The sequence below is a fragment of the Paenibacillus sp. Root52 genome (genome assembly GCF_001426865.1).
In the GTDB taxonomy this organism is placed as follows: domain Bacteria; phylum Bacillota; class Bacilli; order Paenibacillales; family Paenibacillaceae; genus Paenibacillus.
In genome coordinates this window covers 865,069-922,739 of the sequence record NZ_LMFO01000001.1, presented here as the reverse complement: position 1 = coordinate 922,739, position 57,671 = coordinate 865,069, and the positions used below count along the sequence as shown (strand labels likewise).

The 57,671-nt window shown below is 41.4% G+C and carries 65 protein-coding genes (2 of these 65 only partly in view); 58 read left to right on the top strand and 7 right to left on the bottom strand.

Going from position 1 to position 57,671, the window contains the following annotated elements:
* From ASD24_RS04025 to ASD24_RS03985, 7 genes are all read left to right on the top strand, one after another.
* On the top strand, positions 1–459 hold the 3' portion of the coding sequence (locus ASD24_RS04025; protein WP_235540334.1) for a hypothetical protein. Its footprint begins 156 nt before the window's first position; 459 of the gene's 615 nt are visible here — the last part of the coding sequence; the start codon falls outside the window, past its left edge; the stop codon is at positions 457–459.
* A 14-nt stretch (positions 460–473) separates the two neighbouring features.
* Positions 474–968, top strand: a complete 495-nt coding sequence (locus ASD24_RS04020; RefSeq protein ID WP_056691829.1) for a hypothetical protein — start codon at positions 474–476, stop codon at positions 966–968.
* Between the two features lie 1,719 nt (positions 969–2,687).
* Positions 2,688–3,962: deaminase domain-containing protein (locus tag ASD24_RS30900; RefSeq protein ID WP_235540332.1), on the top strand; the 1,275-nt coding region annotated here is incomplete at its 5' end.
* A 5-nt stretch (positions 3,963–3,967) separates the two neighbouring features.
* Complete coding sequence (locus ASD24_RS04000; RefSeq protein ID WP_056691812.1) at positions 3,968–4,657, top strand: Imm3 family immunity protein; 690 nt, start codon at positions 3,968–3,970, stop codon at positions 4,655–4,657.
* A 233-nt stretch (positions 4,658–4,890) separates the two neighbouring features.
* Positions 4,891–5,307: a hypothetical protein gene (locus ASD24_RS03995; protein WP_056691809.1), complete on the top strand. Its 417-nt coding sequence runs from the start codon at positions 4,891–4,893 to the stop codon at positions 5,305–5,307.
* Positions 5,308–5,420: 113 nt separating this feature from the next.
* Entirely contained in the window at positions 5,421–5,933 is a 513-nt protein-coding gene (locus tag ASD24_RS03990) for a hypothetical protein (protein ID WP_056691806.1), read from the top strand.
* Between the two features lie 37 nt (positions 5,934–5,970).
* Positions 5,971–6,342, top strand: coding sequence for a DUF7674 family protein (locus tag ASD24_RS03985; RefSeq protein WP_056691802.1), 372 nt, complete (start codon positions 5,971–5,973; stop codon positions 6,340–6,342).
* Positions 6,343–6,497: 155 nt separating this feature from the next.
* On the opposite strand, the gene ASD24_RS03980 is transcribed toward ASD24_RS03985, so the two are convergent.
* Positions 6,498–7,754: a stalk domain-containing protein gene (locus ASD24_RS03980; protein WP_235540330.1), complete on the bottom strand. Its 1,257-nt coding sequence runs from the start codon at positions 7,752–7,754 to the stop codon at positions 6,498–6,500.
* Positions 7,755–8,058: 304 nt separating this feature from the next.
* Here ASD24_RS03980 and ASD24_RS03975 point away from each other — a divergent pair, with 304 nt between their 5' ends.
* From ASD24_RS03975 to ASD24_RS03940, 8 genes are all read left to right on the top strand, one after another.
* The gene (locus tag ASD24_RS03975; protein ID WP_056691797.1) at positions 8,059–9,219 is read left to right on the top strand and encodes a type III polyketide synthase; all 1,161 of its coding nucleotides are present in this window, start codon (positions 8,059–8,061) and stop codon (positions 9,217–9,219) included.
* Positions 9,206–9,937, top strand: a complete 732-nt coding sequence (locus ASD24_RS03970) for a methyltransferase domain-containing protein (protein ID WP_056691794.1) — start codon at positions 9,206–9,208, stop codon at positions 9,935–9,937. The genes ASD24_RS03975 and ASD24_RS03970 overlap by 14 nt, the downstream gene beginning before the upstream one ends.
* Before the next feature lie 150 nt (positions 9,938–10,087).
* The gene (locus ASD24_RS03965; protein ID WP_056691792.1) at positions 10,088–11,242 is read left to right on the top strand and encodes an NAD(P)/FAD-dependent oxidoreductase; all 1,155 of its coding nucleotides are present in this window, start codon (positions 10,088–10,090) and stop codon (positions 11,240–11,242) included.
* Between the two features lie 159 nt (positions 11,243–11,401).
* Entirely contained in the window at positions 11,402–14,533 is a 3,132-nt protein-coding gene (locus ASD24_RS03960) for a GNAT family N-acetyltransferase (protein WP_056691789.1), read from the top strand.
* Positions 14,530–15,390 (top strand): amidohydrolase family protein, encoded by an 861-nt coding sequence (locus tag ASD24_RS03955; RefSeq protein WP_056691785.1) that lies wholly within the window; start codon positions 14,530–14,532, stop codon positions 15,388–15,390. Before ASD24_RS03960 ends, ASD24_RS03955 begins: the two co-directional genes overlap by 4 nt.
* A 222-nt stretch (positions 15,391–15,612) precedes the next feature.
* A complete protein-coding gene (locus ASD24_RS03950) occupies positions 15,613–16,287 on the top strand; it encodes a response regulator transcription factor (protein WP_056691784.1) in 675 nt (224 codons plus the stop codon).
* Entirely contained in the window at positions 16,284–17,654 is a 1,371-nt protein-coding gene (locus tag ASD24_RS03945; protein WP_056691782.1) for a sensor histidine kinase, read from the top strand. The genes ASD24_RS03950 and ASD24_RS03945 overlap by 4 nt, the downstream gene beginning before the upstream one ends.
* Before the next feature lie 226 nt (positions 17,655–17,880).
* Positions 17,881–18,915 carry a phosphotransferase enzyme family protein gene (locus ASD24_RS03940; RefSeq protein ID WP_056691780.1) on the top strand — a complete coding sequence of 345 codons (1,035 nt, stop codon included), beginning with the start codon at positions 17,881–17,883 and terminating at the stop codon, positions 18,913–18,915.
* 814 nt (positions 18,916–19,729) lie between these two features.
* Here ASD24_RS03940 and ASD24_RS03935 read toward each other — a convergent pair.
* Complete coding sequence (locus ASD24_RS03935) at positions 19,730–20,185, bottom strand: VOC family protein (RefSeq protein WP_056691777.1); 456 nt, start codon at positions 20,183–20,185, stop codon at positions 19,730–19,732.
* A 122-nt stretch (positions 20,186–20,307) separates the two neighbouring features.
* On the opposite strand from ASD24_RS03935, the gene ASD24_RS03930 reads away from it, so the two are divergent.
* Both ASD24_RS03930 and ASD24_RS03925 read left to right on the top strand, forming a co-directional pair.
* On the top strand, positions 20,308–21,249 hold the full coding sequence (locus ASD24_RS03930) for a helix-turn-helix transcriptional regulator (RefSeq protein WP_235540328.1): 942 nt from the start codon (positions 20,308–20,310) through the stop codon (positions 21,247–21,249).
* A gap of 188 nt (positions 21,250–21,437) precedes the next feature.
* Positions 21,438–22,118, top strand: coding sequence for a hypothetical protein (locus tag ASD24_RS03925; protein ID WP_145047603.1), 681 nt, complete (start codon positions 21,438–21,440; stop codon positions 22,116–22,118).
* Between the two features lie 87 nt (positions 22,119–22,205).
* Here the strand turns inward: ASD24_RS03925 and ASD24_RS03920 are convergent, their stop codons facing one another.
* Positions 22,206–23,072: a MurR/RpiR family transcriptional regulator gene (locus tag ASD24_RS03920; protein WP_056691767.1), complete on the bottom strand. Its 867-nt coding sequence runs from the start codon at positions 23,070–23,072 to the stop codon at positions 22,206–22,208.
* 179 nt (positions 23,073–23,251) lie between these two features.
* Here ASD24_RS03920 and ASD24_RS03915 point away from each other — a divergent pair, with 179 nt between their 5' ends.
* The 17 genes from ASD24_RS03915 (at position 23,252) to ASD24_RS03835 (ending at position 35,954) form a co-directional block, all read left to right on the top strand.
* Complete coding sequence (locus ASD24_RS03915; protein WP_056691764.1) at positions 23,252–24,271, top strand: Gfo/Idh/MocA family oxidoreductase; 1,020 nt, start codon at positions 23,252–23,254, stop codon at positions 24,269–24,271.
* Position 24,272: 1 nt separating this feature from the next.
* Positions 24,273–25,268 (top strand): Gfo/Idh/MocA family protein, encoded by a 996-nt coding sequence (locus ASD24_RS03910; protein ID WP_056691763.1) that lies wholly within the window; start codon positions 24,273–24,275, stop codon positions 25,266–25,268.
* A gap of 201 nt (positions 25,269–25,469) precedes the next feature.
* Complete coding sequence (locus ASD24_RS03905) at positions 25,470–26,048, top strand: hypothetical protein (protein ID WP_056691760.1); 579 nt, start codon at positions 25,470–25,472, stop codon at positions 26,046–26,048.
* 281 nt (positions 26,049–26,329) lie between these two features.
* Positions 26,330–27,055 (top strand): DUF1361 domain-containing protein, encoded by a 726-nt coding sequence (locus ASD24_RS03900; RefSeq protein ID WP_056691757.1) that lies wholly within the window; start codon positions 26,330–26,332, stop codon positions 27,053–27,055.
* A gap of 60 nt (positions 27,056–27,115) precedes the next feature.
* Positions 27,116–27,451: an HIT family protein gene (locus tag ASD24_RS03895; RefSeq protein WP_056691754.1), complete on the top strand. Its 336-nt coding sequence runs from the start codon at positions 27,116–27,118 to the stop codon at positions 27,449–27,451.
* A gap of 45 nt (positions 27,452–27,496) precedes the next feature.
* The gene (locus tag ASD24_RS03890; RefSeq protein WP_056691752.1) at positions 27,497–27,964 is read left to right on the top strand and encodes a hypothetical protein; all 468 of its coding nucleotides are present in this window, start codon (positions 27,497–27,499) and stop codon (positions 27,962–27,964) included.
* A 148-nt stretch (positions 27,965–28,112) separates the two neighbouring features.
* On the top strand, positions 28,113–29,516 hold the full coding sequence (locus tag ASD24_RS03885) for an outer membrane protein assembly factor BamB family protein (protein WP_056691749.1): 1,404 nt from the start codon (positions 28,113–28,115) through the stop codon (positions 29,514–29,516).
* Between the two features lie 33 nt (positions 29,517–29,549).
* Positions 29,550–29,966, top strand: coding sequence for a hypothetical protein (locus tag ASD24_RS03880; protein WP_056691747.1), 417 nt, complete (start codon positions 29,550–29,552; stop codon positions 29,964–29,966).
* Between the two features lie 187 nt (positions 29,967–30,153).
* Positions 30,154–30,939 carry a copper amine oxidase N-terminal domain-containing protein gene (locus tag ASD24_RS03875; RefSeq protein ID WP_056691744.1) on the top strand — a complete coding sequence of 262 codons (786 nt, stop codon included), beginning with the start codon at positions 30,154–30,156 and terminating at the stop codon, positions 30,937–30,939.
* Between the two features lie 167 nt (positions 30,940–31,106).
* Positions 31,107–31,415 (top strand): hypothetical protein, encoded by a 309-nt coding sequence (locus ASD24_RS03870; RefSeq protein ID WP_056691741.1) that lies wholly within the window; start codon positions 31,107–31,109, stop codon positions 31,413–31,415.
* A gap of 102 nt (positions 31,416–31,517) precedes the next feature.
* On the top strand, positions 31,518–32,156 hold the full coding sequence (locus tag ASD24_RS03865) for an NAD(P)-dependent oxidoreductase (RefSeq protein WP_056691737.1): 639 nt from the start codon (positions 31,518–31,520) through the stop codon (positions 32,154–32,156).
* Between the two features lie 81 nt (positions 32,157–32,237).
* Complete coding sequence (locus tag ASD24_RS03860) at positions 32,238–33,167, top strand: hypothetical protein (RefSeq protein ID WP_156395317.1); 930 nt, start codon at positions 32,238–32,240, stop codon at positions 33,165–33,167.
* Complete coding sequence (locus ASD24_RS03855; protein WP_056691731.1) at positions 33,167–33,418, top strand: type II toxin-antitoxin system HicB family antitoxin; 252 nt, start codon at positions 33,167–33,169, stop codon at positions 33,416–33,418. The genes ASD24_RS03860 and ASD24_RS03855 overlap by 1 nt, the downstream gene beginning before the upstream one ends.
* Positions 33,419–33,528: 110 nt before the next feature.
* Entirely contained in the window at positions 33,529–33,873 is a 345-nt protein-coding gene (locus tag ASD24_RS03850) for a YojF family protein (protein WP_056691728.1), read from the top strand.
* Between the two features lie 19 nt (positions 33,874–33,892).
* The gene (gene bshB2 / locus ASD24_RS03845) at positions 33,893–34,567 is read left to right on the top strand and encodes a bacillithiol biosynthesis deacetylase BshB2 (RefSeq protein WP_056691725.1); all 675 of its coding nucleotides are present in this window, start codon (positions 33,893–33,895) and stop codon (positions 34,565–34,567) included.
* A 424-nt stretch (positions 34,568–34,991) separates the two neighbouring features.
* Positions 34,992–35,366 carry a DoxX family protein gene (locus tag ASD24_RS03840; RefSeq protein WP_056691722.1) on the top strand — a complete coding sequence of 125 codons (375 nt, stop codon included), beginning with the start codon at positions 34,992–34,994 and terminating at the stop codon, positions 35,364–35,366.
* Between the two features lie 162 nt (positions 35,367–35,528).
* Positions 35,529–35,954 (top strand): MarR family winged helix-turn-helix transcriptional regulator, encoded by a 426-nt coding sequence (locus ASD24_RS03835; protein WP_056691720.1) that lies wholly within the window; start codon positions 35,529–35,531, stop codon positions 35,952–35,954.
* 251 nt (positions 35,955–36,205) lie between these two features.
* Here ASD24_RS03835 and ASD24_RS03830 read toward each other — a convergent pair whose 3' ends face one another.
* Positions 36,206–36,772 (bottom strand): cysteine hydrolase family protein, encoded by a 567-nt coding sequence (locus ASD24_RS03830; protein WP_056691717.1) that lies wholly within the window; start codon positions 36,770–36,772, stop codon positions 36,206–36,208.
* Between the two features lie 164 nt (positions 36,773–36,936).
* Here ASD24_RS03830 and ASD24_RS03825 point away from each other — a divergent pair, with 164 nt between their 5' ends.
* Both ASD24_RS03825 and ASD24_RS03820 read left to right on the top strand, forming a co-directional pair.
* Positions 36,937–37,464, top strand: a complete 528-nt coding sequence (locus ASD24_RS03825) for an RNA polymerase sigma factor (RefSeq protein ID WP_056691714.1) — start codon at positions 36,937–36,939, stop codon at positions 37,462–37,464.
* Positions 37,451–38,926, top strand: a complete 1,476-nt coding sequence (locus ASD24_RS03820; RefSeq protein ID WP_056691711.1) for a DUF4179 domain-containing protein — start codon at positions 37,451–37,453, stop codon at positions 38,924–38,926. The genes ASD24_RS03825 and ASD24_RS03820 overlap by 14 nt, the downstream gene beginning before the upstream one ends.
* A 77-nt stretch (positions 38,927–39,003) precedes the next feature.
* Here ASD24_RS03820 and ASD24_RS03815 read toward each other — a convergent pair whose 3' ends face one another.
* Positions 39,004–39,456 (bottom strand): hypothetical protein, encoded by a 453-nt coding sequence (locus ASD24_RS03815; RefSeq protein WP_056691709.1) that lies wholly within the window; start codon positions 39,454–39,456, stop codon positions 39,004–39,006.
* Positions 39,457–39,684: 228 nt separating this feature from the next.
* Here ASD24_RS03815 and ASD24_RS03805 point away from each other — a divergent pair, with 228 nt between their 5' ends.
* From ASD24_RS03805 to ASD24_RS03760, 10 genes are all read left to right on the top strand, one after another.
* A complete protein-coding gene (locus tag ASD24_RS03805; protein WP_056691703.1) occupies positions 39,685–40,581 on the top strand; it encodes a PhzF family phenazine biosynthesis isomerase in 897 nt (298 codons plus the stop codon).
* Between the two features lie 65 nt (positions 40,582–40,646).
* Complete coding sequence (locus ASD24_RS03800) at positions 40,647–41,639, top strand: phosphotransferase enzyme family protein (RefSeq protein WP_056691699.1); 993 nt, start codon at positions 40,647–40,649, stop codon at positions 41,637–41,639.
* 20 nt (positions 41,640–41,659) lie between these two features.
* Positions 41,660–42,124, top strand: coding sequence for a VOC family protein (locus ASD24_RS03795; protein ID WP_056691696.1), 465 nt, complete (start codon positions 41,660–41,662; stop codon positions 42,122–42,124).
* Between the two features lie 194 nt (positions 42,125–42,318).
* Positions 42,319–42,468 carry a hypothetical protein gene (locus tag ASD24_RS30540; protein ID WP_162248919.1) on the top strand — a complete coding sequence of 50 codons (150 nt, stop codon included), beginning with the start codon at positions 42,319–42,321 and terminating at the stop codon, positions 42,466–42,468.
* Positions 42,469–42,507: 39 nt separating this feature from the next.
* Positions 42,508–43,029 (top strand): DNA topology modulation protein, encoded by a 522-nt coding sequence (locus ASD24_RS03785; protein ID WP_056691691.1) that lies wholly within the window; start codon positions 42,508–42,510, stop codon positions 43,027–43,029.
* Positions 43,030–43,096: 67 nt separating this feature from the next.
* Positions 43,097–43,570, top strand: a complete 474-nt coding sequence (locus ASD24_RS03780) for an NUDIX domain-containing protein (protein WP_056691687.1) — start codon at positions 43,097–43,099, stop codon at positions 43,568–43,570.
* A 66-nt stretch (positions 43,571–43,636) separates the two neighbouring features.
* Positions 43,637–44,077, top strand: coding sequence for an aminoglycoside 6'-N-acetyltransferase (aac(6'), locus tag ASD24_RS03775; protein WP_056691683.1), 441 nt, complete (start codon positions 43,637–43,639; stop codon positions 44,075–44,077).
* A 151-nt stretch (positions 44,078–44,228) separates the two neighbouring features.
* Positions 44,229–44,495 carry an antibiotic biosynthesis monooxygenase gene (locus tag ASD24_RS03770; RefSeq protein ID WP_327205222.1) on the top strand — a complete coding sequence of 89 codons (267 nt, stop codon included), beginning with the start codon at positions 44,229–44,231 and terminating at the stop codon, positions 44,493–44,495.
* Between the two features lie 254 nt (positions 44,496–44,749).
* Positions 44,750–45,937: an aminotransferase-like domain-containing protein gene (locus ASD24_RS03765; RefSeq protein WP_056691680.1), complete on the top strand. Its 1,188-nt coding sequence runs from the start codon at positions 44,750–44,752 to the stop codon at positions 45,935–45,937.
* Between the two features lie 259 nt (positions 45,938–46,196).
* The gene (locus tag ASD24_RS03760) at positions 46,197–46,676 is read left to right on the top strand and encodes a GNAT family N-acetyltransferase (RefSeq protein WP_056691677.1); all 480 of its coding nucleotides are present in this window, start codon (positions 46,197–46,199) and stop codon (positions 46,674–46,676) included.
* 225 nt (positions 46,677–46,901) lie between these two features.
* On the opposite strand, the gene ASD24_RS03755 is transcribed toward ASD24_RS03760, so the two are convergent.
* The gene (locus ASD24_RS03755) at positions 46,902–47,681 is read right to left on the bottom strand and encodes a DUF817 domain-containing protein (protein ID WP_056691674.1); all 780 of its coding nucleotides are present in this window, start codon (positions 47,679–47,681) and stop codon (positions 46,902–46,904) included.
* Positions 47,682–47,836: 155 nt separating this feature from the next.
* On the opposite strand from ASD24_RS03755, the gene ASD24_RS03750 reads away from it, so the two are divergent.
* The 9 genes from ASD24_RS03750 to ASD24_RS03710 all read left to right on the top strand — a co-directional run bounded on the left by ASD24_RS03750 (position 47,837) and on the right by ASD24_RS03710 (position 55,515).
* The gene (locus ASD24_RS03750) at positions 47,837–48,205 is read left to right on the top strand and encodes a hypothetical protein (RefSeq protein ID WP_056691671.1); all 369 of its coding nucleotides are present in this window, start codon (positions 47,837–47,839) and stop codon (positions 48,203–48,205) included.
* Positions 48,206–48,224: 19 nt separating this feature from the next.
* Entirely contained in the window at positions 48,225–49,457 is a 1,233-nt protein-coding gene (locus ASD24_RS03745; RefSeq protein WP_056691668.1) for a sialidase family protein, read from the top strand.
* Between the two features lie 173 nt (positions 49,458–49,630).
* Positions 49,631–50,302, top strand: a complete 672-nt coding sequence (locus ASD24_RS03740; protein ID WP_235540326.1) for a sensor histidine kinase — start codon at positions 49,631–49,633, stop codon at positions 50,300–50,302.
* A gap of 169 nt (positions 50,303–50,471) precedes the next feature.
* On the top strand, positions 50,472–51,128 hold the full coding sequence (locus ASD24_RS03735) for a response regulator (protein WP_056691666.1): 657 nt from the start codon (positions 50,472–50,474) through the stop codon (positions 51,126–51,128).
* A 312-nt stretch (positions 51,129–51,440) separates the two neighbouring features.
* Complete coding sequence (locus ASD24_RS03730; protein ID WP_235540324.1) at positions 51,441–52,838, top strand: right-handed parallel beta-helix repeat-containing protein; 1,398 nt, start codon at positions 51,441–51,443, stop codon at positions 52,836–52,838.
* Positions 52,835–53,404, top strand: coding sequence for a nitrous oxide reductase accessory protein NosL (locus ASD24_RS03725; RefSeq protein ID WP_056691663.1), 570 nt, complete (start codon positions 52,835–52,837; stop codon positions 53,402–53,404). Before ASD24_RS03730 ends, ASD24_RS03725 begins: the two co-directional genes overlap by 4 nt.
* A gap of 28 nt (positions 53,405–53,432) precedes the next feature.
* Positions 53,433–54,254: an ABC transporter permease gene (locus tag ASD24_RS03720; protein WP_056691661.1), complete on the top strand. Its 822-nt coding sequence runs from the start codon at positions 53,433–53,435 to the stop codon at positions 54,252–54,254.
* Positions 54,247–54,960, top strand: coding sequence for a heme ABC exporter ATP-binding protein CcmA (ccmA, locus tag ASD24_RS03715; RefSeq protein WP_056691658.1), 714 nt, complete (start codon positions 54,247–54,249; stop codon positions 54,958–54,960). The genes ASD24_RS03720 and ccmA overlap by 8 nt, the downstream gene beginning before the upstream one ends.
* 12 nt (positions 54,961–54,972) lie before the next feature.
* Positions 54,973–55,515: a TlpA family protein disulfide reductase gene (locus ASD24_RS03710; RefSeq protein ID WP_235540322.1), complete on the top strand. Its 543-nt coding sequence runs from the start codon at positions 54,973–54,975 to the stop codon at positions 55,513–55,515.
* Between the two features lie 172 nt (positions 55,516–55,687).
* Here ASD24_RS03710 and ASD24_RS03705 read toward each other — a convergent pair whose 3' ends face one another.
* Positions 55,688–56,200, bottom strand: a complete 513-nt coding sequence (locus ASD24_RS03705) for a hypothetical protein (protein WP_056691656.1) — start codon at positions 56,198–56,200, stop codon at positions 55,688–55,690.
* A 176-nt stretch (positions 56,201–56,376) separates the two neighbouring features.
* Here ASD24_RS03705 and ASD24_RS03700 point away from each other — a divergent pair, with 176 nt between their 5' ends.
* The 3 genes from ASD24_RS03700 to ASD24_RS03690 form a co-directional block, all read left to right on the top strand.
* Positions 56,377–57,039: a hypothetical protein gene (locus tag ASD24_RS03700; protein WP_056691653.1), complete on the top strand. Its 663-nt coding sequence runs from the start codon at positions 56,377–56,379 to the stop codon at positions 57,037–57,039.
* Positions 57,040–57,114: 75 nt separating this feature from the next.
* Complete coding sequence (locus ASD24_RS03695) at positions 57,115–57,435, top strand: hypothetical protein (RefSeq protein WP_235540320.1); 321 nt, start codon at positions 57,115–57,117, stop codon at positions 57,433–57,435.
* Between the two features lie 15 nt (positions 57,436–57,450).
* Positions 57,451–57,671 carry the 5' portion of a hypothetical protein gene (locus ASD24_RS03690; RefSeq protein ID WP_056691650.1) on the top strand. It continues 64 nt past the right edge of the window, so 221 of the gene's 285 nt are visible here — the first part of the coding sequence; the start codon lies at positions 57,451–57,453; its stop codon lies beyond the right edge, outside the window.

Here is a 57,671-nt window from a genome sequence, read left to right as displayed (position 1 = left end):
AAGGTTGAAGAGGTAGAGAACAGAATTAGACATGAATCTAAAGAGCACGGGCAGTTTTTTGACAAGGATGGTAATTTAATTGGGGACACTGTTATTGGTAATGAGAAGGCAATAGATATTAGTGCTTATAAGGACAGAGGAAAGGATGCTGTGTTTACTCATAATCATCCTACTAACGGCCCCTTTAGTTTGGATGATATGATGGTAGTTGTAGACTTTGATATGCTAGAGATAAGAGCGATAACTCCCAATGGAAAGACATTCAGTATGACAAGAGGGACTGACGGATGGAAAGTTGATGGCCAGTCAGTTCCAATGGTTTACCGATTAGTACAAGAGGAGTTAAGAGCCAATGTTAATTTCAATAAGTTATATAAAGAGGGAAGAATGGATGAAGCTTGGGACATGTTTTATACTAAGGTAGCAGAAAGAATTGGTGGGGAATATAAACGAAAATAGGACGGTGATTAATATTGAACAAGAAGTTTCTTTATAGTAAACCTATTATTATAGGGGTTTTGGATTCAGGAAATGATCAATTTAACGATATAGGTTCTTGGCTTTTTGATGATTCACCAACATTACTCAGAAAAAAGTTTAGGGAAGATTCTTTGGATGAATTAGTAATGGAATTAATTAATATTTTCAGAGAAGGAAATCCGAATTATCAGGAACTTGCTGGTTTATTTGGCTTGGTTAAAATTGAGGAGGATGAACAAGAAGGATTAAAAATATGTAAAGTAAGGAATATTGAACGGCTTTCAGGTGATTTGAATAAAATTGAAATGCATATTGATGCTCAAAGTTTAATAATTAATAATCTATACTTATATATAAATGAGTTGGCTAATTTACAAAAAATAAAGCAGAAATTAAATGATAAGTTTGAAGAGGTAGATTATCAGAGTATTACTGAAAGGCTCATATTTAATGAAAAAGAGCTTATTATAGGCATTATTAAATTATAAGAGAAGAAGTGAAATGATGAATCCTTAGCAAGTTCATCTAAAAAAGTGTGAGTTCGGTTTACAACTCGAATAACAAGATCGTACAATATCACCAAGAAACCAAACACTAAACGCTCTATCCGACTTGTTTTATGAGAAGGATTGAGCTTTTTTGTGTTTGAAAATAAACGTAAGAGCTGAATAATATGGCGAAACGAGATCAAGAAGGAAAACAAGGTAAGATTGATTGCACAGGCAAAAGCAGAATAGGAGGAGCCTAAAGATAAAATTCGAAGTGACTGTCAGCAAGCAAGGAAATTACGAGAGTAGGTAGGCATATTGAAGCAGTCCGGGTAAACAGGCTTTCAGCTTAGCGAAGAGATTGAGGTGCCATTAAAACAAGCTGAACATTGGGATGCAGTAACGGAGAAGGAAGACGAACTGCCCCTCTAGCAAGCATTGCAGCTCATAGACAAGTGAGCGCGTGAAACCTCAGATTGTAGGCAACTTGTGATGTAAAACGAAACGGTTCTAACATGGGAAAAGCAAGAACTTGAAGATGCAAGGTAGCGACGATATGAAAAGCCGGACTGTATTCCATAAGCCAGCAACCAAAGTGTTTGAGATGCCAGGCGAAGCGCGTATGCAGCTTGGCGACGATGGCGTATTGTTTAAGAAAGGAAGCGTCAGTCTGCATCTGGATGCGGGAAACATCAGCCTGAACGCGACGGAAGATCTGCTCGTGGTGGCGAGTAGTCAGATTGAGGCGGGTTCAGGTAGCGACAAGGGCATGCTGGAATCATTCAAAATTCAAGCAGAGCAGCAGATTGTTTTGCAGACGAATGTGGATCAATATGTCGTCCTTAGTGGCAACCGGGTGGGCATTCAGAGTAAAAAGGTAGATTTTCAGAAGATCGAAGTCGATTTCGCGGAAATGCTGACCGATGAAGAACTGGAAGAGCTGTATCTGGATATGCTGGTAGATGGCGAAATCATGAAGCAGGAAATAGATCTTTCGATGGACCTGAAGACGGCAGTACAGTTAACAGATGCACAGCGCGCTGATATTCGCAGTCAGGTTGCACAGACAGCTCAGAGTGATCCGGGACTAGCGAATCAGGCGAAGGACTGGATGAGCAGTAAAACGCNGATGCACAGCGCGCTGATATTCGCAGTCAGGTTGCACAGACAGCTCAGAGTGATCCGGGACTAGCGAATCAGGCGAAGGACTGGATGAGCAGTAAAACGCCGGATGAACAGAAAACGGTCTATCAGARCAAGTACGTGAATCAACCTGCCGCTGAACCCGAWAAGAAAAGCAAAGAGCAAAAACAAGTGGAACTGGCGCAGCAGCAACAGGAATACAAGGAGATGAATCAGAAYCGTACGAAGATTTACAATTGGCAGCAACAATCGAAAGAGATTCGGGCAACAGGAGAAAGGGCAGGGAAAACGGAAGCGCAAATCCAAGCGATGCTACCCNCGTACGAAGATTTACAATTGGCAGCAACAATCGAAAGAGATTCGGGCAACAGGAGAAAGGGCAGGGAAAACGGAAGCGCAAATCCAAGCGATGCTACCCGCACCTCCGGTACTAAGTGGACAGCGCTTATCTTCAAGTGGGAAAAAGAGTCTGGGWGAGCAGTTCATGGAGTCCACCGGTCTTGGAGATGCCTTTAAATCTATCCGTCCATGGCTCGATCAGATGGAGCTGGAACATGTCATTCCGCAAAAACCGGNATGGAGTCCACCGGTCTTGGAGATGCCTTTAAATCTATCCGTCCATGGCTCGATCAGATGGAGCTGGAACATGTCATTCCGCAAAAACCGGATTATTTRAGCAAACAAACGCAAAAAACRGTATACTTATCCAGGTATACGTTCCAAGTATTGATAGTAGATCCCCAGATGATGATTGCCCAATTCAATATTATTTTTGGCGTGGTGGCCATTATATCCGCGATCCCATCAGGCGGGCTCTCCCTGTATGTCCTAGCTGCTGCAGATGCAGCTATAGGTGCAACGATGATTGTCGTGAATGTCCAGAAACTGAATGACCTGAARAACGGAAACGCGTACACCAATCCTACGTTTCTTGGAATGGATCAGAAGATGCTGGATGATCTCGGTGTCGCTCTGATGTTCGTCAATCTGGCGATCTTGGCCAAACACGGGCTCAATAAAGCCGCGGATAAGCTGATCAATAGCAAGAACATGTCGGCATTAGATAGTAACTGGACGGCGTGGAAACAGCAAGCGAAGACAAATCTGAATAAAACAGCGGGTAACATCACGGATGTTGCTTCTGATACGCTGAATCGTGCGAAGAATCGCCTTCCCGGTTCAAAGCTCGCCATGGATGGCTCACCTCATGTATCGTTCAGTAAACCTACCAAACCTTTGCCTCAAAATAGCAGACAGCAGAACTTCTGGAAAGAGACGGAGGCAGGTAAGGGGGATTTAGCGAGGAAACTGGATGGGGGAACGGGTGAAGGTGGAAGTTGGTTCCCAACAAGAATAATTGATCCAATTAAAGATGCTGCAATTATTAAAAGAGTATCGGAACTAAAGGCGACACTATCAAACAGGGTTTTGAATAAATCTGGAGCTAATATGGGTTATGCAGAGGTAAATATTGAGGGGATAAGCAAAACAGAATTTTTCGCTCACAGTCAAGTTACAGATCACGGTAAAAATCCTAACTTGATGGACTTTTCTTTTAAACCTCTTAAACCTAATAAGCCAAAATATGAAGCACAAAAGGCAGTTGATGATGACGGAATACCATATTTAAGAGATGATGATACTGAGTATAAGATTATTAATGATATAGCTTTAAAGCTGAATGGGAACTACAATGCAAAAGGAACAATTAAATTATTTACTGAGAAAGATACTTGTGCCAGTTGTAATAGTATAATTAATAAGTTTAAAAAGGATTTTCCGAATATTGACATTGAAGTGATTCATAATAATGGAAATAAGATTCCTAAAATGGAGACAGAAAGGAATTAAGTTGAATGTGGGAATATCAAGAATGCATTGATGCATTTATGGAAGAATTTTTTGAGCGTAAACAGAGAGATAATATAAGTAATAACGAGGCTTTGGTTAGAACTTTTGGTGAATTTTATAGTCCTAATATGGATGATGAAATGGAGAAGGCAATAATAAATGTGTTATATGTAGAAATAGCCTCACAAAATTCACGGATTTTTATTAAAGCAAAAGAAAATAGGGAGAAAGCATTAAAGTCAATTGATTTTGAAAAAATCATGGGTCAACTTGAAATGAAACAAATTACTAAAAATCAAATTGATGAATTGGTTATTCGTCGAGATAATGCGCTAAAACTACTTAATAATATTCAGGTTGATTTATACCCAGATGCGAGATGGTATTATGAGGAACTCATAAATGAAGTAAATCAATATTTTATAACCATTAAGGATGCAAAATCAGAGTTTTTTGTTCCGTATGTATTAGAACATTTTGAGAGAGCTTGCAACAACACACTTAGTGAGAAAATGACCATTTATATGTTACTAGGAGAAAAATTAGTTGAAGAACAAAAACCTATTCCATATAGCATATTAAAAGAATTAGTACAGTTTAATAGTGAAAGTGTTACAAATCAACTTCTACCTGAAGAGAAAAATGACTTAGAATCACGAATTCAAAAATTACTTGAATTAAATGGTCAAGAATAACTGAAACATTATTAAAGATTTCATATCTACTACTTAACAATACCACAATACGATCTAATCAACGTATTGTGGTAATTTGGCGTTGTGGCCATCATATCCGCGATCCCATCAGGCGGGCTCTCTCTGTATGTCCTAGCTGCTGCAGATGCAGCTATAGGTGCAACGATGATTGTCGTGAATGTCCAGAAACTGAATGAGTCCTAGCTGCTGCAGATGCAGCTATAGGTGCAACGATGATTGTCGTGAATGTCCAGAAACTGAATGACCTGAAGAACGGAAACGCGTACACCAATCCTAAGTTTCTTGGAATGGATCAGAAGATGCTGGATGATCTCGGAGTCGCTCTGATGTTCGTCAATCTGGCGATCTTGGCCAAACATGGGTTGAATAAAGCCGCGGATAAGCTGATTAATAGTAAAAACATGTCGGCACTAGATAGTAACTGGACGGCGTGGAAACAACAAGCGAAGACGAACTTGAATAAAACAGCGGGTAACATCACGGATTATGCTTCTGATACGCTGAATCGTGCGAAGAATCGCCTTCCGAATAAAACAGCGGGTAACATCACGGATTATGCTTCTGATACGCTGAATCGTGCGAAGAATCGCCTTCCCGGTTCAAAGCTCGCCATGGATGGCTCACCTTAAAAAGGAAGCACTTGATATAAGTAATAAAACCTTGGATGCATCTGACTATGGACATAAGAGTGGATACATATTTAGATTACTTAGTTCACAATTATTAATGTGGAGTGGAAGTAATGACTCTAGAAGCAGCCGTTTCAAAAATAAACAATATAAATTGGAAAAATGAACGTAGATTCACTAAAGGAAGTTACTTTGGATATGAGTATCTGAGAAGATTATCTCAGTTTTACAAAATGAATCAAATAAGACCTAAATCACCTGCTTTTTCAAATATACCTTATTTATTGGGAGATACTGAAGGGGATTTAGAAATTTCTACTTTTTACAATAAGGATATGTTAATGGTTTTTGAAAATAATGAGAGTATAAAAAATATAGTAGCTTGGTATTTGCAATTAGCAAAATATGCAGACAAGTCTCCTGAAGCGAGTCAGTATTTAAGCGTGTATGAACCTTTAATAAATTTATTAGAATGTGGTGGCGAGTTCTTCATGAATAATGCTGGGCTAGAAATCAAGAATGAAGGATACTATCCGTTTAACAACTGGTTTGATAATTTTGTTAATGCCAAACCCCAGAAGATAAATGTCCTTTTACCCTGGTGTCAATACCCAGCAAATGCTTAAGTGTCATACTACTATTTTAGTAAAGGAATTGGTAACTATGAATGTGAAATCAGAAGAATTCTTTAGAAAAATGATAGATTTCTTACCATCATCAGATGCTGCATTTAGAGAATCAATTACTACATACGGCGAAGTACTTGAAACTATAATTATTGAGGACATCTTCATGCCCGAGATTTTAGTATTGTTAAAAGAGGAAACAAACATTGATTTGATTAAACGTATTTTTGCATACTTTGAAGAAGTATCTACTTGTGGAGATGCTCATTTGATAAATCTTTTATCAATTACGGCATTAGAGGTACTCGGTAACGATAGATCGATTCTAACAACCGCTCAGAAATATATGGGTCTAACAACGACACAACTTCAAATCGAAGCCGATAGAAGTATAGGTAGAATACATTAAGCCTAATTAGAAAAAATATACGGTCAATGGATTCTATCGGTGGTCATTTCGTCTGATGCGGTAAGGGTATACAATAAGAGAGCATCTCTTCTTAAAAGAAGCGATGCTCTCTCACGTCATATCTAGCTTAATGTCCTAAATGTTTATAAAAACACTTATTCTTTAACTACAGAAGCACCCACAGCATCTTCCATCTGATCGTTGTAGAGACGGAACAAACCTAGACGCCAGAACGCTGCGCCTTTCAGATCATAACGTTTTGCGAGTCCGAGCTTATCATCAACAGAAGATGGGGTTTCACTATTTAAGCTTATACCTAGCAACAGTTTTTCCTTCGGGACACCTGCTTGCAGCGCTAACTCAATTGCTTTCTGCACAAGGCTGTTAGGTTCAGGTACTTGGGCGTCGGTACCAACAGGATTGAACTGATAAGCCATGATGATCAGATCATCGGCTGTGGCAGCGAGTGTTTTGTAATCATAACCCTTATATGCACTATTTAATGGAGGCACCGCTAATGATAGGGAGATGTCTGCTCCTAGGGAAGCTCTTAATTCTTTAACATAATTATTCAGCAACTTCTGCTGCTGCACCGGATCTAATTTGAAGCCCAATCCTTCAAAGTCAAGGACAACTCCGCCGAATCCATTCTCCACAACCGCCGTACTAATCCCTTCAATCGACTTCTTCCGCAAACTACTGTCACTTAATACCTTCGTTAATTCACCGTTACCATCAAGAGCATAAACCATGAGATAAGGTTTAATATCTTGATCTGCCGCATCTGCAACAATGGATTGTGGTGTAATGTCACCGGCTGCAGCAGGGAAGTTGTATTCATCTCCCTGAAGGGTGAATTGTCCTTCACGATCAATCCGACTCCAGCCAAACAAAACGGAGTTCATGGTAGACACAAGATCTATTTCATGGAAAGCTCTCACCGCATAGAACGCTCTTAAATGCATCTCGCGCTGCGGCGAGACAAGAGATACGGTTCGTGTGGATTGATCCCATTTCACACCAACTCCGAATTGACTGCTGAATGAGCTTAACGGGATGAGTACACGACCTTCTCTTTGGACGGGTGCAGCAGCGAGTTTAACTTTTTTGCCATTAACCGTTGCCGTGGAACTACCTACCTGAAGCAATACCTCGGTTGTCTGTCCTTTTACCTTGCCAACGGCTTTGACCGTCTGTGTCTTACTATTCCACTGGATACCAATACCTAGCGATTCCCCGACTGTCCGGAACGGAACGTAGGTGACGCCTTTTTCTATACGGGGTGCTGCATCAAACTTCAGAGCGATATTGTCCAGTTTGACGGTTATTGCTGGTGCAGCCGAAATGTTTGATAGATTCGGAAGAGTGCCAAGTAACGAGAAGGCAAGCACGGTTGCCGCGGTAGTTTTCATTATTTTCTTATAAAGCATGATTGATTATAACCTCCAACTCTCACATTATTCGTGACAACATACATTAACAAAATCTAGAAATCTAGTTTACCGTAGTATAGCAAAAATTGCATAGAGTTCCAATTCCATACGAGTCGATATTTGGCGTAATTCATATAACTCCAGATGATTCATTATAGAAACGGAATGGAATATGAGGAAAAGGAATAAAGTAGCTGGTATAGGTTCAAGATTACGGCACCTTGGGATTGGGTAATAGGTATTCATAAAAGGATGTATTTCTTCCAATAGAAGGGGGTTCCTCATGAATCATTCCATGAACTTATCCAGTGCAGCTATCCTGGGAATGGGAACGGCATTGCCCGTTCATTCTGTATCACAGACTGATATCGCTGATCTTATTGCTTCTTCTCTTCATGATCGGTCAGATCTTGCTCGTTTTGCGAAACGGGTATTTAAATCCTGCGGGGTAGACACGCGTTACACCGTTGAACCCAGCTACCTCGGCACACTCGAACATTGTCGTTATCTTCCCTCCACCGATGAATCGGATATTCCCACAACCAAAGAACGAATGAATACATATAAACAGGAAGCTCTTCCGTTAGGCATTGAAGCTGCCCAGAAAGCATTGCAGGATGCGAATATGTCTCCAGATAAAATCACACATCTGATCACAGTCAGTTGTACAGGACAGTATTCACCTGGTCTGGACGTTTTGCTGATTCCACAACTGGGATTATCACCTCGTGTTAATCGGATGCCTCTCATTTTTCATGGATGTGCAGCTGGTTTGAAAGCGATTCAAATGGCTCGGGATATCGTGCAAGGTGCACCCGGATCACAAGTATTAATCGTCTGTGTGGAATTGTGTACTCTACATTTTCAGCCGGTGAAAGAAAGAGAATCGTTATTCTCAGCATCGTTATTCGGTGACGGAGCATCAGCCTGTATCGTAGGTGCACCACAGTCCCAGGACCTACACTATCTTGATCTAGGAACAGGATATTCTGTTCTTCTGCCAGACTCCACGGAGGATATGACTTGGGAGGTAGGTAACCACGGATATGATCTGTATTTGTCCCCTCGCATCCCTAAACTATTAGGCGTTCATCTTGAGGAAGAACTTAGACAGCTACTTCAGAGCGAAGAATTACCTGAACTCTGGGCTATTCACCCGGGAGGAAGAGGCATCGTGGATGCTGTGCAGAATGTGATGAATCTGGAAGATGAACAAACGAAGTATAGCCGGGAAATTCTTAGAACGGTCGGTAATCTGTCTTCCAACACAATTCTGTTTGTGCTAAAAGCAATGCGCGCAGAGATGGCTACCGGGCAGAAACCTTCTACCGAGGGTGTTGCGATGGCATTTGGACCAGGTCTAACCGCCGAGCTTATGAAGTTCACCTATGTACCTGCGTTCTCTCCAGCCGTTAAGGAGGAAAAGGATCATGCCCTTCTTTAGAACATTGTCCATCAGAGCACGTGAGGATGAACTTATGGATGATTTCTCTATGGGTGGTAACGATTTAAGGGAAGCACTCAAACACTTGAGGCGACTGAACAAAATATTCGCTGCTCCTGGTCCCACCCTATCTGGTGTCGAGAAACTATGGAAAGAGATCGGTTGCCCTGATGAGCTTCACATTATGGATGTTGGCGCTGGTTCAGGAGATGTGAATGAGAAGTTACTCCGTTGGTCTGACAAAAAAGGCGTTAAACTGCACATTACACTCATCGATATGACAGAAGAGGCATGTGTGGAGGCAAGGCGACTATTTCAAAATGAACCGAGAGTCATTGTGCAACGTGCAGATGTCATGGATTTACCTGATGGCTCCGCTGACATTGTAACAGGATCTCAATTTGTACATCACTTTGATGGCCAACAATTGATTGATATCGTCTCCCAGATGCTGCGTATCTCCAGATACGGTGTGGTCATTAATGATATACATCGCCATCCGGTGTCCTATACGGCTGTGTGGATTACAACACGCTTAATCTCACGCAATCGCTACATTCGGCATGATGGCCCACTATCCGTTGCTAAAGGCTTCACAGGCAAGGATTGGCAGGAACTGAAGCAGAAGCTCAACCATCATACGATGAGTTACAGTTGGAAACCTCTGTTTCGTTATTCTGTTGTTATTCCGAATGATGCGGTCAAGACACTATCCTAGGAAAAAATGATAAGGCAAGTTACTTCTAAATTGCTCGAAGAGGTGTTCTCTTATCATGTTCTGATCTGAAGCTATATTGATAACATCCTCTAGATGTCTGTCTTTAGATTAGAGGAAGTGGAACTCTAAGTAGGAAGGGCAGGTGTAATCGTGTCCAAACAAGTTGACGTCATCATCATTGGAGCAGGGATTGCTGGCAGTACCTGCGCATTGCAACTTGCGAAGCAAGGGCATGAAGTGATTTTGATGGATAGTCAAGAATTTCCCCGTCACAAAACATGTGGTGAATTCATGTCTCCTGAGACCAAGGAGATGTTGGAATACCTAGATATTCATCTTCTAGAACAGAAGCTACAGCCAACAATGATGGATCATGCGCAGATTATTATGCCTGACGGAGGAGAGATTGAAGCGCCTTTACCAGGCAATGCTTACGGCATTAGTCGTTATGAGCTAGATCGTATCTTGCATCAAGCAGCGTTGGAAGCAGGAGCGACGATATTAACCAAATCAACTGTGACGAAAATACAAGAGCCGCAAGATGGCTTTTACGAAGTGCAGTTTAAGCAAGCAGGAGAACTTGTTCAATACCGTGCTAAAGCGGTTATCGGGGCACATGGAACCAAAAAGCCACGGGGAGTTGTTCCGTCTGCAGAGGATCTACGGGATGAAACCGTCTATGTAGGAATAAAATCTCATTTTACTGGCATCACGATCCCACCTAGAGTGGAGTTGTACTTTTGCGAAGGTGGATATGTTGGCATCTCTCCGATTGAAAATGGGAAAACCAATGTGGCGGCATTGTTGACACTGGAAACGGTACAAGGAAGCGGAACATCGGTGCCTGATATATTACATGCGGCATCCCGAACCAACCAAAGATTAGCAGAGCGACTCGCTGAAGGAGAAGCTGTTCCCGGTACGCAAGTATCTATAGCACCGCTAAACCTCTCTAACATACCTGAGCCGTGGTCGCAATATCCTCATATTGGTGATGCAATGATGATGATTCCACCTCTAAGTGGAGATGGTATGTCGATCGCACTTCGTTCTTCATTGTTGTGTGCGCAGTACACAGACCGTTATCTCCGAGGTGAACTGGATGATAAAGCGTGGGCAAGTGAGTATATTTTGGCAGCGAATCAGGAATTCACTCAACTGCTTAAACGGACTAGAACAATTCAAAAACTGGCCTTTGCCAAAGTTAACGTATATTATCCAAAACTTGTGCAGATGATGCCTAGCTTGGCATCCTATATCGTGCAAGCCACACGTTTACCGCATATGAATACGACAAACAGATGATAGTCATTAACATGAGGGTGGCCTAAGCCAGCCTCTTTTTTCACGACATTATGCGAATCTCGTAAATTGAACACGATAACCATAAATGATAGAATACAACAGAAGATATAGCAAATAATTCTAATTTTTCAGACATGTGGATCATGGAGGGGAATACTGATGAGCAAAATAGAAGAGTTGACGATATCTATCGTAGAATATGAGCCACGATATGCACGTTCTATCGCGGATATGTGGAATGCTAGTCACGAGAGTTGGGGTGGTGATAATTCCCTCCAGACGGAACAGACTATCCTCCAAGAGCATCATCACAGCACGCATCTTCATGTGTTTCTGGCACTTGTTGGTGAAGAGGTCGTTGGGTATTGCAGCTTCTCTCATTATAAAGAGGACAAAGGCGCGCTGTATATTCCATTACTAAATGTAAGACCCGATTATCATGGATACAAAATTGGAAAGAGACTTGTGTTACGTGCTATTGAACAGACGTTGAAGCTGGGATATCCAAGGCTGGATCTGTATACGTGGCCAGGCAATATCAAAGCAGTTCCTACGTATAAAAAGAGTGGTTTTTTCTGGGAAAAAAGAGACGACACCACACATCTAATGAACCTGATCCCATCGGTGTTACAAACAGATGCGGTTAAGCCTTATTTTGAACAACTCGATTGGTACGTGAATAGTGTACGTGAAATTCTGGTTGAGCCAGATGGAAGACAAGAGCGTGGTTTTGATTATTTTACATATGAATGGCGTAAGGCAGATGTGAGTCTGAAAATGGAGTATGAACGCACTGGACGAGGATTAAGACGTATCGAAACAAATGACTATCTAGTACAAGCGACAATTCTGCATGAACATAAACTGCCGTTTGGTGCGAGTTACAACATTATGTATGAGGCTGTAAATAAGACTGGAAAGCCCCTTACGATTGAAGTGAAGGGCGTAAGCAATTCAGAGATTGACTTCGATCTTCAGGACGCACGCTCTGTAGATACAGAAGAACGAATTGAGGGCAGCTTTCTGATTCATCCGATTCAAGAAGAACAGAATGCTTTTCAGACACACCCTGTGGTTGAAGCGGAAGTGCTGATCAATGGACGAGCAGCTACCTTCAAGCTAGGGATTGAACCGAAATTTCCTGTGAAGGTTAAGGCGCATGCTCCGGAACGATCATTATATATCGGTGATGCAATCGAGCTAGATTTCACGATCGAAAATGAGTATGACGAGGATACTGTATTTGCATTTCAATTACCATGCGATGATGTCCTATCTTTTAGCCAACCCGATGTTCAAATTCAGGTTCCAGCGAAGAGTCGGCGAACCGTTTCCCTTGTTGCTGAATTGTTGAGCTATGGAATCTGGCATCATCACTTTGACGTATATCATGCATCCGGTGAGGAACATTCCTTAATCCTTTCGCAAGAGACGAGTCTAATATTCACTGGCATTCAATCCGCTTTTGGGGGCGAAACAGAGCAGGATTGGGTCATTGCAAACGGGAGATATTCGGTTTATCTTAACAAAATAAACAATAATATATCGATCTATGAGGGGAAGGAAAGTACATTTAATTTGAATTTTCCTCAATTGGGTCTTCCTTATGTTGCTGAATTTAAGAAGACACGTGCAACACGGGTAACATACCGACAGGAGCAGGGGATGATACTCGAAGCTGAGTATGATCTTACCTCCAGCGCGGTGACACTTGTTCAGGTCATCCAATTATACAGCAACGGCACGATAAGTCGTCATCACATCATAGAGAACAAGTCGATGACCACCCGTAAGAAACCTTTATTTCTGAAAGAAAGCTTTCATTTTGGATTTGGAATAAGTGTTATTCCCTATGAGAACCAATACGTCGATGTAAGACAAGGGCCAGATGCCTCGAATGCAGATTATTGGCAACTGGACAATGTGACCGAAAATTGGATTTTCACAGATGTTGGAGAATCCACGCGGGGCATCACTTGGCCGAAAGATAAGCAGCTTATTGTGGATGGCAGATCCTTTGCTATTGAGCACGAGCTTCATTTCCCCCAAGGAGGTCGCCTAGAGACGCAACCCATTCATATCGCGCTGGGTACATGGAAAAATTGGCGTGATTTCCGCGCTTTTGCACAGAGTCATGAAGCTACGGAAGAGTTGGAGTCTGTTCCTCAGCTTCAGACGAAGGTGAATCATGGTAATCCCTTTTTACATGACACGCTGGAGGTCGAGATCTCAGAGCAAAAAAATGCATTTCTCGAAGGTGAAATTACACTCTCCACTGAAAAAGGCAGTGCGTTAATACAGAAACAGCATGTATCTATAGATCAAGAGAAGAATCGCATCGTAACACCTATGAGTTGGCAGTATGGGCAAGAAGCAGACTTGATGTCACTGCAGATGAATATGGAAACGTATGAGATAACTCGAGCTCGGTTGGTATTTCCTGGTTCGAATCAACCGATTAATCATCAGTTGGATCAGACAGAGTATGGTGACGTTCTTACGGTAAGCAACGGTGTCCTCCAATTTCAAGCGAGCAATACCTTTGCGCCAGCCTTATTTTCTCTGAAGCATCATGGTGTAGAATGGCTAGATTCCTCTTACCCTGAACCTGAGCCAAAATCATGGTGGAATCCTTGGCTTGGTGGCATCTCTACCCAAATAGATGGGCTATCAACTACAAGTCTCCTTGGAGAAGAACGTGCAGCATGCTTTACAGAGCTTGAGGATAATCTAGGAAATGTCTGGTCAGGCATTAGAATGAGTGTCACGATTCAAGAGAATGCGAAATTAAGAGGCCTCGTGCTTCATCATTACTATTTAACCCTACCAGGTGTACCTGTGCTTGCTACGACCACTCGTATAGAGCAGAATATGGGAGTGCCGCTGAAACCTTTCAGTTATGCTAATCAATCCTTCTACCGGGCAAGCAATGAACTTACTGACATGAGAATTGATGTGAAAAATGATGCTGGAGAATCAGTTACCTACAAGGCTGGGAGAGTACAGTACGGGATTGATGTTAGAAACGGAATGATTCAATATAGCACCCAAGAACGCAAAGAACGACTCACTTTCGTGGCACATCCTGAAATGGATGCTGTTTACTTACGGGTGAATAACCTTATTGCTTCGTCAGTTGTTTTGGAAGAACTTGACCTGCGTGATGGCGAGCAGCATTTCAGTAGACCACAGTTCTATATCATCTCAGATCTGATGGCTCCTGAGGAAGCGTATCAGGACTTACGCAATATTCGTTTTGATCCTATGAAGGTAGAAAGGATAATTCCATGAAGATTATAGATGCACATGTTCATTATTCTAATATTGCAGCTTTCAAAGAGACTGCGGAGACTTTAGCAGCGATTGATTATAGTGAAAAAGGTTTGCTTGAAGAATTCGGTAAAGCTGGTGTTATCGCTGGGGTTGGTATGGGCGTTACTGAAACTGTTCCGGACGCTTTTCCTGATCCCAATGCGCTTAATCCAATGCTGCTTGACCTGAGTGAAGAGCTTCCTAATCATCTCTATACCTGTATTGGTATTAATCCATTAACCTTACATTTCGAAGGGCAGCTTGAGGCAATAGAACAATCGCTGCGTTCAGAGCATGTGGTGGGTATCAAGCTATATGCAGGCTATTATCACTTTAATGTTGGCGACGAAATATATGATCCTATATACAAGCTGGCTTCAACGTACCAGATGCCCATTGTCATTCACGGGGGACTGACGTATTCAGATCGTGGACTCTTGAAGTATTCACACCCGCTCTCGATGGAAGAGACGTTTCTGAAGCACCGCGATCTAACGTTTATGTTGTGTCATTTGGGTGATCCTTGGGTGATGGACACAGCTGCATTGCTGGAGAAAAACCCTAATCTCTACACGGATCTATCCGGATGGATTGTGGGAGATGCGGCGAAGGTTGAGCGGCTGTTACAGGAGCAGACCTATACAGATCATTTCCGCCGTGCCATTGTATTTGCTGAGAAATATGATCGGCTAGTATTTGGTACTGATTGGCCACTGGTTCAAATAGAGCCGTATATACAATTTGTTAAGCATCTAATTCCCGAGGCTCATTGGGAGGATGTATTTTATAACAATGCACTGCGGGTGTTTCCGAAACTAGCGCATTTGATTGGATAACTGTAGCAATTAGTATGTACTAGGTGAACAGATAGGCATAATGAGAAATACTCAGAAGATAGGAAGCCGCCAAATGGCGGCTTTTTACTGTACATATGTGAATTCGAACGGGGTAGAAGAGTGTGTTTGTAAATGTCGAGGTTTGTCGAGGTCAATAATGTTAGGTATAGTATAATCATATTTAATTGAATTATAAGATGTTACATAAGGAGATAGAGAACGATGCCTACAATATTGGTTGCGGATGATGATGCGAATATCCGCGAACTTGTCTGTTTATTTTTACGGAATGACGGTTTCACGACACTTGAAGCAGAAGATGGCCAACAAGCCCTGAAGGTGTACGGCTCAGCACAAGTAGATCTTGTCGTGCTTGATATTATGATGCCGATCATGGATGGCTGGACACTGTGCAAGGAGCTTCGAAGAGCCAATCCGGATCTTCCGTTATTAATGCTTACCGCAAGAGGAGAGACATGGGAGAAGGTGAAGGGATTTGAACTTGGAACGGATGATTATCTAACCAAACCATTTGACCCCCTGGAGCTCACTGTTCGTGTGAGAGCATTGCTGAAACGTTATAAGATTGGTTCAACACAGATGATTCAGTTTGGCAATGTCATATTAGACCGGCAGACGTATAAAGTGACACGAGGTACAGAATCACTAACATTGCCACTCAAGGAATTCGAATTGTTATATAAGCTCGCGGGAACACCCGGACAAGTCTACACACGAGAGCAGTTAATTGATCAGATCTGGGGCATTGATTATGTCGGAGATGATCGGACGATAGATGTACATATTAAACGATTGCGTGAACGATTCGCGACGACAACTGATTTTCGGATTGAAACGGTGCGTGGGCTAGGATACCGACTTGAGGTCAACGAATGATTCGTTCCTTGTACATACGTGTAGTTCTTACCTTTCTCATCTCAGTCATCGCAGGCACAGTTATCTCGTTTTTTGTATCAATATGGATCTTCCAGGAGCAACTTAATGAGAATGCAAATATTAATTTGCGTAACTTTGGTCAAGATGTCGTGCAGATCTATGAGAGGCTTCCGTCATCAGAAGCTGACTTATTCGTTAGTCAAATGAAGCAGCTTGAATCCTATTATATACGGATATATGAAGCCACAGGCGAGTTTACGTCATATGGACATTCTGACCGACATAAATCGGCTAAGATAACGTCGGAGCAACTACAGACCGTGTTAAATGGAGGCGCCGTGCAAGATACACGAAATGGAATTGCTACGGCTCTCATCGGTTTGCCAGTGAAAACGGACATGGGAACCAAGGCACTATTCTTTGAAACACTTGCACCGCCTTCGGCTGCTTTTGTCATTTCGTGGGGGTTAATCTTCGCGACCACTTCCTTAATAACAGGAAGCTTGTTGATACTGATTGCTTCAGTATTTCTAGTTAGACCGATTAAAAAGCTGACCAAAGCAACAAAACGGATTGCAGCAGGAGATTTCAATCTCAAGCTGAACATTAAGCAAAGTGGTGAACTCGGTACACTGGCGCGTAGTTTTGAAGAAATGACGCATGACCTTCAGCAGCTGGAACAGATGCGGAGGGAGTTTGTCGCCAACGTCTCACACGAGGTTCAATCCCCACTTACTTCAATTTCTGGCTACGCACAAGCACTTAAGAATGTAAGCCTTGAAGAGCACGAACGTACGCGGTACCTGAATATTATTATTTCGGAAGCGAAGCGGATGTCCAAAATGAGTGATAGCTTGCTTAAGCTGAGTATGCTTGAATCACAGTCGCAGCATATGCGACTTCGTACGCTTAGTCTTGATGAACAGATCCGCAGGGTAATTGTGGCGCTTCAACCTCAGTGGTCAGCTCGTAATATTCATTTTGAACTCGAATTAGAGCCTGTCCAAGTTATGGCTGATCATGATCAATTAGATCAAGTATGGACTAATATCATTGGTAATGGCATCAAATTCTCTAGTGATGGCGGCGCAATCCATGTTCATATGCAACAAGAAAGTGATCAAGTGACTGTGCGAATATCCGATACGGGAATTGGAATTTCTCTTGAAGACCAAAAACGTATATTCGAACGCTTCTTCAAAGCAGATCGCTCCCATAGTCGTAAATATGAAGGTAGTGGTATGGGACTCGCGATCACCAAGCAGATTGTATCGCTTCATCAAGGTGACATTCGAGTTGAAAGTGTACCTAATCAAGGAACGACTTTCATTGTTACACTGCCAGTGGCAACCACTGCGAATCATTAGATTTATTTTCATATACAAGTGAACTGCATATCGTTCAGCCGATAGAGGACAGATTTGTACATGTTATGGCTCCTATACAAGCATACTTGTGTGGGAGTTGTAGCATTTTTTAGTTTGTAGGTAAAGAACAGCTTGGAATGAACTGTTATATATATTTGAGATCGTATGATACGTATAATCCAATACATAAATCAGGTTATCTAATCAATTTTGTAGGAGGAGTACAATGAAGCATTTTTTCAGTTACGACATAGGAGAACCTAGGAACTCCGTTCTCGTTCGAGCAAGAAATGTCGCTTTAACTGCAATACAGCGGTATGGGCTGGCGTGGGAACGGATTCAATTTATCCAATGGTCTGATGCGATCACGTATCAGATTGTGACTTTAGCGGAAGAGAAGCTTCTGCTTCGTATACATCCTGATCGGTGGAGCGGAGAAGAAATAGCTTCAGAACTTGAGTTGCTTCAAAGTCTCAATCAAACACAGGGTTTGCACGTCCCTGAAGGGATCAAAAACTCTGATGCATCGTTTATTGAACAGATCCAAACGGAGGAAGGCTATCAGCATCCTTATGTTACATTAATGCGGTGGGTTGAAGGTGAGCATCTAAATAAGGACATTACGGAGAGCATGGCTTATCAGATGGGTGTAATGACGGGGAAACTTCATCATGCACTCGCTCAATTTAAGCCATCAGCTGAATTTACCCGCCCGAGCTGGGGTGCAGAATGGTTTGAAGAGGAATTCCTCACGTTAGAGCCATACTATCCTCGTTTTCTCACAAGTGAGGCGTGGAGGAGATACCAAGATGCGGCGGAAAAGGTCGTCTCTACCCTCGTTAGAATGCCTCGAAACAGTGCGAATTATGGTGTGATTCACGCTGACTTGCATATCGGGAATATTATCATTCACAATGATCACCCTCAGCCGATTGATTTTGGTAGATGTGGATATGGGCATTATCTTTATGATGTTGCAAGCGCTTTACTAGGACTTCATGTACCACAGCGAATTTCATTTATTGAAGGTTATGAGCACGTGAGAGCGTTGAAAAAGGGCGATTTACAAGATGTGGAGTGCTTCTTCATCATGAATCTAATCTCGAATTACTGCCATCATGCGCCCAATGAATCTGAAATTGTGAACTTAGTTGGTGAGCAACCCTACGCTCAAGCTTATATTAGAGAATACTTAAGGGGTGCCTCGTTTTTGTTTGAAAGGGTTGAACCGGTGAGTATAGAGGAATGTAAATCTAGTTAAATTGCATGTATATAGTAGGATGAATATCTGTAAGACGAAAAAATCGCCGCATGGGCGATTTTTCTGCTTATTTGCTATGAATCACAGCTGCTAGCATTTTAGTTATTATGGTTTCTGCAGTCTAATTGAGGTTCGTCTGATCTAGAGATTTCTTCTACGATCTATTAGATCTAATATACTCATTACTGCGAAGACAGCCACTATCGTCAAAATATAAACTAAAAATTCAATCCAGTTTACGTTGTCAAGTGTACCTCGGAACAAGTGATACAACACTTTGGTTGTAGTAACCGCAATAATGCAAAGGACGAGAGTAGTTAATTTTTTCTTCATCAACGATACCTAATAGCCCATTCGGCTCTCTTCAAGCCGCACATGTACTACCTTTCTTTGTTATCTTGTGTCTGTATTCAAAGGATCGACTTAGCCAACTATACGAGTCTACCAGTATAACACAAGATATGGAAGATAGAGGGGATAATTAAACAATTTCTGATTGAATTAATGCTAGAGTGTGCCTGAAAACGCATAAATGAATGGTTTCACTGTTTCATGCTATTCACTGGATAGCTGGAAGCAGTGTAATTGGTGTTAACGAATCTCAGACACGTTATATTATGAAATACCACAGTAATAATCCGATTCTTACGCCCAAAAGCAACATTAGCGTGTCAAAGATTCGTTAGTATTTCCGGAATGTAATTTTCCTGCAAATAAGGCTGACTGAGTTCGTTAGAAACGCCGGATCATATAGTGTCGTGATGGGGAATTCGAATCTTACGCTCACTTAAGGGCATCGTCTCACCTCACTGGTTTACAAGGATTTCAATCGAGCATCATACATTAGTTGAATCTGAATGCCGAAGGGATCTTCCACAACGCCATATGCCTTGCTAAATACATTACTAGATAACGGGGAAATGATTTGCACGCGTTGATCGGATACAAGGCTATGGTAGAAACGTTCGATTTCTTCTATATCAGCACTTTGAACACATAATGAAGTGTTATTTCCAACGTGGTATGGCTCATTGATATTCATGGGATCTTCCGCAATCATAATTTTGGTACTACCAAGCTGTAAGACGGAATGAGAGATATAATTTCTGTTGTCATCCGTAAGTTGTATCGCGTGATCGCGTTCAGCCATATCTTGATACGTTACCCGGAACCGTTCTTCTGCGCCAAAATGTGTTTTGTAGAAGTGAATGGCCTCCTGTGCCTTTCCGTTCATGGATAGAAATATGGCTACCTCTAATGTTGCACTCATCGTATGCATCTCCTTATATATCAGTTAACTCAGGTAGATATGATCTGATCGATTTGATATATCTCCTTGAACTCATTATGCTTGATAAAGGTGTCAAAACATGAAACCTTTATAGGGAGATAATGATGAAAAAATCAGAACGATTAAATGACATGCTTAGATTCTTAAACGATCGTGAGTTTTTTAATTTGCATGATCTGATGGAGAAATATAATATTTCCAAAAGTACAGCGTTACGGGACATTGATTCCTTGGAGCAATTAGGTGTGCCGATCTATGCCGAGCATGGCAGGTATGGGCGGTACGGAATATTGCAACATCAATTGTTAGCCCCAATCCTATTCAGAATGGATGAAGTGTATGCACTTTATTTTGCGATGCTCACACTAGACTCCTATCAATCCACACCCTTTCATCTAAGTGTTAAGCAGCTGAACGAGAAGTTCGAAGCCTGTCTATCTCAGAAGCAACTACAGCAGATTCAATTGATGAAAAAAGTCCTGCAATTCGAAGTGAGCCAGCATCACCATGTAAGTCACTATTTGGATCGAATTCTGAAGAGTATTCTTCATGAGAGCACTTGTAACATTCAATATGTGAAAGGTCAGCAGGTAAAAAGTTATCATGTTCAATTTTTTAAAATATCAGCAAAATATGGGCAATGGTATGCTAGTGGCATCGACAGAAAGACCCAACAAACGAAGGTTTTTCGCTGTGATCGAATCACTTCACTCCAAGAAGAGGATAGTGAAACACAGTACTCTATTGATGATTTACTTCACCGTTCGTTAAACGCATACAAGTCTGCGAATAGCATTGAGTACGAGGTTGAGATCGGAGAGCAGGCCATAGATCTGTTTTATAAAGAGAATTATCCATCCATGAGCATAGAGCATGGGGAGAGGACGATTATTAGAGGATATTATAACCCTGGGGAAGAGAGCTTTATCACGAATTATTTCATGAGGTTTGGAAGTTCCATCATTGCGGTGAAGCCGAACTCGCTCAAACAGATGATGGTACAGCATATGGAGAACCTTGTGAGCCACTACCTCAAACTTTAATGAGTAGTCGGAGTAGTTACATGTGTCTAGATAACATTTTTCTCATATACTTGTAACTTTGGTAATCTAACTTCCGTCATATAGATTGAGGTGAGAGAATGAGGTCGTTTAAATATGGAGTGAAACTGGTTTGTATATTTCTTGTATCCATGATGTTAACCAGCTGTAGCACCGAGGATGATGGAGAAATGTCGTCATTAGGCGCTTCAGACAGTTCAAGCACTTCATCGCCGTGTGTAACAGGAAACATTAATATGGCGGATTTCCTAATGATTAATGATATTACTTACACATTAAATGATCGAGAGTCAGATGCAACTCCAATTGAGCCTGAGCTCATTGGGGACAAGGTTGGTGAAGTTAAATTTACACTGAGTGAACAAGCTTGTTCAGATCATGTTGTGCAAAATGGCGACGCTGCATTCCTTTCAGTCGGTACATCTATATATGAATTAAATGGTTATCGGCCGCAATTTCGTCTAGTTGCCAATGACAGAATGTATCAGGTGAGTGATAATCCTAAGGCTGAAACGATGGGCGATCTGATGGACATCGAATCTAAAGTAGAGAAGATCAGCTTGGAAAGTGGAAATGACGGTAGTATAATCGGTGATTTCACGGAAGAAGCAACAGCGGAATTTGTAAACGAGTTATTGCCTTTACCATATGTTGGCTTTGACGAAGTATATAAAAAAGCAAAACATGACTATGGTATCTTCCTGCGTGTGTATCTTCATGATGGTACATCTATGCGTATGGTGTATTATCCTAAAGCGAATGCATTCTCGGCAGGCGCCTTTGGAACAGAGCGGTTAAATGAACTAATTGTTACGCAAAGACAACGGATCAAATCCGCGGCAGGCATGTAATGGAGCATATGTAAAAGAGGCTATCTCGATCAACGGGATAGCCTTTTTTTAATATTTCCTCAATTAGTCGAGTCAGATCATCGAAAATTAAATATCCTTCATCACATTGTTCATTTGGAACTTCTTAAGTGACTCCGTTGTTGTATGCATATTCTTCAAGTAATCAATTTTGTAGATGCAAGAGTAGAGCACGTTCAATACGTATTCAAAAGCAATCTGTGACGAGAACGTACCAATCTTAGCGAGCTTTTCCTCATCATTAGGTACTCGAATGCAATACGTACTGAGTTTGGCTAACTCACTCTGGTTACTTGCTGTAATGGTGATGAACGGGATATTCTCACGGTTGAAGTGCTGCGCCACTTGAACATAATTCGGTGAGATCCCATGATACGTTAGGAAAATAGCACAATCCTTCGAAGTTAAATTAATGGTGTGATAAATCCATTCAGATAACTCTGTCGCAATGACGACATACTTATTAATTTTAAAACATTTATTTTGAAAACTTTTTGCCCGAATTTGTGAATCCCCCTGTGCATAGATAAAGATACGATTGGCATTATTCAGCAGATGTGCTGTCTGTGATAGGAGCTCGTCGTCCATATATGCAACGTTTTTTTCAATGGTTTCCTTCATCAGCTCTGCAATCTCTTGTGCCACCTGAAGTGAAGATTCACCTGAGCCAAAGGGATAGTTAGGATTCACGTTGGAGATGGACTGTGTACTTTGCTGAAACTCTCGGGCAAGCGTAATGGTGAACTCTTTGAATCCCGTAAGACCTAACTTTTGCGTTAGGCGATGGATGGCCGAGTGAGATGTATATGTTGCTTTGGCGAGCTCTTGAATACTTAGTTGGAGAACATGCTCTTTGTGCTTCAATATGTAGGATGCGATGCTTTGTTCATTCGGTGTAAAGTTCTGCATTTCGGATAACTGCATTAGGATGTTCAACAGGATCACTCCAGCTTCTGTAAATTAACATGAATCAACAATAGAAAATAAACATTTTGTTCAGAAATATACCCATGTAGCTTGTACATAATGATCGAAAGTACCGTTATCGCGTCAAAGTCTTTACGCAAGACCGTCTTATTCTATAATAAATGAAAAGACTCTGAGGAGGAAACCTTATGTTGAACATTGGATACATCGGTAATGGAAAAAGCACGAATCGATATCATCTTCCGTTCTCACTGAACCGGGATGAGCTGAACGTCAAAACCATTTATGCACGCAGCTTGGAGAAAGCAGAATGGGAGAGAGTACCAGGTGTTCGATATACGGATGACATTTCATCTCTGATGAACGATCAAGACATTCAATTAATTGTCATCTGTACCCATACAGAGTCACATTACAATTATGCCAAGATGGCACTGGATCATGGCAAACATGTACTCGTTGAGAAGCCTTTTATGTTAACAAAAGAAGAAGCCGTGTCTATTTTCCAATATGCAAAAGAAAAGAATCTGGTCATTCAATGTTATCAAAATAGACGGTATGACTCTGACTTCCTGACAACTAAGAAAGTGATTGAATCCGGCAAGCTTGGGGATCTCCTGGAAGTTGAAATGCATTACGATTATTATCGACCTGAAATACCTAACGCAGTCTCCCAGTTCTCCAAATACAATAGTTATCTATATGGACATGGTGTGCACACGATTGATCAAGTCCTCTCTTATTTCGGTAAACCAGATCGTATCCATTATGATGTTCGTCAGTTGTTAGGCCCCGGCAGAATGAATGATTATTTTGATCTGGACTTCTATTACAATTCACTCAAAGTATCCGTAAAATCAAGCTTTTTCCGTCTGAAGCCAAGGCCAAGCTTTGTGGTATATGGTAAAAAGGGTGTTTTTGTGAAGCAAACAGAGGATCGCCAAGAGGAACATTTGAAATTATTTTATCTTCCAAAAGGGCATGATGATTTTGGGATTGATCTGCCTCAGCACTATGGCGTGCTTACGTATGTGGATGATGATGGAACGTACCATGAGGAAAAAGTAATTTCCGAAAAAGGCGATTATGCTCGGGTGTATGACGATATTTATCAAGCCATCGTAAATGGCCGAGACAAAGTAATCCGTGACGAAGAAACCATATTAGCCATGGAAATCTTAGAGAATGGCATGAAAGGATGTAGCTAAGATGAAACTAGGAATCGTTGGAGCAGGTATGATTGTTCAGGATCTATTGAGTTTTATTAAGGACATTCCTACTATAACGTTGCAAGCAATAAGCTCTAGACCAAGTCATGAGGAAAAATTACGTTTGCTGCAGCAACAATATAGCATTGAGCAGGTGTATTCTAACTATAGTGAGATGTTAGGCGATCCTGACGTGGATACAGTGTATATCGGATTGCCAAATCATCTGCATTACGATTATGCCAAAGAAGCGTTGTCACACGGCAAACATGTCATTTGCGAGAAACCTTTTACATCGAATCTGTCCGAGTTCCTGGAACTGAAAGAGTTAGCTGAGCAGAAACAGTTAATTCTGGTGGAAGCGATAACCAATCAATATTTAAAAAACTACCTGTCCATGAAGGATCACATCTCTCAATTAGGAGATATCAAAATTGTCGAATGTAATTATTCACAATACTCATCGCGGTATGCTGCTTTCCAAACAGGCGAAGTCTTGCCGGCATTTAATCCAGAGATGTCTGGTGGGGCATTAATGGATATCAACTTATATAACATTCATCTCGTTGTAGGCCTGTTCGGCAGTCCTGAGAGAGTAGAATACTGGCCTAACATGGAGCGAGACATTGATACATCAGGCATTTTGTTCCTAGATTACGGTGATTTCAAGTGTGTCTGCATAGGTTCTAAAGATAGCACAGCTCCCAATTCCGTAAACATTCAAGGAAACAAAGGGTATATTCATATGGCAAGTTCTGCGAATATCGTTGACAGCTATAATTATGTCCTTAATAAGCAAGAGCCGATCCGTGTAGATCAAAAAGATCATGCTCATCGTATGTATGATGAATTCGTGGAATTTGATCGAATGATTCGTGAGCTGGATTGGAACAAAGCAGCTCAAATGCTTGAGCATAGTGAAAAAGTGATGCAGGTTGTAGAGCAGGCCAAGCAATCAGCTAATCTTGTTTTTGGTCCGGATCGATTACGCCACTAATAAAGAGCAACAGAGTTGACAATAGATTCAGACGACTTGACCGTATCCTGGTATGTTACCGGGAGCGGTCTTTGTTTTTTTGAAAGTAACAGTGTAAACAGAGGAGTGGAAGTATGAAATCTGATCCATATTTCCCTTCGCAAACCTACATCTCTGGGTTATATTAGAGGTTGTATAATATTGGAAAGGTGAGAATGTCTTATGAGCAATGCCAAGATCGTCAGTTTCATAGGAGTGACTTTATTTACTCTGGTAGTTTCTGGTTGTGCTGCGACAAATGCTATTGTAAACAGCGAGGAAGAAAACGCTCCTCCTCAAATTGTTAAAGCGCTCCAAGTGAAGACAGATGACAATCCTATCGATCAGGCCTTTGGTGAGGATTTTGAAACGGCTTCTGCGACTACCGAGATCAATTATGTTGCGAATGCATATTTGGAGGCGTGGGAAGCGGAATGGAATCATATTTTGGTTGAATTAAAGAAGCACTATGAACACCCAGATGACATCAATACATTAACAAAATACAAAAATAGCTATGAGAAGTTTGTTGAACAAGCGTCCGATCTTGAGACAATAGATTGGTCAGACACCTCGGTCGCACCCGGCCCGGATCGCACTGAAGGTACAGGAGCGCGAAGTGCTTCATTGTTGGAAGAAGCAGAGTTGCTCAAGAGACAGGTGCTACATTTGATTGATAACTATTTTTACGACAGTAGTGAATATGGGGAATACATATATCTTTACCAAGGTAATGGTGCGGAGCTAGATCTCTTAAGGTGAAATAAACTTACGCTGATATGCAGAAAGGGTTGGATTATCTTGAAGATATATTTAGTAAGACATGGCACGGATGAGGAAGGATATCGCGGTGGCTGGAGCCAACGTGGTTTAGTTGAAAAGGGGATGATACAAGTATCCATACTGTAACGAAAGCAAACGAAGGATGGAATATGAGTGAAATGAACATTAGAAATCATTTGAACGAAACGTAAATTTCCAATGTTATAGCGTTCTATTTCACACTACACAGAGTTTCAAGCAACCTTGGTTAAGGAGTACTTATGAATAATAATAAAACAGCTATTGAAGATATAAAATTAATTAGTGTGCTGGTGCTGGCAACGCTATGTTGCCTTGGGCTGGCTCAGTATTTACGTGTCCAATCAGACAAGAACATGTTCAACTTCCTGAGCTGGGATGTGTTCTTAGCATGGGTTCCATTCATTTTATCGTCTATTATCAGATATATATCCAGTAAAAAGATAACTAAGCTCAGCCTTATTGGCATAGGACTGCTGAGTGTTGTTTGGCTTTTCTTCCTTCCGAATTCTGCGTATCTGTTCACGGAAATAATACATTCATTTCGATATTTGGATGCACAAGGGGAGGCAAGATTTTGGTTCCAAATGGACTTCTGGTATAGTTTGACGGTAACTTTTGGAGTAGCTATCATAGGTCTATTCCTCTCCATATGTTCAATACATCAAGTTCACCGATTGTTAAATCGAATGATGAGCAGAGTGAGTAGCATGTTGATTATTGCTGTTATTATTCTGCTGAGTAGTTTAGGCGTATATATCGGGCGATTCAATCGATGGAACAGTTGGGATCTATTATCTCAACCTGAGCAGATTCTGAGAGATCTCATGACGGATATAAGCTCGGGACGAGGTATATTAATAGAATTTGTTGCTATTCTGTTTACAATCCAAGTTTTTGGATACGTGATTATAGGTTTGTTGACTGCGAGATCGAGTAAGCAAGAAGAGAGACCCAATAATCACTAGAATAATATTTGGCGAACAGTATTGCAGTAACTGATAAACTTGAATTAGGAGCGTGAGTAGATGACGAACGATTTTTATTGTGACGAGGTATTGAACGGTAAAACAAAAGTAACGACCGTAATGGAAACCGAAAATGTCTTAGCGTATTATCACACTCGTCCGTTCTATGAAGTTCATATTGTTGTCATTCCCAAGAAACATTTTGACTCGTTAATAAGTCTTATGGAAGAGCGAGACCATCTGTTGTTAATTGAGCTGATGGAAGTTGTTTCACAGGTTTCTGCAAGATTAATCTCCGAATACGGGGCGAGCAAAATTGTCACGAATATAGGAAAGTACCAAGATTCCAAGCATCTACATTGGCATGTTGTGTACGGAGAAACAATAAGAAATTAATAGAGATAACAGAGGATGATCCAGTGTTGTGGAGGTGAGGGATAGATGTATGCTAAGGATTACCGATATATTGGGATGAAGATCATCGCAGTTTTCGTCTCGACACTAATCTTGAGTTTGTATGGATCTTGGAGAGCCTATACACCCGAATCTGATCGAGTATCTGACGTAGGCTATTATTCCTTCGGTGGAATATTTGCGATCCAAGTCGTTCCGATATTCTTTGTATTTATCATATTAGGCATAATGCTGTCTCCATTTATCGATACAATGATATTTAATAAATTCCATTCTGAAGGTGTAAAAGGATTAATTACGTTCGTAATCGCTTATCTTTTGCTTGGTGTGGTTAGTGGAATAATGATCTCCATTTTCTTTCGTAGAGTGGATTCAATTCTATTTTTCAGTACCCTTTCAATTACTGGTTCAATGATTTTTCTCGTCGTTCAATTAGTATTGCAAGGCATTATTTATAAGCGCAGAGCTATAGATGATCCAAAGCAAAACGTCTAAACAACTTATGGATTTAAAAAGTCACCCAACGGTGGCTTTTTTTAGTGTTTTATTTGTTAATTACAAAATTTGCAACTTTATCATTGATCATCGCGTTATGTTTATGTGGTCACATATGGAAGGATTTAGACTAGGAGGTATATCTAACATGTCCAATAAACAGAATCACCGTATGAACTCATTTCGCCAAACAGGATTAATTAAGCCTGTCATGGCAGGCGTTACGGCTGCTATGTTTGCAGCTTGTGGCGTCCTCGGCGTATTACCAACTCAAGCCCAAGCAGAAGCAACTGATATTTCGGTGCGCAACTGGCATTCATATAATAGCTACTCCGTACCTGAGGTAAAAGTATCATGGAGTGCCAAAGTAGATAATTACCTTAAGATGAACGAAGCTTACTTAGAAGGCAGTGCTATTGCTGAAGAGGGTAAGGTATTTACATTTGTAGGCTCGAAGTTGGTTGCACTCGATGCCAAAACAGGGAAACAGTTATGGACGTACGGCAAAAAGCTAACACCATTCATCACTTACAAGGATGGGACTCTCTATGGTTTAAGTGCTGATCACAAACCTTACGCACTGACAGCTAAGACCGGTAAGGTAAAGTGGCAGTCTGGCACCACCACGAGTATAGATGCAATGCTGCGTACCGAAGCTTTAATTCCTAAGACAGATACATTCTATGTGATTAATGGAAGTACAACTTTTGCATTTGATATGAAGTCAGGCAAGCTACGCTGGAAGGCGAATGAACCGTTGGGTGAAGGGAACGGCACTACGTATCTAGAGGAGTCTGATGGGGTTGTACTGCGAACCTTCAATGTGCAAGGTGCACTTTCATCGATTCAGCTTAATGCGTATGACAAGAAAACAGGTAAGAAGCTATGGAGTGAATTCGGTCAGGGAGAAGCTCTGCAAGTTAAAGGTGGTCTTGTATATTCGATCGACTATTACTCGCCAATGCTGGAAGAATACGATTCAAACCCTAATCGAACCTGGAAGGTCAATGTGTACAATTTGAAGACGGGTGTGTTGAAAGGCAGTCAGGAGTATTCCTGGAAAATGGCTGGAGAACCACCGTATGCGAATGGTCGAGGCAGTATATTGGCGAACCAAGATAAATTGTACATTGAACAGGGGGATAAAATAGCAGAGTATTCGCTAAACGCCTACAAAAAAGGAGAAGCTCCTTTGCGAACATTACAGCAACCTCAGGGTGACAATCTAGAGTTGATCGGCATCGTTCAAGAACGGCTGATCTATAAGAACTATACGACAGGAGAGCTAACTGGCATTAAGCTGGCTAATGGTCAGGAGGTCAAATGGTTAGGAGATGCACCTCTTTCCCAGCTTGATGTCTATGGTAAAGGCATGTATCGGGCACAGCGCAACGGTACCTTGCTTGGCATCGATATGCTGTCAGCGAAGCCTCTGTTCCGGGCAGCAACCGGAGGAGATCTGCATCATAGAACCCTAAAAACGAATGGGATGCTCATCATTCAGACCGAAGGCAAGATTCTCGGCGTGAAATTACCAGCAGCTCTGAAATAAGCTCTCCGATCCCAATAAAGGTGGGTACAAGTATTGAATCGAACCAGTGAGGGGTTGCCATTTTTCTCGCGTTTTCTAATCACTAATGTGATCGTTACGCTTATCGCAGTCGGCATATATGGTGGATTTATGCTCATAGATCCTCAAGCCGGCGTGGATATGAGTGATCGCGTCAGTATTATATTCTATTTTGCTTATATCAGCGTACCAGTATTTGTCGTAATCGTATTGCTCAGCACAGTCCTAGTTTGGCTCAGAGATAGGTTATTAGAGAGAAAGCACTTTATGAATGTCATCGTGTATCATGTTGTATTCGCCGGGATCGTAAGTGTTTTATTTTACCTTGCGCTTAGTGCATTTTATGAAACTGGATTTGTGCTAGCCATATCGCCATTTATATCTACACTCACATTTAGTGTTTTATATGAAACGTATATTACTAAAACTTAATCTCCATTCTTGCTCGCTTAAATGTGGTGTAAGGAACGAAACCGCAGTTCTGGAATATTCAGTGCTGCGGTTTTTATTCATTGATAAGTAGTAACGAAGATTGTACCAATATTTAGAAATTGTATTTAAATGAGTGGCTATATATAATTCTAGACCTACATATTACATCATTGGGAGAGCAGACATTATGAACAAGATCCTTTCAGTACTTATCATCTTTCTATTCATTCATACCGTTGGATTCTCAGCAGCCGTTTCAGCATCTGAGTTGAAAGAATCGCCTATCATTATTGATAATGGCAAGATTATTAGTGGCAGAACGTTAATTCCAATCAGGGTGGTTTCTACCCATTTCGGGTATCAGGTACATTGGAATCAAGAAGCGAAGATGGTTACGATCCTTGGCGAGGATACTACGATCCGTATGAAAATAAATTCTAACGAAGTGAGCTTGAATGATCAGAAGGTTATGCTTGATGTGCCCGCGCAGGTATACAACGGGGTTACCTACGTTCCTTTGAAATTTCTGAGTGATGTGTTCGGAGCCACTGTCAGTTGGAATTCGTCCTTCAAAGTAGCGCAAATACAATGGGAAGATCAAACGATATTAATATACACGGAAATTAAACGGATTCCCGATCTGACTGATAAACAGATTGATATGCTGTCCAAGGCAGCTAATGAGGCTGCTGTGATTACAGATGTAAAATACGCTAAAGTACATCTTAAACCTTATTTTACGGATAAATTGCTAGGTAAGATCCTATGGAATAAAGGTTTGCCTTTTCGAATCCAATTTGATTCCAAACATCAAAGTGCAGTCACCTATCTGAACATCTACCATTCCGAAGCTGTAATGACTCATCTCTCTTACTTTGCGCTCCACACCTGGGTCACTCGGACGTTAGAGTTTGAGTATGTGGATGATCGCTGGAAGATCAGCCGAATTAATTTTAAATACACGTATTTCTAATAAAATGAGAAGCTTGCTTAACGAACACGACTGCATTTGCCAGAACTTTGGTTTATGTCGTCGTTTTTTTGACATTAGATTCAGAGAATGAGAAAATGTTGTGTTGTGAGAAATGGATATGGGGGAACTGTCTACAGATAAGAAAGCTATATATAGGAGGTCTATAAATGAATCAACGCTATCGCATTACACGAACCATGCAGGAGAATAACGCGGAACAAGCGATCACTTTGGAGGAATGTAAGCAGTATTTTGCGGACAAAGATGAATTTGCATACTCTCCCGTTTTACATGTAAAAGGGCCTGAGAGTATCATGTCGATTGACGGAGATTTTTTCATGTGGTCACATGAGGGGAACGAAATTCCATTTCGATTATTCTCGGGAGATCTGTATGTGGCAATCTCCAATGAAGCGGTCGTTCCCAAAATGATTGAGATCGCAACCGATCTGCGCGCCGATATCATTGAGGGATAGAATGGTGATTGAACAACATACAACCTACCAGTTAAGATAGCAAGACCACGATGTAATCAAAGAGGATAGAAGGTAGTTATTTTGAGCGACAGGAGTAAGGTTATGAACATTATTGTTTTTGGAGCCACTGGCAAAACTGGCCGCCACATCGTAGCAGGAGCACTGAATAACGGGCATCAGGTTACCGCCTTTGTTCGCAATCCGTCTAAGCTTAGCATGACTCATCCCAATCTTCATGTCCATACCGGAGAGATCACGAATATGGAAGACGTTGATAGGGTCACCAAGGCTCAACATTATGATGTGGCTTATTCAGCGATAGGTTCCAAAGGCATGTTTAAGCGTGAGCCCTTACTCATTCAAGCCATGCATAATATGGTTAAAACATCTGAGCAGAACGATGTAGGCAAATTCATTCATATCTCTTTCGCCGGTGTGCGATCAGATGCTGGTAAGTTAGGTTTGTTGTATAAGCTAATTGTCCCTAATGTGATGAGAAATCTGCTTCATGACCATCGAGAGAAGGATGCGGTAATCAAGCAAAGTAGCCTAAACTGGGTGCTGGTTCAGCCGCCGATTCTAACTGTGGAGCCATATTCAGGGAAGTATGTGCATGAGGTGCACATTCAACCCGATAAGTCACGTAAGTTGAAAATGTCACGAGCCAATCTGGCTGACTTTATGCTGAAGCTAGCGAATGATTCTACTTATGATCGTAAAGAGGTTTTTGTCACCGAGTAAGTATTCTACATGTTGAAATCGAACGATCTAAATGGCAACGTGAATTCTTGCATGATATATCGAACGAAGTTGAGGTGTGAAGTGAGAAGAATTAGTGTAGTGTTATTATGCATTTGTATCATCTATGGATTTTCTCCGCCAGCCCTAACAGAAGCGGCTAAGGCTCCTACAACAATTAAAACAGCGGTACATATGTACAAAGGTCAGCCTTATATCCAGATTAGCGGTGGCAACCCAGCAGTAGCCAAGTCCATTAATAAAATTTTAAAGGAACATACGGTAAAGGTCGTTGACGATAACCGAGCACTGCAACAATACAATCGTGTAGCCTGGTCTAAAACAAGTGTTAAAACGCTGTACAATAACCAAAAGTTATTGTCGGTCGTGTATACAGATGGGATAAATTACACGGATGATAACGTAGGAACCTACATATCTTCGACATACAATTTTGATCTTACAACAGGTAAACGTATGACCCTAAACGATGTTGTTGATACAGAATTCAAAAGAACTAATCTGATGTCGATCATTTCTCAGAGTCTTCAGTTGAAGTATGATAAGGGTGTTCAGATTATGGAGAAGCGTATTTATGAAATTCCGTCATATTATGTGTCTGAATTTTATTATTTCAATAAAGGCATTGTCGTCCGTTTCTATCCGACTATTGTGGCAGAAGCAGCCGAAGGATTCATTGATGTTACCGTGCCATATGACCAATTAAGCGATCGGAGCATTAGTCAAACTGTACCTAAATATCTAGACTATCTACGTACTCATGTGAGTGATTATATCGAAACTGAGATGCAATACTTTGATGGATACAACATTGGTAATTATTACGCTTTGAATAATGGGGAATATTGGGAACAGGTTGAACCTAGATATTATTCAATACCATCTTACTCGCTATCACCTAAGGTGAGGATCTACAAAGATCGAACACGTTACTACATGTGGGTTGAGGGTACGGATGATGCAGTTGAGGTCGAGAGGCTGATTTACCCTTAATGAGAACATACAGAGCTTATGCGATATTCAATTTTGCCGCTGATGGAATCAATGTTACCTTTCCTGAAATACCTGGATGTTTGACGTGTGGTTATACACTAGATGAAGCTTTGTATATGGCAAAAGAAGCGCTTGAGTTGTATATCAAAGGTGAGCCTATAGCGGAACTCCCAGCACTAGCTAGCGAGATGCCAGAGTTAACTGACGCTAATGATAGAGTTTATCTGGTTGAAGCGAATCATACGGATTGATGCGCCAGACAGAGTCACATCAGGGTTCTACGTCATTTTATGTATATTCTCGCGCAACATATGTTAAAATGGGATTTGTACTATCAATTATATTAAATAAGGAGGCCAATATGGAGCCGATACAGCCTCAAGACATTCAAAATAGAATCAGCGAACTTGCTGATCAAGATGTATACGTACACCTTGAATTAACGACAGGTGCATATGCTCAGCACTTGGACAGCACAAGACATCCGGCGTCGGCATTTATTTCCAATGCGGTCATTCGATATACGCAGGGATCTATCTCCGCGACGAGTCCATACCGAGTTGGCTTAAAGACAACTCAGGGATGGATCTATGCTGAAGGACTTACACATGTTGATGAGCAGGACAAAGATCGCTTAATTTTGGCTGGACATGATACTCAAGGAAAGTTAGTTGTAGCGTTACAACTCAGCAGAGAAATGTTCTGATGGAAGTGGAGGAGCAAGCATGAATAATGAACAATACAAACATCAGCGCATTTTAGTTGTATTCCCTCATCCAGATGATGAGGCATTCGGAGTTTCGGGAACGTTGGCTAAATACATAGAAGACGGTGCTCACGTCACGTATGCTTGCCTAACCCTTGGGGAAATGGGACGAAATATGGGAATACCGCCATTTGCCAATCGAGTAACGTTACCAGCCATCCGTAAGGAGGAATTGATTGAATCCGCCCATGCGATTGGTATCCAAGACTTAAGAATGCTAGGTTTCCACGATAAAATGATTGAATTTGAAGACCCGGATCTGTTGGATGCCCGGCTTATGGAGCTCATTGATGAGTTGAATCCGTCGCTCGTCATTACGTTCTATCCTGGTTATAGTGTGCATCCCGATCATGATGCGACGGGTGCTGCTGTTATCCGCACAATTAGCCGAATGCCAGCACAGAACCGTCCGGTTGTACATTGTATCGCATTCGCCAAAAACTATGAGCAGGCTATTGGGAAACCAGACGTCCTCATGGATGTGAAGGCGTTACTGGCGAAGAAAATGGCATCGATCCGCGCACACCGTTCACAGTTCCAAGCGGCTGAACTTGTCGGTAAAAACGAACTGAATGATAAGGAAATTCAGAAACGCTTCGGAACCGAAGTATTCTGGACGTATCGATTTGAATAAATGCTGTGGATTACGCGGTGAAAATTATATTCTAATATGAGATTTGTTCCACATAACAGATCTGTGTGGTCATAAAAGTCGCCTTCGAGGCGACTTTTGTGTTTTTATAACGAAGAATAGTATTGAGGAACAAGAATTTAAGATGTTATAGATGAGTTAGTGTTACCACAATAATACCACTCTTTATTTCATGGAATTTAGATCTATAAGAAGTGAGTTTAGCTCGTTAATGATCATAAAATAAAGAAATTTACCTACAAAGCTTATTATAGAGGTTGACATACTGGTTAAAATCGAACAAAATATATGCTATAGCATATAAATGATAAAATATAAGTGTAAATTGTCAGCGAAATGTATAATTTATTGTAAATACAAACCGTTGCATCCAAAATACATGCTATAGCATGTTATTGAATTCTATATGCAAAACAACTTTGAAAGAAGGGTAGATATGTTGATTTTTATTACGGTTTTACAGGTTCTATTAGGTCTCTTTTTCTTATTTACAGGTAGCAAAATTATTTCGGGTAAAATGGCCGAAGAATTCAAACGTTTTGGATTGCCCTCTTTCTTTAATGTCTTGACCGGTTCGTTTGAGATTGTGGGTGCCATAGGTATGATCGTTGGGATATGGATACCTATTGTTGCATTTTGGGCGGGATTACTTCTGGGAGGAACGATGCTTGCTGGAGCATTCACTTTGTTGGTTTTAGCTAAAGATCCAATACAAAAAGCTATTCCAGCAATCGTATTGTTTGTTCTTAGCTTGATTGTGTCAATGTATCATTTCTTCTAAAACCTAGCTAAAGCCGTTTGGGGGTTATGATATCATTTTATATTCCTTTGCGAAGCCCTCGAATAATAGCCTCTAGATGCCTCGTTCTTCGGAGTATGTTTTGTAACATTCATTCAGATCACCTATAATTGGTGTAAGAAAATGACGAATGAGGGTACTACAATGGACTTATACAATGTGACTGGCTTTTTGATCCATAGGACAGATGTCAAGCTTACCAACTATTTTACCAAACAGTTGAAACCTTATGAGGTCACACCTGAACAATGGAGTATTATTTCCTATCTGGATACAGACAAAGCTATGACACAAAAAGAGTTGGCAGAGGCAATTGATCGGGATCAAACCACTGTCGTGAGAATGATACATTCTCTAGAACGTAAAGGAATGGTTCGACGTATCGTTAATGATCAAGATAAGCGTTCCCATCATTTATATTTGTCTCCAAAAGGAGAAGAAGTAAAACAACGGTTGTTGTTAACGGTCAAAGACGCTCATAACTACGTTACGCGAGGTTTAGAGCCGGAGGAACTTGATCAGTTAAAAGTCATATTAGAGAAACTATATACGAATGTGCAAGGAGATTAGTTGGATTTAAGGTGAGCATGAAACTTATCAAATACATGCTATAGCATTTACTGTTTCATATTGAGGAAGACGCATAACAGGATGTAGAAGTCTTATCTCAACTTCATAAAGCCATAAACAAATAAAAGCAAAATAAGTCGGTTATTCCGCTTTATTTTGCTTTCTGTTGTTTTAAGCTGAAATATTACCCTTTTGTAAAGGATGTTGAATAGATCTTATATATTACTTTTGCATTCTATACAGAATATACTCTAACTAATTCCATTCATGCTGTCTAATAACTCATCTGTCGTTAGAATCGTGGCGAATTCATGATGTAGCGTTGCAAGCGAGATCTCATGAATTGTCTCCGCAGTATGATAGGTGCCATGTTGGTCATATAAACCAAATGCGGCTATTGCATCTGAAATAAGAGTTGTATTAAATCCTAAGTTACCGCTCATTCGAGTCGTTGTAGACACGCAATGAGGGGTGGTCAACCCTGTTATTACAACATGTGTGATATGATTTTGTCTCAGATGTTCTTCAAGAGGTGTGCCGATAAAACTACTATTCACCTTCTTCGTTAGAACAATTTCCCCTTCGCTCGGTGTAACAACTTCTTTAATACGGAATCCTTCATTTGTAGGATGAAATAGAGAATGAGGCTTATCGGACGTATGTTGGATATGTATGATGTGCCACCCTTTGTCTCTCCATGTCCCAAGTATTCTACTGATATTTTCTTCTGCTGATGGATTGTTCCTTTCACCCCACTTTGGATCATCAAAAGCCTTTTGAACATCGACTATAATTAGAGCTGTATTTTGATTCTCCAATGACAATTCCTCCAATCCTAATTTTGGGATTAAATCACTTTTATTCTAATCTGTGATTCTGTTTTGCGCAAACGCATTCGATAATAAATATCGGTACTTGTGAACCAAACAAGGTCTTCGATGATCTAATGAATAGATGAACCTAAGAGAAAGGGGAGCCATGTGTGGATTTATCTGAGAAAGTGACACTTGCAAGGCAAGGAGACCAAGAAGCTTTTGTATATGTAATACGAGCTGTTCAGCAAAGCTTATATGCCGTAGCCAGATCCATTGTGAAGAACAACGAAGACTGTGCTGATGCCATGCAGGAGACCATTGCCAAAGCGTATTCTAATGTACATACACTGAAGGAGCCTACGTATTTTAAAACATGGATTATACGTATTCTGATCAATGAATGTAATCGGATTATTAAGAAAAAGCAGCGAGTAAGCCCGGTTCCATACGATACGAGACAGATATCCTATACGGGAGATTATGAACAGATCGAATTGTTTGAAGTGATCGATCAGCTGGATGAACAGCTCCAGACTATCGTGATGTTATTTTACATTGAGGACATATCGGTCAAGGAAATAGCGAAATTACTTCACGTTTCCGATGGGACAGTTAAATCACGTTTGTATAGAGCCAGGCAGCAACTATCTGAGCTTGTACTAGGGAAAGGAGAGGACAAATATGAATCATCCTGATGCAGTTGATCGCGAACTCAAATCATTGTTGAAGTCCAAAGCAGAAGACGTGGCTATTCCTGAGCCAGTTCAAAATGCTGTCGAAAATGTATTATCTTCTCTACCTAAACAGAAGAGGAAGAAGAGATTTCCTAGTACCCGGTGGAGATGGTTAGCTGCGGCTGTTGTCTTTTTTGTTCTCCTCAGTGCAATTTCGGTTTCAACTGTGCCGATATTTTCTGAGATGCTCCGATCTTTATTCGCCAAAGATAATCCGGATATCGGACTGTTGAGAGCACAAGAGTTAGGATTAGTTCACAATCCTCATATTAAAGTAAAAGACAAAGGTTATACGCTCGTAATCAATGAAGCTGTGGCCGATCCGACACGGGTGACGATTGCTTTACAGCTATTTGATCCCAAAGGGAAGCATAATCGTGACAAATTGGTTATTGGCAATGAGAACCAAATTACGATTAAGGACAGTGAGGGAAATAAGGTAGACACCATGTACGATATGGGATACACGAATGATTTTTATTACTTAGTCGCCTTTTTCCGGGAGCCTTTACAGACAGACCGGATTACCATTGAAGGAAATGTTGAGAAACTAGGTCAGCGGAATGAAACACCCATTAAAGGGGATTGGAACTTTAGTTTCGATATGGATATGAAAGAGGCAAATAGCAAGACGACCATCGAAGAGTTGTCTGGAAGTTATACAACTCCACAGGGAATGACGGTGACGTTGAAGCGGCTGACGAGAATGGTACAGGGTGTGCGTCTAGAACTGGAGACAGAGCTTAGTGATGAAGCCATGGCTAGATCACCGGGAGATTTATGGGAAAACCAGATGCTGAGCTTCCATTTTGAGACGATGGATAAGGAAGAGATTCATGCTGTGAATCCGAGAAAACAGGGTTTTATGGATAGTTTGATGACATCTGATCATACGGTCATTGGTAATGGGAAAATGCATTGGAGTTACACATTCAAGTTCTTACCTGAAGAAGAACCTTACCGTTTTGTCTTAGATGCCTACTCCGTTGCAGAGTTGGATGGAAGCCAGATTACGTTCAAACCTGCTGAATTGGTAGAGCCAAAAGAGTATCAAGTATTGAATGATCACTTTGAGTTGAACGGGACAGCTCTTGAGGAATCCGATATGGAACAAGGCACAAATGAAATGGTCATTTCTTTCTATGCAGAGTTAGAAAATGAATTTGATTACAATGTATGGAAGGCAGTCGATGTATTAGGTAATGAGTACGAAGTAGACCGCCGCGGTGTATCGTTTTTAGTTAATACTTTGCCTGACAATTGGCGTGAAGGATTGATTAGTATGGGAGATCGTGGGATGAAGCAACCATATCATTTTGAAATTAAGGGATTGAGTCATATTCCTGAGCAGCTTACTCTCATTAGAGAAGTCGTTGATAAACGTTATCAAGACCCCAATTGGGCTGTTCTTCTCAATCCATAGAGCGAGAATGAAACGAACAGCCGAACACGCAGCATATGACTGGGACGTTCCTATTCTCGCCTTTCTCTATAGATTTTTTATGAAGTCCCTGCTTGAGCAGAGCCATTAAAGGATACAGGGCCAATAACTGTTACAGGGTCTTCTGATGTGCTTCCAACAAACATCGTATATCGAATTTGACCAGTTGCAACATTAATTGCCGGAGGGAAATCACCAGCAGCAAAACTAAATAATCTACTGCCAGGACCGGAGGATAAGTCGATTGTAGAATTGAAGATAATGATACCTGAACCGAAAGCTCCGGTACCTCCTCGGACAACATAAATATTGACTACGTTTGAAGCAGATCTAAAAACACCAACTGTTCCCCAGAGTTGAATGCGTACGTCACTTTGATTGGGAGTTCCTATAGCTGCAACCGTTTGAAGACCGATATCGCCTACTAACACAGGCGTTGTTGATAGTATTTCAGTACCAGAGCTAAAGGTGTTATGAAGGGACAATCGTGAATCTAGGAATTGAATCGGCATGTTTATCACCTCGCTTTCTATCTATTCACATTTTATGCAAGGAGCCATAGAATGCTTGGACAAGAATCAAAAGAGGCATTCCATCATACAGGAAGCTGGAGAAAGATTGGTACGTCAATTGGGAAAAAGTTCGCTCATGATATTGGTAGAAAAAGCACAGCTCAAGTATAATTATGGAATTCAAAGAACTTTTCATTAATCAAAGAAACTTTGAAAGTGGGAATAGTCATGCCTACAATACAAGTTCTACATTACGATGCATTCTCTTCAGAACCTAATATGGGAAACCCGGCGGGAGTTGTTTTGGATGCGGATCACTTGTCTGAAAAGGAAATGCAGTCCATTGCACGTTCTGTTGGATTTAACGAAACGGCATTTGTTCTAAGATCAAGACAAGCGGATTATAAACTACGATATTTTACACCAGGACACGAGATTAATTTATGTGGACATGCAACGATGGCTTCGATGTATTGTTTGAAGACACGAGGACATATTGAAGCATCCCAGAATGCTGTAACGATTGAAACGAATGTCGGAATCCTACCTATAACGTTTGATTACATCAATAATGAACTGATGGTAACGATGAAGCAGGATCATCCTCAATTTGTTCCATTCCAAGGGTCAGTTAAGAAGCTGGCACAGAGCATAGGTTTAACGGAAGAAGAGATTGATCCAACTATGCCCATCGTGTATGGAAGTACAGGAACATGGACGTTGTTGGTGCCTATTAGAAATTTAGAGAGCTTCAGTAGAATGAAGTCTAATAATGATATGTTCCCAGAGATCTTGGTCGAGAATCCAAGGTCTTCTGTGCATCCTTTTGGATTAGTAACAGTTAAGCAAGAGGCACTGATGCATGCTAGACACTTTTCTTCACCGTACTCAGGTACGATCGAAGATGCGATAACAGGAACTGCATCTGGCGTGATGGGAGCTTATTATTTGACATACCTTGATCAAGAAGCGACTAACATAGAATTCATCGTTGAACAGGGTACAGAAGTGCATAAAGATGGACAAGTGTTGGTAAATGTAAACCGTGAACAGGATCGTCTAGATGTGTACATCTCGGGAACAGGCGTCTATGTGCGTGAGCTTAACGTTGAATATAATAGTTAATTGATGGTTCTCTAAAATGCAATGCAGTTGGTTTGGAAAGCGACTCCTATTCAGAAGGACGTGACATGCATTTGGTTAATCAACACATTCTATCTCAAGCGGCAATAGCTTTTGGAATGAACCCTACTTCATTAGAGTTTGTCAGTAATTCAACAAATGAGGTCTATAAATATATTAAGGATAATCAGACTTACTATCTACGATTGTCCGAAAAATCCATTGAATACGAGATGAGCATACAGGCTGAGGTTCACTGGGTTCGTTTCTTGGCTATGAACGGTGTTCGTGTTTCTATACCCGTATCTACAATAGAAGGAAGCATGACGGCCGTTTGTAGTGATGATGAGAAATGTTATATTGCTACTGCGTTTGAGGGTGCTTCGGGTAAGTTCTTTGATTCAGATCCACAGGCTTGGGATTCACCCTTATTTAAACGATGGGGTGTGACAATGGGACGTATGCATAAGTTAACCAGCTCATTATACGAGCCTACGGATTCACAACATATGAGAGTGAAATGGAGTCCTCTTGAAATCAATAATCCTCATTTACATATAGGCAAATACGCTGTGCTTGTTAGTAAGCTTAGAGCAGTGGAGCAGGAATTGGTATTATTGCCTACAAACCCTGAAGCATATGGGCTAATACATTACGACTTTCATCCTTATAATTTTTTGATTGAACATGGTGAAATCACCGTATTTGATTTTGATGATTCATTGTATGGTTGGTACGCTATGGATATTGGGGTAGCAGCTACACATGCTGTATGGTGGGGCTCAGATCATCTGAAGTGGTGTTCCAAAAACGAATTCTCCAAGTATTTCTTAACATCGTATCTAGAAGGTTATCTGGAGGAAATTCATCTTGATTACGAATGGATCAAAAGAATTCCTTTATTCATGGAATATAGAAATATCAGCTCTTTCTTTTGGTGGCTGAAGGATTGGGATGGGGATAAAGGAAAACTAACGGAGTCTCAGAAGAATGCCATTACTGACGCAGTTGCGCTAATTCAGGCGAATAAAGCATTTGATGGATGCGATTTGCAGTTATAACGTTGAAGGAGTTGAGTTGAATGATTCTAGGTCTGTATGAAGCTCATTTACCCATAAGTAACAAAAATAGATCAATCGATTTTTATTCAAAACTAGGACTGGAGCTTGCTTGGGAAGATGAAGACACGGCCTTCTTCTGGATTGAGAAAGAGAAGAGCTGGCTAGGTCTTTGGGAAGGGGCGGAACATCGGCTGCCATATCATCCTTCCATAAGACATATTGCATTTAGAGTAAGTTATAAGGAATTGAAACATAGTATGGATTGGCTAAAAACGATTGGTGTTGAACCCGTTCCTTTTGGGAGAAGAAGTTCAGTTGAACCTTTTGTACGTGCAAACCAAGGGAATGCCTCCGTATACTTTAACGATCCAGATGGGAATAGTTTGGAGTTGATGTGTTTTGTTTCTGTACCTGAAAAGTTCAAATCAATAACAGATAAATTGTCATTTGAAGAATGGGAGAATTTAATTAAGGAGGAGGGCTGAGGCTATATATGATGTATGAAACACTTCCAGCTTGGATATCAATGATGTTTTGGTTGTTCTTCCTCCTGACACTTGCTAGTGGAATTTTAAGCGTAATTCGTAGGAAGCTGGTTATTTTATCTCTATTAACAATTGGTCTATCCTTAATTGTGCCACTAACTCTTTTCATCAATAGTGTAGGGAGAAACGATGGTATGAACGAATGGGAATTTCTAATTGCTCAAGTATCCCAAGGTTCAACTTGGGCTGTCTTTGTCGTTGGAGGAACGATATTGTTGTTGATCTGGTGGCCGGTATTTATCCTGAGAAAAAAGCCTATACGTCAAAATAATATAGCCCAATAAGTATGAGTTTCAAAACTCTGATGATATAAGGAGAACAAAATGAATCGAATTTTGGTGATTGGATCAGGTGGATCTGGCAAATCAACGCTTTCCCAAAAGCTAAGTAACATTCTTAATCTGCCTGTTATTCATTTAGATGCTTACTTCTGGAATCCAAACTGGGTTCCTAAACCGAATGATGAGTGGGATCAGATGATTGATAAGTTTACTAATCAAGATCAATGGATTATGGACGGCAACTATTCAAGAACAATGAATACTAGGATCGAGAGAGCGGATGTCATTATCTTTTTGGATATGCCCAGGCTCTTATGCTGCTATCGGATCATCAAACGGCGTTTCATGTACCATAACAAGAGTAGACCCGATATGAATGAAGGGTGTAATGAAAAGTTAGATTGGGAATTCGTGAAATGGGTGTGGAATTATAAGAAAAGAAGTGGAATGAACGTTCTGAAGAAGCTCGAACACATACAGCGAGATAAACAAGTCATCATTTTAAATACTAGAAAACAAGTAGATGAATTTATAAGCAGAATAGAAAATAATAGAAGCCTTTAATGATGAAGCAATTATTCGGTATATCGACTATGGAGAAACAGAAATAAACATAAGGAAGAAGGATAGCATGAGCTATTGGTATGATATTAATGAGATTAATCATGATGAAATACAGTTTGCCATTATGCTCACAACCTTTAACGATAAGTTCATTATTATCCATAACAGCAAACGGGGAGGTTGGGAGATCCCAGGGGGCAATAGGGAACCAGGAGAAACGATGTTAGAAACTGCAAGTCGAGAGTTGTATGAGGAGACAGGAGCGGTTGAATTCGAACTCACTCCCTACGGTATTTATAAATGGAACGGGAGTTTGGGCATGGTTTTTCACGCTAAGGTAGAGGTGTTAGACGAATTGCCTGATTCGGAGATTGCGGAGATCAAATTCGAAGATAATTTACCCGCAGGAATGAACTTTGGAGATATGTTCTATCTGTTCTCAGAGAAATGGGATGAATGTGCAGATAAGCAAATGAAAAAATACACGGTAACGATCAAAAATTCGAGTTTACCCCGTGTGATAACAATTGCTGCGAGTTAAGGACAAATCATATGTAACAAGGCTTACATTGACGAGAAACTAATTTTAAGCAGAGGAAGTGCATGGATGGAGATTGTACAGGCAGATGAGACAACCCTAGATGAAGTGACACAATTAGCCTTAAAATTATGGCCCGAAAATTCGTGGCAACACCTCAGAGCTGACTTTGAAGATGTATTACAATCAGAGAAAGACAGACTCTATCTAGCCAAATCTCAACAAAGTTACGTTGGATTTATTCACTTATCGATAAGAACTGATTATGTTGAAGGATCCAATTCATCGCCTGTTGGTTATGTTGAGGGCATATACGTCGAGCAAGAGTGCAGGAATCAAGGTATTTCAAAACGATTAGTTGAAGCAGGAGAGAAATGGGCGAAGTCTGTAGGTTGTACCCAAATTGCATCAGATACGGAGCTTACGAACCATTCAAGCCAAGCATTTCATGCGAAGATTGGATTCATAGAAGCGAATCGAATTGTTGCTTTTATTAAAGACTTGAAGTGAGTAACCTGAAATCAGCTTAAGCTTCACATCGATTATCATTGATAATCATTTTCAATTGAATTAGAATAGAAGTTGAGGGTATCCAAGCAAGAAGAGCAAGGTAACATGGATACCTCATTTATTTCAATAATCTGAAACGATCTAGGAGGTAATGATGTTAATCCAAACTCGAAGCATGATTATACAAAAAGGGTATAGTGATCAGGTCGTAGAACGATGGAGTGGTCCTTCTCCGATTATGGAAATGCCAGGTCTTATTGATTTCAGTGTCATGGTCAACAAGCGAAACAAAGAGCAAGAAGAAGTTCTTGTCATCATTCGCTGGGAATCAGAAGAAGCGTGGAAAAACTGGGAGAAAGCGATGTACATATCAAAGGCCACCGTGAGAAAAAATCGCAAGAGAAGCCAGACTATCTGATCAGTATGACTGTTAACATGTATGAGGTACAGACAGTGAAGTCAGGCAGCGGTTCTTTCAGTAATTCATAATACTCTAAGCACGACTGACCATAAGCCGGTTAGTCGTGTTTCTTTTATTTTATGGATGAACGGATGAATTCACTTATGATACAATCAACGAATGTAAGTCGTACAAGCAATGCGAGACAAAAGAGGTTAAGCATAAACACAAACACCAATAGATGTACCGACAAATAGGGAGGCATTATTACGATGGACTACTCATTTTCTAACAGGATTGCTGCATTACAGCCATCCATCATTCGCGAAATTTTAAAAGCAACTTCAGGTCAGAACGTTATCCCGTTCTCGGCAGGTAATCCTGCACCAGAGACGTTTCCGATTGAGGCGATCCGTACGTTCACACAATCCATACTGGAACATGATCCGGTGACGGCTCTTCAATACGGAATTACAGAAGGGTATGCCCCGCTAAGACAAGCACTAACGACACATTTGAATACAGGCTTCAATACAGGCCAAGAATCGGATGAATTGTTCATCGTATCTGGAGCGCAGCAGGGCATCGAGCTTGCTTGTAAAGTATTCTGTAATGAGGGTGACACTATAATCTGTGAGAGCCCAAGCTTCATCGGTTCCTTGAATACGTTTCGAGCAGCGGGGGCTAAGTTAGTTGGTGTGCCTATGGAGACTGACGGGATGGATATTGAGAAGCTAGAGCATGCTTTGCAAACAGAGCAGAACGTGAAGCTAATTTACGTGATCCCAAGCTTCCAGAATCCAACGGGTATTACGACAAGTGAAGAGAAGCGTAAGGCAATCTATGATTTGGCGAAAAAGTATGGTGTCATGATTCTTGAAGATAATCCGTACGGTGAACTTCGATTCAAGGGACAAGATGTTCCCACCATTAAATCGATGGATGATGAAGGTCTTGTCATTTATGTAGGTTCCTTCTCCAAAATTCTATCTGCGGGTCTGCGTGTGGGTTACGTGCTTGCACCGTATGAGGTTGTTCAGAAGATGGTTGTGGCTAAGCAAGGTGAGGATGTACATACCGCTATGCTTCCACAGATTTTGGCGTACAAGTTCATGGCAGAGTATGACTACGATAGTCATATCGATAGCATTCGAACCATCTACCATAGAAAATCAGCGTTAATGATTGAACAGTTGAATCAGCATATGGGCGACCGTATTACCTTCACTCAACCCGAAGGAGGACTGTTCCTCTGGTGTGATCTACCACATCAAGTTCCGATGCTCGAATATGCCAAGACTGCTGCTGCTCAAGGTGTTGCGGTCGTTCCTGGTACAGCTTTCCTCGTGGATGAGAGTGAGCCGTGTAATGCCATTAGGCTGAATTTCTCAACGCCATCGGATGAGCAGATTGTAAAAGGGATTCAAATTTTGGGTCAGGTGTTAGACTCCTATAAGTAAGGACAATATAATATGGATTCAACGAGTACTCGTATTACCGAATAGCTTGGAGAACCGCCAACCTGGCGGTTTTTTTATTCAACGTTCTAGCAATAGCTCTCTATTCGGCGAGTAATCTCGATAATACCTTGAACCTAATCCATGGATGTCTTATCAAAAGATTCTATAGATGAAGCAATTGACGCTCAGGGTGGTTCATGATAATTTAGATTAATCACAAAATAATCCAATAAATCCAATGAGATAAAGGGGGATTCGCATGTCGTCGACAATCGTGCTTGCTGCCGCCGAAGATGTAAGAAGTGAGGATTCAGTACAATTAATGAAGGAGCTGAGCGAGGAGCTCGGATTGTTGTACGGAGGTGACGGGACGGCAGGATTCCAACTCTCTGACGTGGAGGTTCCGCGATCAGCGTTTATTGTAGCTCGGTTAGACGGATATCCTGTTGGCTGTGGAGCCATTAGACCCCTCGATGAAAATTCCGTGGAAGTGAAGCGCATGTATACACGCTCTGACTATAGGCGTAAAGGCGTTGCTCAAGCAATTTTGGCTGAGGCTGAACGTCTTGCTATCCATTTTGCCTATCGTAATTTGAAGCTACAGACAGGTCCGCTGCAACCAGAAGCGGCTGCATTATACGAACGAAGGGGATATTATCGGATTCCTATTTTTCACGGAGACTGGGATCAAGTGTTGGCTTATCAGAAAGACTTAGTTCAACAACCAGCAAGCCTCTGAAACATTATCTATGATTAAGCGAACAACGCTCAACAACACGTAACTAAATGTCAAAAGTAATGATGTACTATACCCAGCAACAAACTAACGGTAAACAGTGCTATTTCTAAATTTAGTATAGTTAAGTAAAACTCCCCACTCGGCCAAATCTTCCTAAAGAGTGGGGAGTTTTCTGTTTAATGTACTACATCAGTCTACAATGATCCTAATAACCTATACCTAAATTTAATTATGAATGTTTCGCGTTCGATTGGCTTTCACATATTTGAGCTGTGCAACGATGATGACACTAATAATAACAAGGAGGAACCAGGAGCTGATCTTACTGAAGCTCACGAGTTGCCACGCTTCATGCTGATCAGGGTATTTCCAACCATTAAAGAATGTAGCGATGTTCTCAGCAGTCCAGATGAAGAATCCAACAATGATAAAAGCGAGCGATAGAGGCATTCGATAGGTTGTAGAACGTACACGGTAGATAATCCATGTTTTCCAGAAGACAACAAACACAAGTGCTGTGAGCCACCAACGGAAGTCAGGAATAAAGTGATGTGTGAAAAAGTTGAGGTAGATTGCCGCTCCGAGCAATACGGAGGATATTCCGCCTGGCCAGCCCGTCATATCCATCCGAAGTCTACGCCACACTTGGCACATAAAGCTAGCTACACTTGCATACATAAACCCACTGTATAGTGGAACACCCAATAGTTTAGTATATCCAGGTTCAGGGTACGACCATGAGCCCATCCATACTTTATATATCTCAAGTACCAAGCCAATCAAGTGAAATACACAGATGACCTTGATTTCATCAAGCGTTTCTAGGCCACTGCGGTACATCAGATATTGCACGATAAGAAGTATGATTAAGATGGCATCATAACGATGAAAAAAAGGCACTGCAATGACACTCGTAAGCGCTAATGTCCCAAAAATAATAACCGGGAAAATACAACTCATCGCCTGATGATAGCCAAAATGTAATAACTGTATGATGGATTTCATGTATCGTTTTACTCCTCCAAAAGGGCTGCTGATCTTAGAGAGATCGGTGGCTTTTTTTGATCTTTAGTTGAATGCCGTTCCGTTGAAAGTAGGACAACATATTATACGATAAATCCCCTTAAATAGAACGTTGCAGGAGAAGGGAGTGAATACTTGTGCCTTTTAGCACGGGTCTTATCTATAACCCCATTACGGGAACAACGCAATCTACCCAGGTTATCGTGACTTGCCTTAATGACTCTCTTAACGCTGCTGTCAATGTTGAGCTTGAAGTCTTCCGCTGGGACTCTACACAAACCGTACGTATCCCGGTGGGTCATGATTTATTTCAGCTGGCTCCCCAAGCGGGCAGAACTTTTGTATATCCACTTATCAATGCATCCTTTTATGAAGTACAAAGTGATTATTTCAGTGCCACAAGTACGATGATTAACGTGTATGGCGTCGATTCAACGGGTCAGCTTATCCAGCGAATTCTCCAATCGGAGATGTCATTAATAGACCGATTTACCAATATTCCTTAGAAGAAATGAGGTGATAGGAATGGTTGTAGTTAATATTACTGGAGCATTGGCAGGGAATCAATTCGAACCTTCGATTGCGGTTAATACGCTTAATCCCAGTATTATGTGTGTGGTTGCTGTAGATACAAGCACCGGCCCCACATTAACAGGTCTTTATCGCTCAATCGATGGCGGTAGCACGTGGTCAACAACGGTATTACCCAATCCTCCGGGATATTCGGGTGCCGAGGCACCGACGATTGACTATACATTTCCAAGCACTTTTATTGTGACAGTCCACGTATTTAACGGTATTAATGATGGTACGATTGTCAGTTATACCTCATTTGATGATGGATTAAGCTGGCAACCACCGGTTATCGTTCAAGCAGGATATGGCACGGTAATTCATAATGATGAGCCGTTTATTGCAGTTGATCGTTCACCCGGCAGCCCGTATAGAGGTAATGCCTATGTCGGATATACGCCCCTCGCCACAACGTCTTCATCCATATTTACTCAGCGGTCGCTTGATCAAGGGTTGACGTGGGAAGGCCCTGACCGACAATCTAATCCAAGGGGAATACATGACCGGGCAGCACTAGCTGTAGGCTTCTCTGGAGAGGTGTATGCAGGGTACATTATTACCGGGCCGGCGAGCCCCTCTGCACTGTTACGCATATCTTATGATGGCGGGATCAACTATCAACCGCCGGTCGAGAGACAGGCTACATTTATCTCTTCTGTTGTACCTGCTCCTTCACCGTTGCCTGTGCCCAATTATCAATTTCGAGTACAGACCAATTTATGCCTTGGAGCTGATATCTCTATTAGCCCCTTTAGCGGAACGGTATATGCTGTTTGGAATGATGCACGTAATGGATACACCGATGTGCTACTTTCTCGTTCACCAGATGGCTTGCTCTGGTTTGACCCAGTCAGCATTACGGCTGCACCTCCAGGAACGCAAAATTTCTTTCCGTTTATTACTGTCTCACCATTCGCTGGCACGATAAGGGTTATCTATTACTCCAACCGGATCGATGGATTTCTGCTGGATGTTTTTGTTGCAGAGTCGTTTGATGGAGGAGCTACCTTCACCAATCGCCGACTGACCACAACTTCGTTTAATCCAAACGGAATCTCGCCGGTACCGACAGTACTGATCGGGGATTATATCACAGCACAAACATCTGCTCCGGATAATCTTGCTGCGGTGTGGATGGCAACAACGCCTCCTACTGGTAAATTAGATGTCTATTTCGGAACGTAAAGTCTATGATCGTTCAAACAATGTTTACAATTAAAAGTTAAATCACCTATGGTATGGCTCTAAGGGGTCATGCCTTTTGCATGCGTACAACGTATGCTGTTTAGAGTTAGGTATAGCTATGCAAATCAATTGATGCGCTACATCGTATGATTCGGAATCCCAGGAGGGAAAGCATGTCTTATAAACAGATCAAGTGGATGATCTTGCTCATCCCAACCTTAACTGTTGGTGTATGGGAGTACGTACGCCACCAATTTCTTTTACCCTATATCTCTATGGATCTCGGTAATTGGCTTACGCCTGTCATGGTTTATGTTGTAAGTATTACGCTCGTCACGAAGCTATTTCGCAATATGGAACGTATCCAAAAGGAATTGGAGCAGGAACGAGCGGCTAAAGCCGTGCTGGAATCTCGTGAGAAATTAGCGAAGGAGCTGCATGATGGCATTGCACAATCTCTCTTTTTACTATCCGTACAAGTAGAACGTCTGGAATCCAAGCGTAAACAAGAGAAACACCTGGAAGAAGTATATGCAATTCGGAAAACCGTTCATGAAGTGAATCGATATGTGCGCCAATCGATAGCTAATCTCAGATATGACTCTCAGAGCCAGTCAGTATCACCCACGCTGGATTCTGTCTCACTCCGTAACCAAATTGGAAGAATGATCAGAGATACTCCAATCCTCATTAATCTGGAATGGGACATTAAGGATGAAGACTTTACCGCCAAAGAAAAGATTGAGCTTCTCGCGTGTATGCGCGAGGCTGTAGTAAATATTCAGAAGCATGCCAAAGCATCCGAAGGCTGGATTATGGGTGAGAATAAAATGGATATCGATTAATAACGATTAAAGATAATGGTAGAGGCTTTGCCGGCGATCCGTTTGCAATGAAAGATAGATATGGACTACATATTATGAAAGAGAGGCTGAAAACGATGAACTGGAATTTGAAGTTATATCGAGAACAGGAGTACACGGTTGTACAATTTAGCCAAGATGGTGAACATGTATGAGTCATATTCGGGTGCTTGTTGTTGATGATCATGTGCATGCCAGAGAAGCGATCTGTGATATTTTATCCATGGATGCGTCTCTTGAAGTGATTGGGGTTGTGACTGACGGCCAGCAGGCCATTGATTTTACAGAGCAGTGGCTTCCTGATCTCATTCTAATGGACATTCAGATGCCAATAATGAACGGATTGGAAGCGACTAAGCGGATTAAACTGATGTTCCCTTATGTGAAAATCGTGATGATTACCGTCTCGGATGATGTATTTCATTTGCTGGAAGCACTAAAGTGTGGGGCACAGGGCTATTTGTTGAAGAACCTAGAACCCTCCATGTGGTTAGAATATCTCCATTCCATCGTTACAGAAGAGGCGACCTTGAGCCGTGAGGTGGCTTATCAGATCTTAAAGGACGTATCCTTAACGGAGAAAAAAGAGCCGGATGTGCCTCTGACTATTAGAGAAAAGGACATTTTATATGGAGTAGCTGCAGGATGGACGAACAAAGAAATCGCGCAGAAATATAACATTTCTGAATATACGGTTAAGAATCATTTGAAGAATATTCTACAGAAGTTACAGGTGCAAAACCGAGTTCAACTCACTCGTTATGCATTGGAGCAAGGGCTTATTACGGATACTCATTATTCCGAATAAGCTTTTTTTCTTGTTCTCAGAAGGATTGGAAAAGTGAAGAGAGACAACATCATTCTCATGTATCTCACAATTTAGCCACAAACAATCCGGCTTTATAGCTATGTTGAGCTATATGGAAACATTAGGTTTTTATGTACACTATGAGCAGTATTGTGTTAAGGCTAGTGAAGGATGGAGGAATGAAATTGAAGACCGAATGTAAAGCTCTACATTTTTTTGAATGGAATGAACACAGCATGTCTACTTATGTTATCGGAGAAGGTTCGCCTAGCTATAGGGCAATTCATGCGTAATGCTCGCATGCATCTCAATATGTCAAACAACATCAACCGCCAAGTCACCTCTTGGAGCATCCTTACTCTATGGCTGTTTGTAGCGATGCTGATTCAGCTTTTATTCATGTCAGGGAATGCGTCCGCTGCTTCAAAAGAACAGAGCTTCATTCCGCTGCAACCGATCATTAACGCGATGAATCCTGGAGAAGAGCTTACACTTAAGCCAGGTATGTACTTAGGCCCCGTGACTATAGACAAGAGCATATCCCTTCTGGGAGATTCCTCTGTGATGATCGTGGGCACAGATACAAGCTCAATTCAGTCTGCATCTACGAATTCTCCTGAATCCACGATCAACATTCGTGCAGATGGCGTAAAGTTGCAGGGTTTTACTATTTTACATCAGCATAGTACACCTACAGCAGCTATTGAGGTTGAAGCCAATCATGCAGAGATCAAGGATATACATATTCAGACACAGGGCTTCGGTATTCTTGCTCGTGACGCTAATGAGGGGATCTTCCGAGAAAACGACATTACATGGACGGGTTCCGCGACGGCTTCAAGCAGTCAGAAGGGCAACGGGATTGATCTGTATAACGCTCATCGCAACCATATTGAAGGCAATGAAATTAGGGGTATGCTGGATGGAATCTATATGGAGAATAGCCGTGAAGCTACTGTAAAAGGCAATACATTGCTACATACAAGATATGGTATCCACTGCATGTATATGGATGGTTCTTACGTCTTGGACAATGTAGGTGAGGACAACATCACCGGTGCCATGATTATGGGCGTGAAGAATACAACGGTATCAGGCAATTCATTTCGGAAGCAGAGTGAAAATGTACATTCACAAGGCATCCTGTTATACGACGTTCATCAATCTTCCATAGTGAACAATAGTGTGGAAGGCAATCGAGTCGGAATGAACATTGCGGAGTCCACAGATAACGATGTTCGTGGTAATGAGGTTCTGCGTAATTTCATCGGGTTTCAGCTTGTACTTGCAGAAGGCAACCGACTCCATCAGAACCAGTTCATATCCAATGTGATTGATGCTTCGGCTGTAGATAGCCAGGACAACGAGATGTCATCTAATTATTGGGATTCCTTCCGGGGACTTGATCTGAATGGTGATGGAGTTAGTGAGATGGCTTATGGAATTAATCCATTCTATGAGCAATTAATTAGTAGGAATTCAGCCTATCAACTTTTCTTTCAATCCCCGGGGATGGTCTTTTTGAGTGAGTTGTTTACAGAAGGCAAAGAGAATTGGTCAACAGATCAATCACCTCTGATGACGATGACAATGGAGCCACAACAGCAACCAGGTACAACGAATGACACCATACCGGTATGGGTTATCGGGGTCATTCTATTATGTATCTCAGCTTGTATTATGATTTATTCGGGAGGATTACGTAAATGAACAAACGATGGACAATGACAATACTGCTTATGTTGGGGTTGTTGGTATTAACGGCTTGCGGGTCAACCAAATATGCGGCATTGCCAATTAATGAAGACGTGGATATTTGTGCCATTTGCAAGATGCAGGTGAAGGATGATGCCTATGCAACACAGCTTACAACTAAGGATGGCAAAAACTATAAGTTTGACGACATCGGGTGCATGAACCAATGGAAAGAAGAAAATGGGACTGAGAACATCGGTATGGATTTTGTACGTGATTATAATGACAAGGAATGGATCGAATACAGCAAAGCGACGTATGTTTATGATGCTTCTCTGCGTACACCGATGGCGTATGGCATCCTTAATTTCAAGGATAAAGCATCTGCTGAAGCATTTGTTGCCGAGCAAGGCGTTGGAACCATCATGACTGCTGAAGATCTCGCATCCCATGACTGGAAACAGAGCACAGAGATGATGGATATGGGAGATCATGGACATGATCACGGACATGGGGAAGAGGGAATGGGCGAGGAAGGAATGCATGAGGAAGGCGAGAAGAAGGAAGAATCGGGTCACTAGTGATGATGAGTAATCAGGGTGATCGAATATGGTAGATATGTTACTGGTAGCCAAGCGTGAAGTGAGGATGGGATTTCGCAATCCCTGGGCGTATTCGTTTCTAATCCTCTTTTGCACATTTAGCTTAAGCTTACTACTCATTGATTCGCAGAACTTTGTTCAAGGATATTCCGGTACAACCGGCTCGATGTTAAATCTCATTCTCTATCTATTGCCATTAATGACGTTATTTCTAGGTTCTTTCTCGCTAACTTCGGAGAAGGAAGAGGGAAGCTGGCAACTGTTGTCTACTTATCCAATCGGCACAATGTCCTTTATTGTTGGAAAATACCTTGGCTTGTCAGTGGTGCTGATTACAATTGTAGCATTTGGATATGGTTTGATGGGACTCATTAGTGGAGTAATTGGTAGCGCGTTAAACGTGATAACGTATCTCTTATTTCTGGCATTCTCCTGTGGATTAGTCCTATTATTCTTAACAATTGCACTGTTCATCGGCTCAATATCCAAAAATCGTTGGCAAGCGTTAACCATTTCGGTATCCGTTTGGTTCTTTGCAGTGATCGGATGGCCTACGCTCTTGCTTGCGATCTTAGGTATTGTGCCTTTTTTATGGGTCAAACCATTGCTTGTTGTGCTAACTTTCATCAATCCAGCCGAGCTGGTACGTTTATTTGTCGTTATTAAACTTGGCGGTGGCTCGGTACTCGGACCGGAATATTACCAATGGGTGACATGGGTGCAGCAACCGAGTGGCAGTTGGATTTTCTTAACGATTTGTCTGCTGTGGATTACATGTTCTGTACTTGTGGTGTACGGGATCTGGGAAAGGGGACGTTCCCATGGATAAAGTGGAGGCTAGTATCAACGAATTAAGTAAAACGATAAAAAAGCAATCGATCGTAGAGGGGATTTCCTTTCACATCTCTTCAGGTAACGTACTCGCTTTATGTGGAGGCAATGGTGCTGGCAAGAGCACTGTACTACGTATGATAGCAGGTATCCTTCGTCCTACTTCAGGAGATATCCTTGTAAACCAGGTAGGGCAGATGAGTGACCGTAAACGGTATTCGGAACAGATCGGGTACATGCCAGATGATTATCAGTTTAATCAGAGTCTGACGGCAGAAGAGATGCTCTTGTTCTGGGCTGCATTGCGGCGAGTTTCCAAAGAGAGGGTACAGGAAGTGCTGAAGATGGTAGGTTTGGAGGACAAAAAAAATAAACGTGTCGCAACCTTCTCTAAGGGCATGCGACAGCGTGTACTATTTGCACAGGCACTGCTAGCGAAGCCACCATTGCTCGTTATGGACGAGCCAACGAATGGGTTAGACCCATTCTGGATGCATGAATTTGCACAGCTTGTCAAAGAAATTAAGCAGCAGGGTCATATGGTTGTGTTCTCCACTCATCAGTTAGACATTGCGGATGATCTCGCTGATCATATTGTTTTTATGAACAATGGGCAGAACGTTGGGAGTGGTACAACACATCAATTTCGCGAACAGTTTGGTTCGCTTCATGCTGCATTTCATCAAAGTCTAGGGATAAAGTGAAGGTGATACCTGTTGCGAAAACATAAACGTCATATCAGGCGCATGATCACCATCTTGATCGGAACGGTTGCAGTGCTGGCTGGTGTGTGGGCTGTATTTCAGGGACTCTCACCGTCCCAGACGCAACGAGTAGGGTCAATTGAGGCTGGTGCCACTGCCCCAGACTTTATGGCTCCCAATTCAGTGGGTGATCAAGTTTCTCTATCCGATTATCGAGGTAAGGTAGTTATGATTAACTTCTGGGCTTCATGGTGCACACCTTGTGTAAGAGAAATGCCTTTGCTGCATCAGACAGCAGAGATGCACCAAGAAGATGTCGAGACACTGTTTGTTAATGTTGGAGAATCCAAGGGTACGATTCAAGAATTTATGAATGAACAGCAATTTGATTTTCCGGTAATTGTTGATGTGACTGGCAAAATATCCACGATGTATCGTATCACCGGTTTACCCGCAACGATGGTGATTGATCGGGAAGGCAAGTTTAGCCACATTTTACACGGTGAGCTCACGAATGATACACCACTTGCGCAGTGGCTGGAGGATGCCAAATAACTAGTACATTAGAGACTTGAGAGTGAATAACCATACCAAAAACGCAAGCGATTATATTCAATCGCTTGCGTTTTTGGTATATCTTTGACCAGAGTTTTATTGAAATGGACCAACCACCGATCGTATTTGGGTTAACTTCCCCCCAAACTTTCATGCTGAATTTCCTCGGATGTTATTCTTCGCAATCCTCATCATATCCGTATTCATCCCCGTAATCATCTTCTACGTATTCAACCTGAGGGGCTCTTTTTCTCCGTCCCAGCCACTCAATCTTGATAATATTAGACTGAAGAAGCGTAACAACCCTACCGTTTGCCTTTTTGATATCGACGTAATCTGTGCCTACATCACATAATACGCCTCTGATTTTTTCAGTCTTCTCACCAGAACTAACTTCGATGATGATACGATTTCCTTTGTGGCGAAATAACTCAAAATTCAGGTTGTTATTAATTCCAGCTAATCGAAGCTTAATTAGTGGCTTCTGTCCAGGGATGATTTTGAAACATTTTTCACGATGGGCAACATTCTGTGAGATCGGCTGATGACAGGCACAATCGTCAGAAACTCCGTAGTTTATTTTGAGGTCACAATCTTTCTTTAGCAGTACTCTTGATGTTCTGTTTGATCTTGATTGGGTCGGGGAAACAGCCTTCTTTTTGAGTAGTACTCTCTTATGATTCATGAGATCCTCCACTTATTTCGGTATTTGATATCATGTATATGCCCATACCCCGAGGTGTGCCAGAGACATTAGCCTATTTCCGAGGAATGTAACAAAGATAGGCGTTTGACCAGTTCGATAGGTATAGTAGCCCATATACTGAGATTAAATATTCTTTTATTGGAGGTATTTGTCTCGTGATTAAAGCTAAACAGCGCATTGGAATAAGTTCACCAACAACAGCATTACCTGAAAAACAATTTATTGAATTAAAGGCGTGTATAGCCGAAGCCAATCATATTCTCCGAACCTTGGGTAATCCACCTCAACCTAACAATACAAGACAGCTGGAGCTGAAATTAGCCTCACTCCAAGACCAATATGTGGAGGTTCAAATGTCATTTCGCGGAAAGTTGAAGACGGTGGATGGATTTCTCCTACAATCAGGAAAGAATTACATTACCATTTGGAGTAGGTCAAGACTTCGATATATACAATATGATCAGCTGATTTCCATATCGACCGATGGGAATGAAGCGGCACCGACGCATGAAATTCATCCGATCTTTTGCAGCGAGGAACTCAATTGTGCGCTGTTGTATACGTTCACTGAAACCGTATCAGGAAGTGTTATGTTGCTGAATCGGTTCTATGGCATTCCGCTAAGCATAGCTCTCTTGCAACATGCAGGACAGAAGATCATCATTCAAATGACTGAGACAAAATGCATTAAAATGGGTTGCCTAGTCAATACAACCGAGGACAAAATAATAATTCAACCTCTCAGCAAGCATGAGGATCAACTTCTTGAAACCATTGCTCTAACTGACATCGAAGTTATTACGATTGCAAAGCAGTAGCATATTCTCCCTCCTTGTTACCATATATATAACTGGTTATGTTGTATCACAAAATATGTTCAAGGAGGGAATACATTGAGTTCATTGCATAATTATGGTGAAGATTATAACTCACCGGAGCTAAGGGAGAGCAATACGATTTTTGAAGAATTGCTTGGTCAAGAAATTATCGTCATTCTTGATGCTTCGCAGCTAAACATACTAGGACAGACATTTAGACCGATTTTTACAGGCAGACTTGAAATCGTTAGAGGTGGATCTATTCAATTAAATCCAGTGATTATCAAGATGCCCAATGCTCCCAACTTTCAGTTTCCGACGCCGCTATGTTTCCCCATTGAGAACATTGCCATCTTTGCACCTTTTGCAATGAATAATAGACTAACACTTTCTTAAAGGAGGTTAGGAATAATGCTTCAGCGGGAAGAGGCTCGTAATATCAACGATCTCAGACAAGAGGCGCTCATTGCGGAACTTACTTCAGCCATAGGTAGTCGTATTCTGGTTATTATTGAATCCTATCCCTTCTTTTATGTGGGGCGGATTCTTGAAGTTGAAGCAGATACGATTTCGATCCAGGTAGAGATCTGTAATGTACCCGAATTTGATAACACGTCACTTCGTACACATAT

Coding starts and splice junctions, on each gene's coding strand:
- ASD24_RS03735 (WP_056691666.1), top strand. CDS start 50,472: ATGAGTCATATTCGGGTGCTTGTTGTTGATGATCATGTGCATGCCAGA.
- ASD24_RS30540 (WP_162248919.1), top strand. CDS start 42,319: ATGAACGAATGGGAATTTCTAATTGCTCAAGTATCCCAAGGTTCAACT.
- ASD24_RS03985 (WP_056691802.1), top strand. CDS start 5,971: ATGAATGTGAAATCAGAAGAATTCTTTAGAAAAATGATAGATTTCTTA.
- ASD24_RS03770 (WP_327205222.1), top strand. CDS start 44,229: ATGATGTTAATCCAAACTCGAAGCATGATTATACAAAAAGGGTATAGT.
- ASD24_RS03975 (WP_056691797.1), top strand. CDS start 8,059: ATGAATCATTCCATGAACTTATCCAGTGCAGCTATCCTGGGAATGGGA.
- ASD24_RS03955 (WP_056691785.1), top strand. CDS start 14,530: ATGAAGATTATAGATGCACATGTTCATTATTCTAATATTGCAGCTTTC.
- ASD24_RS03780 (WP_056691687.1), top strand. CDS start 43,097: ATGAGCTATTGGTATGATATTAATGAGATTAATCATGATGAAATACAG.
- ASD24_RS03730 (WP_235540324.1), top strand. CDS start 51,441: ATGTCAAACAACATCAACCGCCAAGTCACCTCTTGGAGCATCCTTACT.
- ASD24_RS03885 (WP_056691749.1), top strand. CDS start 28,113: ATGTCCAATAAACAGAATCACCGTATGAACTCATTTCGCCAAACAGGA.
- ASD24_RS03740 (WP_235540326.1), top strand. CDS start 49,631: ATGTCTTATAAACAGATCAAGTGGATGATCTTGCTCATCCCAACCTTA.
- ASD24_RS03990 (WP_056691806.1), top strand. CDS start 5,421: ATGACTCTAGAAGCAGCCGTTTCAAAAATAAACAATATAAATTGGAAA.
- ASD24_RS03995 (WP_056691809.1), top strand. CDS start 4,891: ATGATTGTCGTGAATGTCCAGAAACTGAATGACCTGAAGAACGGAAAC.
- ASD24_RS03930 (WP_235540328.1), top strand. CDS start 20,308: ATGATGAAAAAATCAGAACGATTAAATGACATGCTTAGATTCTTAAAC.
- ASD24_RS03925 (WP_145047603.1), top strand. CDS start 21,438: ATGTCGTCATTAGGCGCTTCAGACAGTTCAAGCACTTCATCGCCGTGT.
- ASD24_RS03940 (WP_056691780.1), top strand. CDS start 17,881: ATGAAGCATTTTTTCAGTTACGACATAGGAGAACCTAGGAACTCCGTT.
- ASD24_RS03865 (WP_056691737.1), top strand. CDS start 31,518: ATGAACATTATTGTTTTTGGAGCCACTGGCAAAACTGGCCGCCACATC.
- ASD24_RS03800 (WP_056691699.1), top strand. CDS start 40,647: ATGCATTTGGTTAATCAACACATTCTATCTCAAGCGGCAATAGCTTTT.
- ASD24_RS03875 (WP_056691744.1), top strand. CDS start 30,154: ATGAACAAGATCCTTTCAGTACTTATCATCTTTCTATTCATTCATACC.
- ASD24_RS03795 (WP_056691696.1), top strand. CDS start 41,660: ATGATTCTAGGTCTGTATGAAGCTCATTTACCCATAAGTAACAAAAAT.
- ASD24_RS03980 (WP_235540330.1), bottom strand. CDS start 7,754: ATGAAAACTACCGCGGCAACCGTGCTTGCCTTCTCGTTACTTGGCACT.
- ASD24_RS03760 (WP_056691677.1), top strand. CDS start 46,197: ATGTCGTCGACAATCGTGCTTGCTGCCGCCGAAGATGTAAGAAGTGAG.
- ASD24_RS03765 (WP_056691680.1), top strand. CDS start 44,750: ATGGACTACTCATTTTCTAACAGGATTGCTGCATTACAGCCATCCATC.
- ASD24_RS03960 (WP_056691789.1), top strand. CDS start 11,402: ATGAGCAAAATAGAAGAGTTGACGATATCTATCGTAGAATATGAGCCA.
- ASD24_RS03970 (WP_056691794.1), top strand. CDS start 9,206: ATGCCCTTCTTTAGAACATTGTCCATCAGAGCACGTGAGGATGAACTT.
- ASD24_RS03915 (WP_056691764.1), top strand. CDS start 23,252: ATGTTGAACATTGGATACATCGGTAATGGAAAAAGCACGAATCGATAT.
- ASD24_RS03820 (WP_056691711.1), top strand. CDS start 37,451: ATGAATCATCCTGATGCAGTTGATCGCGAACTCAAATCATTGTTGAAG.
- ASD24_RS03720 (WP_056691661.1), top strand. CDS start 53,433: ATGGTAGATATGTTACTGGTAGCCAAGCGTGAAGTGAGGATGGGATTT.
- ASD24_RS03815 (WP_056691709.1), bottom strand. CDS start 39,456: ATGCCGATTCAATTCCTAGATTCACGATTGTCCCTTCATAACACCTTT.
- ASD24_RS03725 (WP_056691663.1), top strand. CDS start 52,835: ATGAACAAACGATGGACAATGACAATACTGCTTATGTTGGGGTTGTTG.
- bshB2 (WP_056691725.1), top strand. CDS start 33,893: ATGAATAATGAACAATACAAACATCAGCGCATTTTAGTTGTATTCCCT.
- ASD24_RS03950 (WP_056691784.1), top strand. CDS start 15,613: ATGCCTACAATATTGGTTGCGGATGATGATGCGAATATCCGCGAACTT.
- ASD24_RS03870 (WP_056691741.1), top strand. CDS start 31,107: ATGAATCAACGCTATCGCATTACACGAACCATGCAGGAGAATAACGCG.
- ASD24_RS03805 (WP_056691703.1), top strand. CDS start 39,685: ATGCCTACAATACAAGTTCTACATTACGATGCATTCTCTTCAGAACCT.
- ASD24_RS03835 (WP_056691720.1), top strand. CDS start 35,529: ATGGACTTATACAATGTGACTGGCTTTTTGATCCATAGGACAGATGTC.
- ASD24_RS03755 (WP_056691674.1), bottom strand. CDS start 47,681: ATGAAATCCATCATACAGTTATTACATTTTGGCTATCATCAGGCGATG.
- ASD24_RS03895 (WP_056691754.1), top strand. CDS start 27,116: ATGACGAACGATTTTTATTGTGACGAGGTATTGAACGGTAAAACAAAA.
- ASD24_RS03910 (WP_056691763.1), top strand. CDS start 24,273: ATGAAACTAGGAATCGTTGGAGCAGGTATGATTGTTCAGGATCTATTG.
- ASD24_RS03890 (WP_056691752.1), top strand. CDS start 27,497: ATGTATGCTAAGGATTACCGATATATTGGGATGAAGATCATCGCAGTT.
- ASD24_RS03905 (WP_056691760.1), top strand. CDS start 25,470: ATGAGCAATGCCAAGATCGTCAGTTTCATAGGAGTGACTTTATTTACT.
- ASD24_RS03945 (WP_056691782.1), top strand. CDS start 16,284: ATGATTCGTTCCTTGTACATACGTGTAGTTCTTACCTTTCTCATCTCA.
- ASD24_RS03705 (WP_056691656.1), bottom strand. CDS start 56,200: ATGAATCATAAGAGAGTACTACTCAAAAAGAAGGCTGTTTCCCCGACC.
- ASD24_RS03900 (WP_056691757.1), top strand. CDS start 26,330: ATGAATAATAATAAAACAGCTATTGAAGATATAAAATTAATTAGTGTG.
- ASD24_RS03850 (WP_056691728.1), top strand. CDS start 33,529: ATGGAGCCGATACAGCCTCAAGACATTCAAAATAGAATCAGCGAACTT.
- ASD24_RS04000 (WP_056691812.1), top strand. CDS start 3,968: ATGTGGGAATATCAAGAATGCATTGATGCATTTATGGAAGAATTTTTT.
- ccmA (WP_056691658.1), top strand. CDS start 54,247: ATGGATAAAGTGGAGGCTAGTATCAACGAATTAAGTAAAACGATAAAA.
- ASD24_RS03785 (WP_056691691.1), top strand. CDS start 42,508: ATGAATCGAATTTTGGTGATTGGATCAGGTGGATCTGGCAAATCAACG.
- ASD24_RS03935 (WP_056691777.1), bottom strand. CDS start 20,185: ATGAGTGCAACATTAGAGGTAGCCATATTTCTATCCATGAACGGAAAG.
- ASD24_RS03840 (WP_056691722.1), top strand. CDS start 34,992: ATGCAAAACAACTTTGAAAGAAGGGTAGATATGTTGATTTTTATTACG.
- ASD24_RS03855 (WP_056691731.1), top strand. CDS start 33,167: ATGAGAACATACAGAGCTTATGCGATATTCAATTTTGCCGCTGATGGA.
- ASD24_RS03745 (WP_056691668.1), top strand. CDS start 48,225: ATGGTTGTAGTTAATATTACTGGAGCATTGGCAGGGAATCAATTCGAA.